Raw genomic sequence first — 57,671 nt, 5'->3', positions numbered from 1 at the left:
GAGCTACAAAGATGCCGCTCTATCCGTTTCCTGTAATGCAGATGCAGGTACCCCTTGGGAGGAAGCTGAGCTTAGCTGGCTTGAATACGGAGCTGTCAGCATCCGCATGCGCTCCTACGATGCCGCAGAAGAAGCTTACCGAACGGTCCTGCAGCATGCAGGGTCCTATGCTCAGGAAGCATTGCAGCGATGGGCTGAGCTATTGTATATGCTCGGCAATAAAGACCATGTTATCTACAGCAGGTTATTACTGGAAATCAAGCAGTATTCGTCCCGTTCTCTATCGGTTGGACTAGCATTATATCATATCGGATCCTACACGCTGGCTGCTCATTGTTTCGCCAGAGAAGATCGTCTGGGACAGACCGCTCATATCCAACACGTATCCTGTTTGATTATTAACAAGCGACTACAACCAGCGCTTGAGTTGATTGACCAATATACTGCTGACGCATACGCCACAGACAGTGATTGGAGTCAAGAGCTGTTACTTCCCTTACATAGAATGCGGCAGCTATGCAAATGGAGACTTTACGGGACTGCCCCTGACGCTGCAACCAGTCATGACGAAGCGATCGCTCTTGCCGAAGCAGCTGTATCTCTTGGCATGCTGCAGGAGGCTGAAGAACTGCTGGCTGATCGTGGAGAGGAAGCCGCGTATGCTCTGATCTGTATACTCTATCTTGAAGGATACAGATCGCTTGCCGTTTCGAAGATGGACATGCTGGAAGAGATTCCGCTGCAGGGCAGCGGTCCTCACGGCATCAAGCTCTGTCTCCTGATATCTGAGCACCTCTATGATCAACAGAAATACACGGAGGCGGCGCAGGTGTTGGATCAAATTCGTCAGATTCATCCCGAACTGACCGCAGCACGATTTGGCGAAGCTGCATGTCATCTGCAATCGGCCATGTTATCTCTGTCCAATCGTCTATCCTCACATTATCGGATCGCTCCAACGAGAGAAGTCCTCGAACAGTACATGGCCAAAATATCGACGGCCCTTCATATCGTGGAGAGCACGAACTGGCACACGACCTGGTCACCTGCTCAGAAGCGGAATGAAATCGTATCATCTCACAGCTCATACTTAAATTAATGTACAGAAATATAATAAGCCTGAATGTAATGAACGCGATCCATTACATTCAGGCTTATTCGTATAGTCACGCTAACTCCCTTATTTCTTAGCCGTTTCCTGAACAATACCAACAACAATCTGTGCTGCTTTCACCAGATCCTCGGCCTTGATCCGCTCCTTGGTCGTATGAATGTCTACGTACCCGATAGCTAGGTTCACGGTTGGTACACCCAAGCCGTTAAAGATGTTGGCATCACTTCCGCCACCCGAGTGGAACGTCCGCGCCGTGAGGCCCTGACTACGGATCGCCCGCTGGGCCAGTTGAACAACTTCATCATGCTCGTTGAAACTAAAGGCTGGATATACGATCTCACTGATAAATTCACAGCTTGCGTTATGATCGCGAACCGTGGTTTCCAGGGCTTCTCGCATTCCATTCACTTGCTGATCAACCTTCTCTTGAACGATACTTCGCGCTTCGGCGTCGATCTGTACATAATCACATACCACGTTCGTCGCCCCGCCACCTTGAAACTTGCCGATATTCGCCGTTGTCTCATGATCGATGCGGCCCAGCTTCATCTTGGAGATTGCTTTGGATGCCACTTGAATGGCGCTGATGCCATCCTCAGGATTAACGCCTGCATGTGCCGACTTGCCTTTGATGATCATCTTAATCTTAGCCTGCGTTGGCGCAGCTACCGCGATCGAGCCAAGCTCGCCATTCGAATCCAGTGCGAAGCCAATATCCGCGTCCAGTACCTTAGGATCCAGGGCTCGGGAACCAACGAGGGAAGACTCCTCACCAACCGTGATGACGAATTGAATCTGCCCATGTGGAATATTCTGTTCCTGGATAACCCTGATGCCTTCTAACAACGCAGCGATCCCTGCCTTATCATCGGCTCCCAGTATCGTTGTACCATCGCTGCGGATCCATCCATCCTCGCCTAGCGTCGGCTTTATGCCCACACCGGGAGCAACAGTATCCATATGACACGTGAACAACAGCTTCGGCGCATGTTCAGCTCCTTCTGCTCCCCAGGTCATGATGAGATTGCCTGCTCCGTGCCCGGTACGTTCCTTCGTGTCATCTTCCAGAATTTCAAATCCGAAAGCACCAAACTTCTCTTGAAGCACGCGAGATATCTCTGTTTCATATTTCGTCTCACTATCAATCTGAACCAGTTCCATAAATTCCTGTATGATTCGCTCTTCTGAGATCACTGCACTTCCCTCTCTTTCACTGATGCGATACAATATGCTTATATGCTATTGCTTGTCATGCATGTTGTTCTTGAATCTATCATTAAACTTATTTCAAAGGAGTTATTCAATGCAACGTAAAAAGTGGTTTCGTATCGTTATCTATCTCATGCTGCTCGCTATGGTCGGATCAACAGTTCTGATCGTACTGGAGCCATTGTTCTTGCGCTAATCCTGCGATTCTAATAACAGCATTTGTTATGATGAGTTCATCTAAGCCAATGCGCTGCGTATGGAAACACCCGGGTGAAGTAAGGCACGATCTCCCGGGCTACTTCCTCTACTTCAAACGTAAGGCCGGTACAATCCTCGAGTGAGGTCACACCATATTCTTGAATACCGCACGGTATAATGCCTGAGAAACCAGAGCTCGAGATCCCCGCCTTGATGTTGAAAGCAAACCCATGACTTGTGATAAAACCGCGGTGGTGTCGACATTTATTAAACTTAACCCCGATGGCACATATTTTAGCGTCCCCTACCCACACGCCCGTATATTCCGGCTTGCGACCAGCTTCGATACCGTGTGACGCCAGATAGTCGATGATGACCTGCTCCAGATTCCTTAAAAACCCGTGCAAATCCAGCTCCTTGCCGCCTTCCAGCACCAACAGCGGATAACCTACAAGCTGTCCGGGACCATGGTATGTAATGTCTCCTCCACGATCAATCTCAAATAAACCGATGCCCTGCTGCGCAAGTTCCTCACGGCTTAACAGCAGATGCTCCGGATGCCGCTGCGAACCCATCGTATATGTAGGGGGATGCTGAAGGAGCATCAAGCTTTCGTGACACTCCCCCTGGTCGATGGACGTAACTCGCTGCTTCTGCATCTCCCATGCAACCCCGTAATCCAGCGTCGGTGTATATGATATGTCTAACGGTTTGGTCATGTTAACGCCTTCCCTCAGTACAATTTGGTATCCGGCTGAATCCTTCCAGATTATCCTTCACACGCTGCAAAAACCTGCCGCAGATAACGCCGTCCAATATCCGGTGATCCAGCGATAAACATAAGTTGGCCATCGACCGGACCGCAATCATGTCGTTAATAACAACTGGTCTCTTCACAATAGATTCGAAAGTCAGAATCGCGGCTTGAGGATAGTTGATAACCGGATAAGACAGAATGGAACCAAACGAGCCTGTATTGTTTACCGTGAAGGTGCCACCTTGCATGTCATCGAGCGTCAGCTTGCCTTCGCGTGTCTTGCGTGCCAGCTCATCGATCTCCCGAGCCAAACCGGCAATATTCTTCTGATCAGCCCGATGAATGACCGGGGTCATTACCGAATCCTCTGTTCCCACGGCCAGTGACAGGTTGATATCGCGTTTCACAACGATTTTGTCCACGGCCCAGAAGGAGTTCATGATCGGATAGTCCTTAATTGCATTGACGACAGCTTTGAGCAGGAACGCAAGGTAAGTAAGGTTCACGCCTTCCTTCCGCTTGAACTCATCTTTCAGTTGGTTGCGAAGGAGCACGATGTTCGTGACGTCAACCTCAATCATCGTCCAAGCATGCGGTATTTCCGTCACGCTTTGACGCATATTGCGGGCAATCGCATTACGGATCGGCGTAACATCGATGAAGTATTCTGAGCGGCCATTTCCAGCCCCCTCCGCTTCAATCGTCGGAATCTTCGGCGACTCCGTCAGATGCAGACCAGAATGGCGCACGTTCGGAATGGCGGTACCGATCGGCGGCGAAGGGTTCAGCGGAGTCTGATGCTGCAGTCCTTCGAATGGTGATGCTTGACTAGCCGTCTCAGTGGCTGCTTGCGGGGTTGCTGCCGCATGGCTGGATTGTGCAGCACCCGAGCGAGAGGTTCCCCCTTGTTGAATATAAGACAGAATATCTTTACGCGTAATTCTCCCGCCCATCCCGGTTCCTTGTACAAGTGACAGATCAACCCCGTGTTCGGCAGCCAGGCTTTGGACGGCCGGAGAGTAACGGAACCGCATCGATGCATCGACTGTTACATCCGCTGCAGCCTGCCCTGTTGAACCATGGCCTTGATCGGGTACGTCACTTTCTTCAGATCGAGAGCCGGTAACCGCGATTCTACAGATCGTCTCGCCTACGTTTACGGTTTGCCCTTCGTTCGCGAGAATTTCACCCATAACCCCATCTATCGTGGACGGAATTTCGGCATTCACTTTGTCCGTTATGACTTCGCAGATCGGTTCATATTGTTCAATAGCGTCACCCGGTTTCTTCAACCATTTGGCGATTGTCGCAGAGACAAGGGATTCTGCCAGCTGAGGCATCGCAACATCGTTCATATTGTGTTTATCAGTCATGCTAACATCTCCTTGTTCTTTAATACAGCGCCAGTTGACGCATAGATTGTTTGACTTTGTCCTTGTTCAGCATGTAGAACTTCTCCATTGGAGGACTGATTGGCATCGCCGGAACATCCGGACCACACAAGCGCATAATCGGTGCATCCAGTTCGTACAGGCAATGCTCAGCGATAATAGCGGATACTTCCGCCCCAACGCCACCGGTCTTGTTATCTTCGTGAACGATCAGGACTTTCCCGGTCGCACGTGCTGCTTCAATGATTGCCTCCTGATCAAGCGGCTGCAGCGTTCTTAGATCAAGCACATGAGCTGTTATACCTTCTTCTTGCTCCAGTTCCGCGGCAGCCTGCATGACGAAATGCAATGGCTGGCTGTAACCGATAACGGTAATGTCGGCCCCTTCGCGGAGCAGATTCGCTTTGCCGATCGGTACGATATAGTCATCATCCGGAACATCGCCGGTAATGAGTTTATAGCACTTTTTATTCTCAAAGAATAGAACCGGATCAGGATCGCGCACAGCCGCCTTTAGCAGACCTTTTGCATCATAAGCAGAGAACGGAGCTACAATCTTAAGACCCGGTGTACCGAAGAAGATCGATTCCGGACATTGGGAATGATACAATCCACCGAAGATTCCGCCGCCGATTGGCGCTCGGACGACGATTGGGCAGCTCCAGTCGTTATTTGAGCGATAGCGGATTTTAGCTGCTTCACTAATGATCTGATTCGTTGCTGGCAGCATGAAATCCGAGTATTGCATTTCCGCTATCGGCTTCATTCCATACATGGCCGCACCAATAGCGACACCGGCAATCGCGGATTCTGCAAGCGGAGTATCCAGCACCCGCATCTCTCCGAATTGGTCCATCAGCCCTTTGGTCGTTGTGAATACGCCGCCTTTAACGCCAACATCCTCACCAAGTATAAATACAGATTCGTCCCGCTCCATCTCTTCCTTCATCGCCAGGCGAATCGCATCAATATATTCCATTACCGCCATGATTAAGCCCCTCCTTCAACATCGGCATATACGTGAAGCAGCGTATCTTCCGGCTTCGGAAACGGAGCTTGATCTGCGGAATCTGTTGCTTCTTTAATCTCGAGATTCAGTTGAGCAGCCAGATCTTGATCGCGATGTTCATCCCATAGTCCACAATCGATCAGATAGTTCTTGAATCTAGCTACTCCGTCCTTCTTCCAGTTCTCTTCAACCTCTTCCTTCGTGCGATAAGCCAAATCATTATCTGAAGTTGAATGCGGCGACAAACGATACATCATCGCTTCAATTAAGGTCGGTCCTTCGCCTTTGATTGCGCGTTCACGAGCTTCTTTCACGGCAGCGTAAACTTCAAGCGCGTCATTGCCATCCACTCGAATTCCTGGAAATCCATAGCCCAATGCACGATCACTCACCTTACCGCTAATCTGTTTATGAAGCGGTACGGAAATAGCGTATTGATTATTCTCGCACATGATGATGACCGGGAGCTTGTGAACACCTGCAAAATTACAACCTTCATGGAAATCGCCCTGGTTGCTCGAGCCTTCACCGAACGTGACGAAGGTTACGAATTCCTTCTTCTGCATCTTGGCAGCAAGTGCAATCCCGACCGCATGCGGCACTTGCGTCGTAACCGGGCTTGAGCCCGTCACGATTCGAAGCCGTTTGCTGCCAAAGTGTCCTGGCATCTGACGACCACCGCTGTTCGGATCTTCGGCCTTGGCGAATGCGGATAACATAAGTTCTCTTGGAGTCATGCCCACAGCCATAACAAACCCATAGTCCCGATAATACGGCAAGAAATAATCCTGCTCGCGATCCAAGGCGAAGGCTGCAGCTACCTGGCAGTCTCCTGCCCAATACCCGATACGTGAAAATTAATCTTGCCGGCACGCTGAAGCAGCAGGTTGCGTTCATCAAACTTTCGCGCCAGTACCATATATTTGTACATGTCCAGCACTTGTCCGTCGGTCAGTCCAAGCTGCTCATGCCTGTTGTTGGTTGTAACCTTTTCTTGTTCTTGTTCTTTCATGGAGATCCCTCCTTTATGTGAGCCAAGATCCATTCAGGCTTAATAACATCCGTGCTAATTAAGATAGAATGTGCAGTATGCAGATCAAGTATTAAAACCTGGTACTAAGACTTGGCTTAATGCTATTATAATCCCTTTCTCCGTAAAAAGAAATGAGGGATTCACAAAAGCAGAAGGCGAAAGAGTTATATTCCAATGGAACGACCATCTACGGCAAGCATCGCTTCCCCGATGACTTCGGAAAGGGATGGATGCGCATGTACGGCTGAACCAACTTCCCACGGCGTTGCATCCAGCACTTGCGCGAGTGCGGCCTCTCCGATCAGCTCCGTTACATGCGGACCAATCATATGCACGCCCAGAATATCTTCGGTCTGCTTGTCGGCAATGACTTTCACGAATCCTTCCTTCGTCCCGTTGACTAAGGATTTACCGATAGCTGAGAACGGAAACTTCCCGATCTTAAGCTCATATCCGCGCTCCTTGGCTTGTTTCTCGGTTAATCCGACGCTTGCTGCCTCGGGCCGAGTGTAAATACAGCGAGGAATCCATTCGCTTCGATATGACTCCATCTTCTCTCCGGCGAGGTGATTTACGGCAGTAATCCCTTCATGCTGGCCGCATGAGCAAGCTGAAGACCGCCGATACAATCCCCAATCGCATAAATGTGGGGCTCCGTTGTTTGCATGTTTCCATTCACGGCAATGAAACCATTCTCTATCCGGACATCCGTATTCTCGAGTCCTATGTTCTCTGTATTGCCTACTCTCCCAACCGAGAGCAGCAGTTTTTCCGCGGATAACGATCTGGACTCGCCATTTTGCTCAATCTGAATCGATACGTGCCGATCGACGATCTCACAGCTGTCAGTCAACAGCTTCATGTTGGTCATAACCTCGACCCCTCTACTCTTCAACAGCTTCTCCAGTTCACGGCCAATCTCTTCATCCTCAGCCGGAAGGAGCTGCGAAGAGGCTTCCAGCAGTGTAACCTGCACACCGAAATCATTCAGCATCGACGCCCATTCCACACCGATCACGCCGCCTCCGACAATCACGATGGAGGAAGGAAGCTCGTCCATGTGCAGGGCATGATCGCTTGTCATAATATGTATGCCATCCACTTCAAGCCCCGCCAGATGACGTGGACGCGATCCAGTGGCAATAATCAGATGTGTAGGGACTACCGTCTCCATCTCGCCATCGGGTAATTCAACGGCAACAGCGCCGCTTCGTGGCGAGAAGATGGAAGGGCCTATAACTCGGCCTATTCCTTCTACGACGGTAATTTTATTTTTGCGCATCAAATATTGAACGCCCTGATATAATTTCTCAACGATGCCTTCTTTGCGCCTCTGCACGCCCCCAAACTTCAATCTGACACCATCGGTCTCAATGCCATACGACTCGCTATCCTTCATGTCGGCATACAACTCGGCGCTGCGCAGCAGCGCTTTGCTTGGAATACAGCCGCGATGAAGACATGTTCCCCCTATTTTGTCCTGCTCTATGATCACTACATGCTTACCAAGCTGGGCAGCACGGATAGCTGCTACATATCCGCCCGTGCCCCCGCCAAGAATCGCTACATCACAAGTTATGGCCACAATCGGCACCTCCATCAAAAAGTCCAGTCATTCACTATTATTGTACTCTCTTTTGAGAGGATTACAAATATGCAGCCAGGGGTTCGAAATAGACATCCACACCTGAAAAAGGTATGATAAACGATAGTTATGCACTATCTGCGACAGGAAGGTACCTCTTATGAATATGAAAATGTTAGTTTCCCGCTTCATCGCCATCTTGATCCTTGTCATCCCTGGTTTCATGGCAATGAAAGGCTTCCTAATGATGAAAGATGCTATCTTTCTATATATCGCTGTTCACGGGGACGATAGCGTAACCAATCCCTCTTTCGGATGGCTGCCATTTTTGGGTGGCGTCGCACTGTTTGTCCTTGGCGTCGGCTTCCTCGGTGGGTGGATTCTGTTCCGCGACCGTAAACGTAATTATGTAGGGCCTCGCTTCAAGAAGAAGCGTCCATCCACGAAGTCCGGATCTCCATCGGAAAGCTGAGCTATGGTTAACGATCACAAATAGGGGTGTCTTGCGCAGATCCATCATCTCGCAAGACACCCCTATTCTGTGAAACAATCAAAGGGAAGAACTCATACCGAGCCTGCTCCCGACCTCATGCTTACTCCATCAATGCATCTTTCAATTTGCTGGACATCCGATCTTTGGAAGATGCTCGCAAAGCGTTCCGCCTTAAACTATGGTTCTGTTTATCTAACTTGCTTATTTCTTCATACATCTCGCGAATGATTGTCTTAGCATCATCCGGTACATCTGCTTGTGCGCATATCTCCTGAACACGAAGGTTCCATGATTCCAATCGGTCTGTCATATCCATCTTCCTCTCAAACTTGCCTGGCATGTACTGCACGTTAAAAGCATGCAGCACCTGTGCCTGTCAATTCAACTTTACATCAGCCGCCAGCTCGGTAATTAACGCGGGCATCCACTGCTTCAAATCCCAGAATCGGAATCCCGCGTCAGCCGCTTTCGCATGGTCGAGCGTCCAATTGCTCGGAATGCCGAACGGTGACATATGATCAGGAGCTGCCGAGTTTTGCAGCGGGACTGATCTCCCAATCTCTTGCTGAATCAGGGCCATAATCTCTCGCACGGTGATCGAACCACTCGAGCAAGCATTCACTGGCCCATCCCAGCGCTGATCCCCAGCCCACTGCAGAAATTCTGCAGCTTCCTCCGCGTGAACGAACGAGATGTCCGCATCGGGATCCGGTAAGCCTATCGGCTCTCCGGCTGCCGCATGTTCGATATGGAACAACAAGCGCTTTGTGTAATCATCCGGCCCGAGTACAATCGGAAAGCGCACGGCAGCCACATTTAAGTTATGACGCCCGAACAGTACAGCTTCAGCTTGACGCTTGCCTTCCTTATAACTGTACTCCTGCTTATCGTTCATCATCACAGGATACCGATAAGGGTCAAACTCTTCTTCTCGCAGCGGATGATCGGCAAAATCATACACCGACAGTGTCGAGGTCAGAACATATTGCCCCACCCGGCCGGTAAAAATATCAGCGGCTTGCGCGGCTTCTTCCGGAGTATAACATATATTATCGTATACGACGTCCCAATCTTGATTACCGGCAGCTGCTTTAAGCGCCGCGGAATCTTTCCGGTCCACTAGCAGTCTGTGAACGGCATCGCCAAATGAATCTTGATGGTTACCTCGCGTCAAGATGCTAATCTCGTCCCCATTCGCCAGGAGACGGTTCACCAGTCTTTTTCCGAAAAAACGGGTGCCGCCCAAAATGAGTATTTTTGCCATGTATTCTTACCTCCTTACGTACAAGAAATATCGAATATTTGGAACTACGCAAGTCGCTTCCTAATTTAACATATCTGATCGCAGTCTGTCCCTTTTTCTCCAAACACATCTCAGACTCCTTCTTTTCTCCTATATTTCATTGCTTTCTGGTCTATAGTCGTTAAAATACACACAAGAAAACCGCCCCTTTGGTCAGAAGGAACGGTTTATTGGTAATGTAATATATCAGGATGTTGTGTCCGCTCGCGGCGTCCCAAAATTCGGAGTTCCATCATCATTCCAGTGGAAGACCTGAACACGCGTATGCCGGTTCGGATCGTATAAGGGATCGCCTTCGATCTCCTTATAGCTTCTGGCATGATAGACCAGCAGATCCAGCGAGCCGTCTTCGGATACCGTGAAGCTGTTGTGGCCCGGGCCATATTGTCCGTTTGCCTCTGAGGTCGTGAATACAGGTGCAGGGGATTTCACCCATGAAGCAGGATTCATCAGGTCAGCATCTTCACTTGCCGTTAATAACCCCATACAATAATGATGGTCCGTGGCACTCGCCGAATATGTCATAAAAATGTTCCCGTGGCGCTTTAGAACAGCCGCACCTTCATTAACGAGGTATCCCTGTGTCTCCCACTCATACTCCGGAGTGGAGAGACATACCTGCGGTCCTGTCAGTGTCCAGGGATTCTCCATCAATGAGATGTACAGATTGGAATTCCCCTCTACACTGGGATCTTTCTGAGCCCAAACGTAGAAACGCTCGCCTCGATGTTCGAACGTTGTAGCGTCGAGGGCAAAGGATTCCCATTCTGTCTTTACTTGTCCTTTCTCCACCCACTCGCCTTCCAGAGGATTTGCGGCAGCATTCTCCAAGACAAACATGCGGTGATCGAACAGCCCTTCCTTCGCCGCGGAGGTATGAGCTGCTGCATAATACACGTACCATTTTCCATTTATATAATGAAGTTCCGGAGCCCATATATTGGCACTCATCAGCCCCGTGTCGTGCTTTCTCCAGATGGTTATGCTGCAGGCGTTCGGCAAGTCCTGTAATCGCTTCGAACGGCGCAGCTCAATTCGATCATACTCAGGCACCGATGCTGTAAAGTAATAGTATCCATCGTTATGCTTGTAAATCCAAGGATCAGCTCTGCAGAATGAAGGGGTTGATAATATTAAGCTCGTAATCGTTCATGATGAGAACTCCTATACATGATAATTTTAATCGTTTTGATTGTTAACCTTTAATGCCTGCATTTAGATTAATCGATTGCACAAAGTATCTTTGGGCGAACAGAAACAGCAGCAGCGTCGGAATAATCGCAAGCATCGCCGAACCCATCAATTGCCCAATCATACGATAATTGCCGTAAATATCTTGAAGTAATAAAAGTCCCGCTGTAATCGGCATCTTATCAACATCGGTATAGACGATCACCGGCCAGAGAAAATCATTCCATGACCCGGTGAACGAGAATAAAGCACACACAATAAGGACCGGCTTCATCAACGGCAGTACCACGGCATAATAGATTTTGAAATCTCCAGCTCCATCCACCCGTGCCGATTCATCAAGATCCTTCGGAATGCCCATCATAAACTGACGTACGAGGAAGATGTTGCCCATACCCGCCAAGCCAGGAATGATCATTGCCCATGAAGTGTTGACCCAGCCCAGGGTCTCAATGATTTTGTAAGAAGGTATCAGATTCACGACACCCGGGAAGAAAGAAATGCCAAGCAGTGTAAAGAATAGTGCATCCCTTCCTTTAAAGTTCATGCGCGAGTAACCATATCCTGTAACGGAAATCACGACAACGACGAGAAAAGTATGCAGCGTCGCGATAAATATCGAATTCATGAGCCAACGCACAATCGGCGCAGTCGACGTATTCTGAAGGATGCTTATATAGTTATCGAAAATCCATGTGTCCGGCAGCAGCCTGAACCCGGTGGATACCACTTCGGCTTGCGAACGAAAAGAAGTCGTAATGCCGAAGAGAACGGGTACGGCCCAGATCACGCACAACACAAGCAGAAAGATATATGCCACGTACTTTGAAACCGGAATATTGGAAAATCGTCGGTGGGGCCGCGGAGCCGATTTGCCCGTCATCGATTGAGAGGGAACCGGGACCTGCTCTTGATTCACCTGAGTTGACATTGCTTCATACACCTGCCTTCTTTCATATCCGTCTTCTGATGCCAGCTTGTTTGTATTCAGATGCTAAGACGCATTTCGATTCATCACATAATACTGTAGGGCCGAAATAACTAGAATCACCAAGCCGAGCAACACAGCCATCGCGGATGCCATCCCCGCAATCGACTCGCCATGTCCGAAAGCCAACTGGCGGATGTACATCATGAGCACCGTTGTACTCTGTCTCGGCCCTCCGTCTGTCATCATTAACGGCTGTCCAAATACATTAAATGCCCCGGCTGTCGTCATCACAAACGTATAAATAAGCGGGAATCGGATGGAGGGCAAGGTGATGCTTGAGAATCTACGCACAGGTCCAGCTCCGTCCATCTCAGCTGACTCGTATAGATCTTTGGAGACACCACTGATCGATGCACGGTAAATGATCATATTGCCACCTACGCCACCCCATACTGTAATGACGATAATAATAAGCCAGGCGTAGGGCTGATTAGCGGCCCAAACCGTTTCTGAACCGAATATATTGCCGGTAATGCCAAGCTGTTTATTGAAGATCAAGGACCAGATTAATGCTGCGGCCGAGATGGAAATCAGACCGGGGATGTACAGCACAGACTGAATGAACCCTTTCATTCTCACCTGTTTGTGTTCAAGCGACACGGCAATCATCAAAGGAATAATGATTAGAATCGGCACACTTAACACCACGAAGATCAACGTATTCTTCAGACCGTTCATAAATTGCGTATAGAAAGTGGAGTCACTGTCGAACAAGATCGTTTTGTAATTGGCCAAGCCAACCCACACAGGTTCGTTCATCAGATTCCACTGGGTAAACGAGGCGTAAATGCCGAAGATCGTCGGCAGCAGAATAAATACCATAAACAGAATCAGATGCGGTCCAACAAAGAAATAAGGCGTCAACGACTTCTTATTCATGTGCTTCATACTCCTTTTGGAAAAGAAATGTGCCACACGCCCGGCACATTTCTTTTTTTCAAATCAAACTGCGCATCCCTTTACTTGGCAGCTGAGCCTTGTTCAATCTTATCCTCTACTTCTTTCTGCATCTTTTGGAGAGTTTCATCCAAATCGACGTTGCCGCGAACGATGTCCGCTGCATAGGAGTCGACCGCTTCAGCTACGTATGGATAATATTCGTACGTATAGATATAGAGAGATTCGGTCTCCCTGTCATTGGAAGTATAGAAGGATTGGATGTAGTCCTTGTATTCCGGGCTTTCGATAACTTGCTTACTTGCCACGATCTGACCGGCTTTCGCCCACTCAATGGAATGCGACCGAATGAATTCAAGAAACTGCCCGATTCCCTGCTCCTTGTCTTCGGACCTCTTCTCGTTCTTCAGCATGGAAAACAGATGCGAGGAAGATCGATTCGTAAATTTATCGGCACTCGGAGAGTAAATGTTCGTTACACCGAAATCCAGTCCCTCCACCGACGCATGAGCTGTCGAGCTCCAAGTCCCGTCCGTCGAGAATAATACATTCCCTGCCTGGAACATCAAATATCCGTCTTCACCGAACGGTGTCATCAAACCGGCATCCGCAATTTTCTTGATTTCCAGAAAAGCTTGCTTCATCGCATCCGTGTTCACCGCCGGTTGACCATCCTGTTCGATCCTGCCCCCCACATTCTGGATCTGCGCCATAACGACCCAGCCTAACAGGGCATCATTGACCACATAATCTCCTTCCTCCAACTTGCCTTGCAATGAGAGGATTTCATCAATCGTGACGATATCATCATCCAAAAAGCTTTCTACGTTATATTTCTGAAGCAGTGCTGTATTGTAGTACATCGCATTACTGTGGATATCCAGCGGCACCGTGTATTGCGTTCCTTCAATGTTACCAGTTGCCCAAGCTTGGGGAAGGTAGTTATCCTCCTTCAGCTCTGGCCATGACTGCATGATCGTTGTCATCGGCTCAAGAACACCTTGCTTCACAAAGCTTGGAACTCGGTCTGCATGAATGATTGATAAATCTGGGACGCCTTTGCCTGAATTAATAACGGTAGAGATTTTGGTGTACATGTCCGAGGTAATGACGTGCTTCACTTTGAATTCAGGATCCGTTGCATTATAGTCCTTCACCAATTGGTCCATATAAGCACCGTCTTCACCCGTCAACGGAGTCCAGAACGTAATTGTATTCTGATCGGCGTTGCCGCACCCGCCTAATATTGCAACGATCAATAATACGAATACTAGTGAAACCCCCATTTTTTTCTTCAACCTGCTCTCCTCCTGTCAGGAATCATTTAGTTAATCTTATATCCAATACATGGCTGTAACGATTAACTTTGATTCAGTATACATGTGTAATGAAAGCGGTGTCAATAACATTAATATAAATTATATTTAATATTTAAATACTTAATTAACATTTATATTAATTAAATTTCGAATTAATCCTATGTTTTTTCGCTTTGATTTATATACAGGTTAATAATGGGTATGGTATCATGCATATGAACCCATGGTTTTGGTTCATGATAATAGGAGAAAGAAGTGGTCCGATGCAATTGGAGATCGATACATCATCGCTTGTCGTGTACGAGGCTCTTGCAAGTGAGGTTCGAATCAAAATCATTCAACTCCTCTCCAAAAATAAAATGAATATCAAAGATCTCGCTAAAGAACTGCAAATCAGCAGCCCTATTGTAACCAAACATATTCAGAAACTCGAGGATGCGGGTATTATTCGAACCGAGAAAGTCCCCGGCAAATCTGGCCAACAGCGAATTTCCATCCTGAAGGTGGATCATATTGAGATTAATTTTCCCAAAAAGATCTTTCATTCCTTCGCTGCTTATGAGACTTCTGTCCCAATTGGACATTACACCGATTATGACTTGAAACCGACTTGTGGGCTTGCAACGGACAAGGAATTTATTGGAAGAGTAGACGAGCCCAAGTATTTCATGGATCCGAAACGTGTGGATGCGGAGATACTATGGTTTACCGAGGGTTTTATCCAATACCATATCGCGAATTTCTTGCAGGAGGACGAGAAGTTGCAGCAGTATGAGATCAGTCTGGAAATCTCTTCAGAGTTTCCGTTCTCCAATGATGTCTGGCCATCAGACATCACATTTTCTTTAAATGGCCTTGAACTTGGTACATGGACCAGTCCGGGCGATTTTGCCGACACCCGCGGCAAGTATACGCCGGCTTGGTGGCCGCACAACATTAATCAATACGGTCTGCTGAAGACGATTCGCATTACCAGCCATGGTACGTATATTGACGGCGATCCCCTCTCAGCGGTATCTGTGGACGATCTTGATCCAAGGTGTGATCGCTGGACGTTCCAGATCGAAGTAAAGGCTGACGCTGAGCACGTGGGAGGCGCAACGCTGTTCGGTAAAAAGTTCGGTAATCATGCTCAAGATATTCAATTCAAAATTTATTATCTATAAGTTGGCATAAACAAAAACACTCCCTTGCCGGTTGGCTGCTGCCAAACCGTAAAGGAGTGTTTTGTTATGTTGTGATCAAGTAGACATTTAGGCGACATTTTGTCCATAACCCTAAATCCCTTCCTAATTAGTCCTTACCCTTTCACGACACTTTATGCTCGATCCGCAGCTTGTCTGCCACCATCGCGATGAACTCGCTGTTGGTTGGCTTGGATTTACTGATATTGATTGTGTAACCGAACAGATGGCTGATGGAATCGATGTTACCGCGCGTCCAAGCCACTTCAATGGCATGGCGAATCGCACGTTCCACTCGTGAAGGTGTCGTTTTGAACTTTTCAGCGATCGCCGGATACAGCGTTTTGGTAATCGCACCGAGAATCTCGATGTTATTATAGACCATCGTAATGGCCTCGCGTAAATACTGATATCCCTTAATGTGGCAGGCACACCAATTTCATGGATGATCGACGTGATATTGGCATCCAGATTTTTACCTTTACCCATCGGTACCACATTTGATTTCATGCTCGTAAACGGAGAGTTCGTGGAAATGCTGCTTGGTGAACCGACCAGTTGACGGATTCGGCTTGCGAGCACCTCCATATCGAATGGTTTCAAGATATAATAAGAAGCACCTAATTGCACGGCACGCTGAGTGATATTCTCTTGTCCAAATGCAGTCAACATGATGACCTTCGGCTGCGGGGATAAGTTCATATCGCGTAGACGTTCAAGTACACCGAGTCCATCGAGATGTGGCATGATAATATCGAGAATGAGAACATCCGGTACTTTGCCAGTCTCCTCAATCATACTCAATACTTCTTCACCATTATAAGCAATACCGGATACCATCATATCTTGTTGATCCGAGATGTATTCCCCAAGCAAATTCGTAAATTCACGGTTGTCATCTGCTAATAAAACTTCGATCTTTTGCAATTCGTGCTCCTCCTTTATCTGATGAAAAATGATTTCCAAGCATTTTTGTTTTTCTTGTGCTTTAACATTTTCGACATACATAATTAAATTCCTTCTGTCGAAAATTATTTTTCTTTATTTTTTTTTCAACTTGATTTATAATTAAATATTTTGTTGCATTTTTTCGCTTATTTCGTTATTTTACGACAAAAAATCTCAAGGCAGCTATCCTGCCTTGAGATTCTGTGGTGCAGATTTCGTTGTGGGTTGCATGACGCCTGAATCTTGCAGCATCCATTCAATGAAGCAGCCATATCCCGATTTTGGATCATTGACGAATACGTGCGTCACAGCACCGATCAATTTACCATCCTGGACAATTGGACTACCACTCATGCCTTGAACGATGCCACCGGTCTTCTTGAGCAGTGTCGGATCGGTAATTCGCAGAACCAGACCCTTCGTTGCCGGAGCATCTTGCTTGGAGATATGAACGATTTCCACCGCGAATCGCTCAACTTCTTGCCCTTCAACAACCGTAAGAATCTCGGCTGGTCCTTCCTTTACTTCATGGGAGAGTGCGACAGGTATGGGCTCCTGGTACAGCCCATGATCCGGCAGGTTGTTCATCTTGCCGAAGATGCCGAAATGCGTGTTGCGCTCGACATTTCCTAATACCTTGCCATCTTTCGTGAAAGTCGCCCGCTTCTCGCCAGGCTCTCCTTCTTCGCTGCGGTTAATGGAAGTGACGTTAGACTGTACAATCTGACCACTGCCAACCTCGATCGGAGTCTGCGTGTTCATGTCGGTGATTACATGACCAAGCGCCCCGTACACCTTCTGATGGGGTGCAAAAAAAGTCAGCGTCCCAACACCAGCCGCAGAATCACGAATATATAACCCCAGACGCCAGCTCTGATCTTCCTGATCATAGGCTGGACTCAATTTAGTTCTCATTTCTTTGCCATTGCGCTTGAACGTAATTTCGAGTGGTCTCTTCGCTTTGCCGGCCTTCTCAACAAGCTCAGCTACCTTCGTAACATCATTAAGCGGTTTGCCGTCCATCACCGTCAATAAATCGCCGAGTTTCAATCCAGCAGTCTCACCAGGCGACACCTTAGCTCCATTCTGGGCACGTACCAAATGATGACCGACAACAAGAATACCGGAAGACTTGACTTTAACGCCGATCGTCTGACCACCGGGGATAACTTTAAGTTCTGGCATCACATTGACATGAACGGTCTTCAGAGGAATTTTACCGAATAATTTCAGTGTTACCTCAGCTTTGCCACTTTGCCTTGGATTCAGGCGCAGAGGCTGCTTTAACGAAACCTGAAGTTTGGAAGCCTCGGAATCATTAAGCTGAACGACATCCGGACGATCAACGGAAGCGAGGGCTTGAACCGGCATGGCGACTTCCAGGCGGGACTGTTGGCCCCTTATCAATCGAAGCTCATCTGGCAATGATGCATAAGATTGAACAGGATCAGCAGTACCAAGGAAACAAAGAAGGAAAGCAAGAACGAAACCGAGCAGTTTTCTCCTGAGGTGGGGCTTCAATGGCTGTCACGCTCCCTTTTTCTTCTTTCGCTTGACGAAAAGGTGGTCGCCAATTGCGTACCTTTAAGTTACCCCGCCCTTAGGGATTTATAACTGTCAATCATTGACCCGAAGCTGTTCTGGAAGCCTTTTGCGCCGCCGCCAGATTGAGCATTTCCTGGGCATGATGAAGTGTCTTTTCCGTAATTTCAACACCACCCAGCATCCGTGCAAGCTCTTTGATCCGCCCCTCTTCATTAAGATGCTTCACCTTGGTCAGGGTGCGCTCGGATTCAAGCTGCTTCTCGATCAGATACTGATGATCGGCCATGCACGCAACTTGCGGCAAATGAGTAATGGAGAATACCTGACAGGTCTTGGCTAACACAAATAATTTCTCAGCAATCGACTGGGCTGCTCTCCCACTTACGCCGGTATCCACTTCATCGAAGATGAGGACAGGTATTTGATCATGCCGTGCGAAAATACTCTTCATCGCCAGCATAATTCTGGACATTTCTCCACCCGAGGCGATTTTGGCAAGGGGACGAAGCGGCTCGCCAGGATTCGCTGATATCAGAAACTCGGCCGTATCGATTCCGTGTTTGCTCAATCGAACTCGTTGTCCGTTCAGCTCATACCCATCCGGGTCCAGTTGTACTTCAAGACGAACCTCAAGCGATGTTCTCCCCATCTGCAGATCCTTTAACTCACCTTCAACTTGCCTTGCCAAATCCCCGGCACACCGCTTGCGGGCTTCACTTAGATCTTGGGCACGAATGAATAATTTCTCAAGAAGATCGTTGCGACGACTCTCCAAGTTCTGTATGAATTCATCCTTGTTCTCCAGCATGTCAGATTCCTGCTGAATTTTAACGTAGTATTCCAGAATTTGCTCCACATTATCCCCATATTTTCGGCGCAACCCGGAAATCATATCAAGACGAAGCTCAATCTCATTTAATCGTTCGGGATTAAATTCAATGCCATCCCGGTAATCCCGTAACTGGAAGACGGCGTCTTCAAGCTGATAATAAGCAGACTGCAGTTGCTCCACCAATGGCTTGAGTCCCCTCTCGTCAAAGGCAGCAACATCGTCAAGTTTCGAAACCGCTCGACTGACGGACTCCAGACCAGAGGCACCGTATAGTATCTCATATGCACCTGCTACAGAATCCATCATCTTCTCGCTGTGCGATAGCTTGGTGCGTTCCTCGGAGAGATCAGCATCTTCACCCGATTTCAGCTCCGCCGCAGCGATTTCCTCAAGTTGAAAACGATACATATCCAGCATCTGATATGCCTTTTGGCTGCTTTCTTGCAGATCTCTAAGCTCTTTTTCCACCTGGCTGAATTCCTTATAAAGCTCCTGATAACTGCGTTTGGCAGGTCCGATGGTTTTGTCGCCGTACGTATCCAGCAGACTCATATGCTGGTCGGCGCGCAACAAACTTTGATGTTCATGCTGGCCATGAATATTGACCAGCTTCTCCCCCACTTCTCGTAGCATACTCAGGTTGACCAACTGACCATTAATTCTCGAGGTGCTCTTGCCTTGCGCCGTTAACTCTCTTCTAATTAGAAGATGTTCGTCCGTATCCGCAGCGATTCCGAGCGCCCTTAACGTTTCCCATACCGGATGGGTAGGACTTAACTCGAATAAAGCTTCGATTTCCGCCTTGTCGCAGCCATACCGAATAAGATCCGCGGAGCCGCGGCCGCCGGCTATCAATCCAAGCGCATCGATAATAATCGATTTACCTGCGCCAGTCTCCCCTGTAAGCACGTGAAATCCAGGATAGAACAACACATCCACACTTTCGACCACCGCCAAATTACGAATGGACAGCGTGTTTAACATCAATTACACCTCCACAACATGCTACATCTTTATCTACATCCGGTAAGCTCTTGGCTATGAAATGTAACTTTGGATCTGGTTCACGACGAGTTCACCGTCTTGCTCCGTCCGACAGATCAACAGGATCGTATCATCGCCACAGATCGTCCCCATAACATGAGACCACTCCATGTTATCCAGAAGTACGGCCACGGAATTAGCTGTGCCCGGGAGACATTTCATAACTACCAGATTGCCTGCCCGATCAATATATACAAAATTATCTACAAGCGCACGTCTCAGTTTCTGCACTGGATTGTACCTCTGATCTGTCGGCATGGAATACTTATATCGTCCATCGTCAGTAGGAACTTTAATTAGCAGCAGTTCTTTAATGTCCCTCGATATGGTGGCCTGAGTAACCTGAAATCCTTCAGCACGCAGTGCATCGACCAGTTCATCCTGTGTCTCTATATCATGATGGGTTATGATATCCCTGATTTTGATATGGCGTTGTCCCTTCATATAGGCCTCCTGAAATTTTAACTGTTGTATTCATCATTTCCAATCCATTCTTCGTCAGACCAATCCATGTTCACAACGTGTATGGTTTGCTCCTCTACATCCACATACAGCAATCCGGCACATTCCGGATAGAGCAGCAGATATGACATTAACCTATCCCGAATCCCAGATCCGGTCCAGTCCAACGGCAGGCGATCTCTTGAAAGCTTGACCATATAAAGTTCTCCCCGGTCATCGGATGCAACATAATCGATAAACAAGCGGCTATGAAGCGGTTTATTTCCCGTCTCGAAAGATAAGTTTACTTTTACTTTACCCCCAACCACGTCATATCCCTCACGCTCCAGCATCCCAATGGCTGGATGATCGGCGATCGTTTCATTTATCGGGATACCAGGCAATCGATCCGGTGATGGTGACATCAGCCAGCGATTCAGCCTGTAACCGATAAGCAAGGCTACAATAATCCCAAGCAATATCATTAACAACCAATCATAACGCTCGCTCATGTTCTCACCTCGAACTTTGTATTCGCGTATGAGAACATAAATTCCTCTTTTTCAGCAAAAGAAACCCATCATTTCGATGAGTTTCCTGTGAATGTATGGGTTGCCTGCGCAATAACTTCCTCGATCCATGGATGAATTCGCACCTGATCGAGATTATCTTCCAATACCGGTTCTTCCGATAATTCAGCACCCTCCGGTTCAATACGCCAGTGGGCCAGGAATTCAATATTTCCTTCACCGCCCGTAATTGGGGAGAAGGTAAGATTCATCAGTTGAAAACCGATCTCGTGAGCAAAATTCAATACCTGGGACAACACTTCCTTATGAGTCTTCGGATCCCTTACGACACCGGATTTGCCAACTTTCTCCCGGCCAGCCTCAAACTGCGGTTTGATCAATGCCACCACATCTCCTGGTCTGGTCAACAGTTCTTTCAGAGGTGGCAAAATGATCCGCAGTGATATAAAGGAAACATCGATACTTGCAAAATCCGGTGCGGGCCCTGACAGATCGTCCGGTGTCATGTAACGGAAATTCGTTCGCTCCATTACGTTTACCCGCTCATCATTACGCAGAGTCCAGTCAAGCTGATTATAACCGACATCAATCGCATAGACGTAACTTGCTCCATGCTGCAAAGCACAATCCGTGAACCCACCCGTGGAGGATCCGATATCCAGCATCGTGCGATCGGTCATCGATATTCCGAACTGGGTTAAAGCTTTCTCAAGCTTCAACCCTCCACGGCTCACATAAGGATGGACAGAGCCTTTGACTTTCAATTCAGAGGACCTAGGAATCTTCATCCCCGGCTTCTCGATCCGTTCCGTACCTGCATAGACCAAACCTGCCATAATCGCCGCTTTGGCCTTCTCCCGGCTTTCGTAGTATCCCTGCTCCACCAGCAGGACATCAATTCGTTCTTTCAAAGATGACTCCATTATTTACTCCTAACCGTTTACTTAAGAGCTAAAACTCTGCTTACCTAACAGTGCGGCCCGCGATGCCTTCAGTGCACGAATTTCCTGACAGACCGATTCCAGCGTAAGGCCTACTTCTTCACGCTGTTGCGGAATGCTGCCGTGCTCGATGAAGCGGTCTTCAATTCCTTTCAAGGAAACAACGGCATCATGAGTACCCTGCTCAGCGTAATATTCAAGAATCGCGCTGCCCAAACTGCCGGCCTGAGAAGCTTCTTCGAGGACCAGCATGGAGGTGCCTGATGCTGCAAGCTGATTCAATTTATGACTGTCAAGTGGCTTAAGGAAGCGCGCGTTAACCACCTCGATCATAATGCCTTCGCGCTTAAGATGATCAGCTGCTTCTTCAGCCAATTGAACCATCGGGCCAGAAGCCAATATCGCGCACCCTTCACCTGGACGAACCGTCTCCCATGTCCCAATCGGAATAGGCACTAATTCAGCATCCATCGGAACGCCGCGTACGTTGTTACGCGGATAGCGATATGCAATCGGTCCATCGTCATAATCAAGAGCTGTCTTCATCATATGACGAAGCTCATTCTCATCCTTGGGCATCATAATGACCATATTCGGGATATGTCGCATAAAGGCCACGTCGTATACACCTTGGTGCGTCTCTCCATCTGCGCCAACAAAACCGGCACGGTCGATCGCGAACATGACGTTGGCGTTATGACGGCAAATATCGTGAACAATCTGATCATACGCCCGCTGCATGAAAGTGGAATAAACCGCATAGATTGGCTTCATCCCTTCCATCGCCAGCGCTGCGCACAGTGTAGCTGCATGTTGCTCCGCAATGCCCACATCAATCATGCGGTCAGGGAATTTCTTGCTGAACGGAATCAGACCGGAGCCACCAGGCATCGCCGGCGTTACAGCCACAATCCGCTCATCCTGCTCGCCAAGTTCAATCAGCGTCTGCCCGAACACCTCGGTGTACATCGGGTTACCGACTGCTTTTAGAACTTGGCCTGATTCGATCTTGTATGGCGTGATGCCATGCCACTTATGTGAATCCGATTCCGCTGGGCGATAACCTTTGCCCTTGGTCGTAATCGCATGAATCAGTACAGGACCATCAACGTTATCAGCTTGTTTCAAAGTATCGATCAGTTTATTGAGATCATGCCCGTCGACCGGGCCCAGATAAGTAAAACCGAGTTCCTCAAACAATACTCCGGGAACCATCATATATTTCAGGCTGTCCTTCATCTTCTCCGCAGTCTTGGCCAGCTTGCCGCCGATTGCAGGGATTTTCTTAAGGAGCATTTCCACTTCGTCTTTAGCACGTAAATAATATCGATCGGAACGAATTTTACTCAGATAATTATGCATCGCCCCTACATTCGGAGCGATCGACATCTCGTTGTCGTTCAGAATGACCGTCAGTTTCGTCCGTTCGTGGCCGATATGATTCAAGGCTTCAAATGCCATACCGCCTGTTAGTGCCCCATCGCCGATCATGGCAATGACGCGGTTATCATCGCCTTTGAGATCACGAGCCATGGCCATGCCCATTGCTGCAGAGAGCGACGTGCTGCTATGTCCCGCTTCCCAGACATCATGTTCGCTCTCCGAACGCTTTACAAAGCCGCACAAGCCCTTGTATTTACGGAGGGTATCGAACTTATCCATCCGACCCGTTAAGATTTTGTGTACATAGGATTGATGACCCACGTCGAATATCATCTTGTCACGAGGGCTGTCAAAGCAATAGTGCAAGGCCAGCGTGAGTTCAACCACTCCCAGATTCGGTGCAAGATGACCACCGGTAACGGACAATTTTTCAATCAGAAATTGACGGATCTCAGCTGCCAAGTCCTCTAGTTCGTCCACCGATAGGTGTTTTATTTGTTCTGGTTGTTTGATATTTGGAAGAAGCACGAAGGATCTCCCCGCTTTCCTTGATTATGTTGTACTTCAATGAGACTTAGATACATGTAGCCATTAATAGACATTATATCACAAAAAAACTGATTGCATGTAAAGCCATGCTTAGTGGTCCCGCGCCATCAAGTAATCGGCGATCTCAAGCAGTCTGGACGGATCATGGAAATTACCGGCTATGAGCGCTTTCTTGGCTTCCTCTGTCAAGCGTCTCACTTCCTCCTTCGAGGCATCCAAGCCGATAAAGTACGGATAGGTGACTTTCTCCTGTTTCACATCACTCTGTACCGCTTTCCCGAGTTTAGCCTCGTCCCCGATCAAGTCCAGAATGTCATCCTGGATTTGAAATGCGAGCCCAATACCTTGACCGAAAGCACGCAGTGATTCGATCTGCTCCGGCGTACAACCTGCAACTCTTCCCCCGGCCATCAGCGAGAACATCACGAGATCACTCGTTTTGTGCAGATGAATATATTCCAACTGTGCCAGATTCGTGATGCCTTGTTCCCCTTCCATATCGGCAACCTGTCCGCCCACCATGCCTCTTGGTCCTGCGTATTCCGCAAGATCCTCAACGATGGCAAGGACTTGCTCAGCAGGCACGCCATGCTTTCGTGCCGATTGGACCACATTGTAAAATGCATGGGTAAGAAGCGCGTCTCCTGCCAGAATGGCAGCCGCTTCGCCATAAACTTTGTGATTAGTCAATTGACCGCGGCGGTAGTCGTCATCATCCATCGCCGGTAAATCGTCATGAATTAGAGAGTACGTATGTATCATCTCAACTGCACAAGCTACCGGCATCGCCGCTTCGCGATTTCCACCGGCTGCTTCGCAGGCAGCAATCACAAGCAGCGGTCGCATACGCTTGCCGCCTGCCATTAATGAATACGTCATGGATTTACGAAGGGTTTCAGGTACTTTCCATCCCTCAGGTAATAACGAAGTTAACTCTGTATCCAACCGGTCACAAATTTCATTCATATATGCTTTAAATGGAGGTTTTTTATTCACTAAGTTCACCTGTCTCTTCCAATGTTCCGCCAAATGGCTTGCGCTTTAATTCTCCGCCTTCTTCCACAATCATCTCAATTTTCTGCTCCACCTGCTCCAGCTTCTGCCCACATAACTGTGACAGCTTCATACCGCGCTGGAAGAGATCGATCGCTTTCTCCAAGGGAACATCGCCATCTTCAAGCTGTTCGACAATCGTCTCCAGCTGTGCCATGCTTCTTCAAAACTGATCTCTGTCGCCTCATTTGCCATCTTCTCCATCCTCCTTCATACCCCAAACCTGACATTGGAGTTGTCCATCGCTGACTCTGACGTTAACCATATCGCCTGGCTGGACATCATGTAATGACTTGACCAACCTCTGTTCACTCTCGTCGTAGACAAGACTGTAACCCCTAGACATAATCTTAAGCGGACTTAAAGCATCCAGATGCCTCATCTCGGTTTGAAGCTTCAACAGCTTGGACTTCATCACGACCTGCATTGCATTCATTAGCTGCCTGGTGCTCTGATCCTTCCTGCGTGCTGCAACTTCAGCCTGAATGCGCGGATTGAACCGGATCAAACCTTGATGCAAGGAGCGCTGACGCTCTTGATGAATGGACATTCGAGACTTTATCGTCCCTTGTAGCCGTTGTGACAGCATATCCAGCCGTTCCGCATGCTGTAACATATATCTTCTCGGATGCACAAGCACCGGTGATCGCTGAAGCGCAGCTAATCGCTCCTGGCTTCGTTCAAGCCGCTGCCGTAAACCTTGCTTCAGTTGTCGCTGCCTTTGAAGCAATTGCCCTTTCAGCTCGGAACTGCTGGGTACTGCCAATTCAGCCGCAGCTGTTGGTGTAGCTGCGCGGAGATCCGCTACGAAATCAGCGATCGTGAAGTCCGTTTCATGCCCTACTGCCGATATAACCGGAATCCGAGACTGATAAATCGCTCTTGCGACCGCTTCCTCATTAAAAGCCCATAACTCTTCAAGCGAGCCTCCGCCTCGTCCGACGATCAGCACATCGCCCTCAGTCCATTCGTTCATCAAGCGAATGGCTTTGACAATTGAGGCCGCCGCTCCTTTGCCTTGAACAAGGACCGGATAAAGAATGATTTTGGCTTGGGGATAACGTCTCCGAATCGTAATCATAATATCGCGTACGGCTGCACCGGTAGGAGAGGTAATGACCCCGATGGTCTTCGGAAAAAGCGGTAACGGACGTTTCCGCTCCGCTGCGAACAGCCCCTCTGCATCCAGCTTCGATTTCAACTGTTCGTATGCAAGATAAAGGCTGCCAATTCCGTCAGGCTGCATTTGCACGGCATAGAACTGATACTGACCATCCCGTTCATAAACCGAAACGTTCCCTCGTGCGATTACCCGGGAGCCCTCCTTGGGAATAAAGGGCAGCCTTTGATTATGTGATGCGAACATAATCGCCTTCACTCTGCTGCCCTCGTCCTTTAATGTAAAGTACATATGACCGCTGGAATGATGCGTAAAGTTCGAAATCTCGCCACGGATCCAAACGTCGGACAGTCGTGAATCTCCCTCCATTTTCATTCGAATATATCGGTTTAAATCCTTGACGGATAACACGCGTGTCGGTTCCGACTGCTTCATATCAGACGAGCCCGTTCAGCCTTTTGGCTGCAATCAAGGTGTTCTGCATGAGCATTGTTATTGTCATGGGGCCGACTCCCCCGGGAACCGGCGTAATGGGTCCGCTCACTGCCTTTGCGCGCTCAAAGTCCACATCGCCGGCCAGCTTCCCGTTCGGAAGGCGATTCATGCCGACATCGATCACAACTGCGCCGGGCTTAATGTAACGCTCATCAATCATATTCGCTCTGCCAATGGCAACGACGAGAATATCTGCTTGGCGGGCAAGCTCAGCCATATTAACCGTGCGCGAATGACACATCGTGACTGTAGCGTGCTCACGCTGCAGCAACAGGGATACCGGCTTGCCCACGATATTGGATCTGCCGATTACGACCGCATGCTTGCCCGAGATTTCAATGCCTGTTCGCTTAATCATCTCGATTACACCCGCCGGCGTACAAGGGAGCAAGCTATCGTCCCCTATCACGAGGTTACCCACGTTCACCGGATGGAAACCATCTACATCCTTCAATACCGAGATGGCATCGATTACGGCTTTTTCGTTAATATGCTTGGGCAGAGGCAACTGCACCAATATCCCGTGTACAGATGGCTGGGCATTCAGCTTGTCCACCAGTGCCAACACCTCATCCTGGCTGGAATCTGCTGACAGACGATGCACTTCGGAATAGTATCCCAGGTCCTGGCATGCCTTCTCCTTATTGCGAACATATACATGGGACGCCGGATCATCACCCACCAGCACGACCGCAAGTCCTGGCGTAACCCCCTGCTTGGATAGCTGGACCGTCTCCGATGCGATCTGTGCACGAATTTCTGCGGAAATCTCTTTCCCGCTCAATATTGTAGCTGCTGTCATCCTAATCTCTCCTCCACTGTGATGGAATGATGCTGCTTATATGGGTTTCATGCTTGATTCAATAAACGATGAACTAGGACTGACCTAACTTGGCCTTCACCTGATCCAATTCCGCAATAATCCGGCCGAGAACCCCATTAACGAACTTACCCGATTCATCCGTACCGAAATGCTTCGACAGTTCGATCGCCTCATTAACGGCAACCTTGCCTGGCACGTCCACTGAATACGTCAGCTCATACACTGCCAAACGCAGGATCTGGCGATCTACTCGTGACAAGCGACTCACCTGCCATCCCTTAAGATAATGGGTTAACAGTTCATCAATCGCCAGTTTGGCACCCCATGTACCATTGACCAATTGAAGAACATAATCCTTCATCTGCCCCTCGTCACCGATGACCCGCTCGGTTTCGTTCTCTTCTGCCGCTTCGGAGATCAGCATGGATACCGCTTCCGCAGCGTCCACCTCGTTCATCTCCATCTGGTACAGGCTCTGAACTGCGATCTCTCTAGCTACACGTCTTTTCATGAATGTTCCTCCTGTGGAGTACGGCACGCGTCCGATTCCAATTTTTCTAATTAGTATGTTCCCATGTTGCCCTTGTTCCAACACATAAAAAAACCTGTGATATGCCCATTGTCGAAAAATAGCATGCTGCACCTGTCTTAGCATTTTTCGAAATGAAGCATATCACAGGGTCATTTGAACGGCCGCCAGCGCTCAGACAGCCAGCGCCCCCACTCCTGCCAATGAAACAGGGAGCCCTGCCTTAAATCTTTGCGCTTGCCAAAGATATAGCCGATAAATACCACTAATGCAAAGAACAGCATATCCCAAAAACCGGATAATAAATAAATCAGTCCGCACACAAGCCCGCCGGCAACCCCGGCGATTCTTCCTCTGTGACTATCCCATATTTCTTTCCAAGGCATGTGGGAAGCTCACCTCTATTCCACGCGGCTCTTGAAGCTCGGTGCCTGAACCACGTTAGCTATATACACGGATACCGACGATACAGGGATTCCCGTTGTATCTCCCACAAAATCGTGCACCTGCTTCTGTACATCGGTTGTCAGGGTAGGGATCGACTCCTCGCCATCCACAACCGCACGAATCGCAATCTCAAGCCCCGCCTGGGATACTTTAATCCGGGATTTCAGATCCTTAACACCCCGGACGCGGGAAGCTGCCTTAAGGCACAGATTCTCAATCGTCTCCACCGAGATTTGTATATCACCAAATTCGGTCCGCTGGTCAATTGAATTCAGATTTGAGCGATCTCTTCTTACCGAAATGTAGAAAAAACGGATGCTTAACAAGAATAATATCACAGCTACGGTAATTCCTGCCCAGATTAACAGTTGTTCCTGCTCATTGGTTAACGAATAAGAAACAGCGCCGCTCAGCAGGAGGATGGCTACTACAGATATAACACCGATACTCAAGCTGTAAATAAACAGCAAAAGCCTGTCCATGATTTTGGCCACGATGGAGCACAACCTCCTAAATTAGATTAAACCTCGGCATTGCTGCCGGGGGCATATCACGATCACGAATTATTCTATTTCACGCGTTGAATCAGATCGAGCTCATCTTGCTTCTCAGCAGATTTCATGAAGTGGACATCATGAATATGTACATTGACTTCAACCACGTTCAGTCCCGTCATATTCTCAATCGAACGCTTCACGTTGCGCTGAATCTCGCCCGCTACTTCCGGAAGACGATGACCGTACTCTACGATGACGGATACGTCTACTGCCGCTTCACGTTGACCTACTTCAACTTTAACGCCTTTAGACAGATTTTTGCGTCCGAGCAGTTCCGCAATGCCTCCGGCAAAGCCTCCGCTCATGCCAGCTACCCCACGAACCTCTACCGTGGCTAGTCCAGCAATGACTTCAATTACTTCCGGCGCGATCTGAATCTCACCGATATCTGTACGTTCAAATTCTGTTGGCAAAGTTTCCGCCATGGTCTCAACACACCTTTCGGAATAAGTTAGCGGATGCGAGCAGTCCTCTTGCGGCATGCGCTCTTATTACTCATACTATACCATTCGGCCAAGTTTATGACAAACTTGGCCAAAGTATTCAAATCTCATGTTCTTCCAGAAACTTAATATCGAAATCGCCCTTTATGAACGTAGGGTGATCCAGCAATTTCTGATGGAACGGAATGGTTGAATAAATACCTTCAATTTCAAACTCCGCCAGTGCCCGCTTCATCTTCGCAATCGCGGCATCACGTGTGGGAGCCCATACGATCAGCTTGGCAATCATCGAATCGTAGTACGGGGAGATTGTATATCCGGGATAAGCCGCGCTATCAACACGAACGCCCGGGCCGCCTGGTGGCAGATAGAATTGAATCGTCCCTGGCGCAGGCATAAAGTTCTTATCCGGATTCTCCGCATTAATACGGCACTCGATGGACCAACCGTTAATGACGATATCCTCTTGACCGAACGACAGCGTATTACCTTCAGCCACAGAGATCATCTCCTGGATCAGGTCCACGCCGGTAACCATCTCGGTCACAGGATGCTCTACCTGAATTCGCGTGTTCATCTCCATGAAGTAGAACTGCTCGTCCTGACCGAGCAAAAATTCGAGGGTTCCCGCACCGGAATAGTTAACCGCTTTGGCTGCGCGTACTGCGGCTTCGCCCATTCGGCTGCGCACCTCTTCATTCAGCACAGGGCATGGCGCTTCTTCAACCAGCTTCTGTCTTCGGCGCTGTACCGAGCAATCACGCTCGCCCAAGTGAACGGCATTGCCGTGTTTGTCTGCCATAATCTGAATTTCCACGTGTTTCATGCCAGTCAGGTATTTCTCTAGGTATACACCAGCGTTGCCGAATGCCTTCTGCGCTTCCTGCTGGGCATTCGTAATCTGCTTGATTAACTCTTCCTCATCTTCCGCAATCCGGATCCCTTTGCCGCCACCGCCGGCTGTCGCCTTGATGATGACTGGATAACCGATCTCCCGGGCAAGCAAAGCCGCTTCATTCACGTCTTCAACCAGTCCGTCCGAACCCGGTATGACTGGGACTCCGGCATTCTTCATGGTCTGTTTGGCAACCGCCTTATCACCCATCCGGTTAATCGCATCCGCCGATGGCCCAATGAAGGTAATATTACAGGATTCACAGATTTCGGCGAAATCTGCATTCTCAGCCAGAAAACCATAGCCGGGATGAATCGCATCGCATTCGGTCAAGGTAGCCACGCTGATGATATTGGTAAAATTAAGATAGCTGTCTTTGGACAATGTCGGACCGATGCAATAAGCTTCGTCTGCAAGTTTTACGTGCAGAGACTCCCGATCCGGCTCCGAATAGACGGCTACCGTAGCAATGCCAAGCTCACGACAAGCTCGGATAATTCGAACGGCGATCTCGCCGCGGTTTGCGATAAGCACTTTTTGAAATGTCATGCAGTAACCTCCTTCGGACTCATATGACTCCGCATCAACGCCAGAGTCACTCCACTTTACTCTGGTTTTACCAGGAACAGAGGCTGCCCGAATTCAACAAGCTGACCGTTCTGTGCAAGTACCTCTACGATTTCGCCTTTGATTTCGGCCTCCAGTTCATTCATCAGCTTCATCGCCTCAATAATGCAGACCGTGGATTTGTCATTTACCTTATCCCCAGGACTAACGAACGGAGCCGCTTCTGGTGATGGGGAACGATAGAAAGTTCCAACCATCGGGGATACAATCTTATGTAATGAGCTGTTACGATCCTCCACTGGATCCTGGGTAACTGCCGGTGCCGCGGCATTCGTATTCGGCTGCGTCGCTTGTGGCGCCATGGCTTGCGGTGCAGGTATGTACGCTTGCGGAGCTGCCTGGTAGCTTATCACTTCAGCAGGACCCGGTTTCTTGATGGATAAGCGTGTACCCTCACTCTCGATTTCCAGTTCTTGCACGGAAGTTTGATCCACCAGCTGAATGAGTTCCTTGATTTCATTTAATTTAAACATGATCGACGTTCACTCCTTCACTTTCTTGGAAGCCCTTGCTTGGGACAGTCAGTCAATAGCTTAGAGTATTATATCACAATCCATAAAAATAGAAAGAGCCCAAGGAAATCCTCGGACTCTTTCGGATTTGACGTTTCGTTGCGGTTTATGTTGAACGCTGTAATCCATCGTTAAGGAGCGACATACTGAACCGTTACTTTGTCCGGGGACACTCTCAGTTCCTTCATGACCATACTGACGATACCGGCCGCGCCTTTAGCGTCCAATTTTTCACTGAGTACAACGACGTTATACTTCTCACTCTCTTCCTTAACGACCGCGTTACCATACTGTTGTTGGAGCAACTCCTCGATACTCAGGATCGCAGCCTCTTTCTCTTCGGCCTCTTTCCATTGTTGTGAAGCTTGTGCTGTTACGTCCGGTTTATTCTCATGATTGTCGATCTTTGCAATCAAATCATCGTATAATTTATTATTTTTTTGTTCACGTTCCATCTTGTAAAAATCCAGTTGGGCCGCAGCTGTAGCAGATTGTACGGAAGTAGACATTTCACTCAGAATCTCTTCATCTGTTTTGTTGGCATCCGTCGCCTTGCTTGTATCTTTCGCATCTTTCGTTTCTTCTTTGGATTCGGTTACCTCTGGCTCCGTTGCTTTCTCGTTCTCTTTTGCTGCCTTGTCCTCTTGATCGCCTTGTGTTGCCTTAGCCGGGTCTTCCGTGCCGGTCTCAGCACCTGTGCCAGACGTTCCATCTTGTTCATTGGCGCCTGAATCGCCGTCCGTTCCCTCTTCAAGCACTTCATTTACAACCAGTTCATCCACCGTGCCTTGTCCATTGGCGTCAGTTCCTTTTTGGTCGACCTGTGTACTCTCTGCGACTGGCGGCGTCTTGCTGTCTGTATCGGTGAACAAATAGTAGGCTGACAGAATGACCATTAAACTAAGCATGGATACCAACCAGATGGTTTGTCTTTTGTTATTCATTTGAACATTTCCTCCTTTTGATTGAAAAACCTTGACCTGCATCAATCGAACACAGAATACGAATTCAGATTATTGCTGCTTGCGGGGCACGACCGAAATTTTATGGGATGGAACGTTCAGCCCACGCTGAATTGCGTCAACGATTAGGCTTTTGACCACCTCGTTCTCAGCCCCTTTCGCAACGACCAGCACACCGCGAACTTGGGGCTTGATGCGCTTGGTAATGATCGGGGTCTGCTCGCCTGCTGCATCATAGGTTACGATCTGTCCATCACGCTGGTAACTTGTTACGTGCCTTTTTCCCCCGTTCGCATCCGTCTCCTCCGTAAGTTCCTGTGTATCCTTTACGTTGCTCTTGACCACAATCTCCTCCGTGGAATCAACCGTTACCATGACATCCACCGCACCAACGCCAACGATTTGTTCGAGCATCGTCCTTGTTCGATCCTCAAACTCCTGCTCGATACTTCCGAATTCGCTGCCGGAAGTAGTACCGCCCGCCGTTGTGGATACGGCCGCGGATTCCGGTGGCGGCTCCCTCCCGATATTTTCGTGATCCAGCTTCTTCACGTTGACAAATGAATTGAACAGCATAATCGCAACCCCGATAAGCCCAAGAATGATCAGCCAGCGGAAGGTTTGCATTTTCTTGACGCCGCCCACTCCCCCACCCAGCCATTGCTCGATTCGCTTCAACCAATTCCCCACCATTTCACCTCCGTTACAGCTTCTTGTCACCCGCTTGACCGGCACATAAATCGTAATGACCTCGGGCAACAGATCATAGCGACGGCTGATATAATCTCGTATCGGCTCTGCTCGTGTTCGCTCTGATTGCGTTACTTCTTGTGCATTCTGCTGCTTAGGAGATCCTTGATTCTGCTCTGCATCCGTTACGTCCACCTGAATCTGAACCGAATGTACCGGGGTGACGTCGATCGGTTGTTGGTCTGCTCCTTCGGCGCTTTTACTGTCTTGAGGCTCCTCGCCTGCTTCCGCCAGTTTCACTTCAACCGAACGCACCTCAGCGTTCGTGAAGCCGTTATTAGCATTGGGCACCGCTGCAAGGACTACATTTACTTCAAGTACCGATTCCCCCGTCTCAGCTGCGATTTCATCCTTCATTAACTTCGCTAATTCATTACCGGCCCATTGCAGGCTTTGGCCTTGCCGTACATCTTCAAGCTGCTGTGCCTGTGCCATGATCTGTTTCAACTGGGCCTCTTCCGGCAACCCCTTCTCCTGTCTCTCCAATTCCCTCGCTAACTGATTCTCCGGTGGATCTGTCAGCAGCCGAATAATCGGACTCAGCAGAGTTAACAGAATGAGCAGGCTTAGTACGAGCCTGGCATATCGTTCAAGCGCCTTGCCTGGTAATATCAGATCGACAAAGGCGGCAAAGAGAACAACCATGATGACGTTTTTCAACCATTCGCCGAGCCAGTCCATCCTTCATACCTCCTAGAGCGCTTCCCTCATAACTCCTTTCACCTCATCATGACTGTGATGTTTCCTGCCGTCAGCAGTATCGTGATCGCCAGGAAGAACATCATGCTTACCGCTGCCAGAGAAGCGAATACGTAGAGCATCGTCTTGCCGATGGTGTGCAGACAGGTTGCAATCGGTGTATCACCAAGCGGCTGCATGACGGCAGCCGCCAGGTTATATATCAAGGCAAGCGTCAAGATTTTGATTGCAGGAAAAGCGCACAGAAACAAAATGATGATGACACCAGCCAAGCCGATTGAATTCTTGACCAGCAGTGAAGCTGAGATGACGGTGTCTGTGGCATCTGCAAACATCTTGCCGACTACCGGAACAAAATTGCCTGTGACGTATTTCGCAGCGCGGATGGTGACACCATCCGAAACTGAACTGGTTAAGCCCTGAACCGAGATCACGCCAAGGAAAACGGTAAGCAATACCCCCAGTACACCCATGGCCACCCCTCTCAGCAGATTTCCAAGCTGGGTTAGCTTGTATTTCTCGGACAATGAGCTGACGAGATGCAGCAGGGCGGAGAAGAATAGCATGGGAAACACTACCGTGCTAATCAACGTGCCAACCGTATGTACCATGAAGATCACGAGCGGATGTGCAACCGAGACCGTGATAATATTCCCCATGGAAGCCATGAGAGCAAACAACAGCGGCAGCATAGCCATCATGAAGTCGATCATGCCGGTAATCGCGCCGCGCGCATATCCAATCGCAACGCTGAAGCTGTTGACGGCGATCACGAGCACCACCATGTAGCAGATCGTATAAGCGACGCGGCTGACGGTGCTTTTCTCAAACGCATTCTGCAAGTTTTCCAGAATGAGGCTCATGATGCTCAGCATCACGATGGTTGCCAGCAGTTTGCCGTTATACAGCACCTCGTGCCATACGTACTTGCCAAGTCCGGACATGACTTGCTGCAAGCTGAATCCATCGCCACCTGGTAAGAGCATATCCATCAGCGATGGTGTTCTTCCGTCCGGGAAGAACCCGCCATAGTCCTTCATCAACTGATCCCAATACTTCTCCACCTGATCGGTGGGCAACTGTTCGGTCTGCTGCTCCACCCACCAGTCGGCGGGATTATCTGCAGCCGCAACCTCTGCGCCGAACAAACAAGAATTAAGCAGCGCCAAGAGCATGACGCACAATACGGTCAAGCCTTTGGGAAACGGCGTTCTCCTACTCATGACCTCCCACCTTCTGTCAAGCCGGAAGGAGCTTCAGGACCGTTTCGATGATAATCCCGATAATCGGTACAGCAAGCACCAATATGAGCACTTTTCCCGCCAGTTCTATTTTGGAAGCGATCGATTCCTGACCGGCATCTCTTACGATCTGAGCCCCCATCTCCGCAATGTAAGCAATTCCGATAATCTTGAGCACCGTTTTCAGGTATATGGTCTGAACTCCCGAATTCTCTGCCAAATCCTCCAGCATCGAGATCACATTGCCAATCTTCCCTACGAGAAACAGAAAGATCAGTACCGAAGTTGCTACGGCAAGGAGAAAAGCGAAGAGCGGTTTCTGCTCTTTGACAATCAGGATGAGCACTGTCGCTATGAGGCCGAGACCGACCACCTGAATGATTTCCATTGAGCTCACCTACTGGAATAGAAAGATACTTTTGATTTCCTTGAGCAGATCATCAAGCAGTCTGACTACCATGAACAGTACAACCACAAATCCGATCAGCGTTACCCAATGGGCCATATCCTCTTTGCCCATCTGCTTCAGGACGGTATGAATCATGGCGATGATGATGCCGATACCGGCAATCTGGAAGATGGCGTTCACTTCAATATTCATTTCCTTGGCACCTCGCTAAAAGATCAAAATGACGATCAATGCTCCTATTAGCAGACCCAGACTTTTGCTCATCTTCTCATATTTGATCTGGTCATCCCGCGCGGCTGCTTCTTCATGCTTGAGCTGTAGGGCGGCTAGAGCGATATGTTTGACTTGGTCCTGCCTGTCACTGGTGCCAAGGACAGTGCTAAGCTGTTCCAACACCTCGCGCTCAGCACTCTTCATTGCTGAGCGTTTCCAATTCTCGCCGATGGCCTTGCGTATGCTATCTCTGGCTGACAGCCCGTAACTGGGCCGCATATATTGCGCAGAGGAGTCGAATATGGATCGGAGCGGCTCTCGCAATGAAGCCCCAATTCGCTCCAGTGCATCTGGCAGCGGTGTAAACCCGTAGCTGATCTCGGTCTCCAACCGTTGCAGCGCCAGCATCAGTTCCCTGATCTGTCTTGGCCTTGCAGCAAACTGCTGAGCTTGATAGAACCCGGCCAAGGTTCCCGATCCAATAACAAGGATCGCGCCGACCAACTTAAGCATAGGCATCACCACCTGGCGGTCCGCCTCCGGCAGTCTGCAATGTTCGCTGACTGCCGTCGTACAACTTGAACGTTCTCTGTTCACCTGTTCTGCTCAGTACGGCGTACATTTGAAACATCTGATCTTCCACAAGCCCTGATAGCGCCCCTCTGCCCCGCATATCCGCTACGGCCGAGCCGTGTGCCGTTGCAATCACACTGATCCCTGCATGCAGCGCCTCCGTTACGGCTTCGGCATCCTCCGGTCGACCGATCTCGTCCACAATAAGGACATCCGGTGACATGGATCGAATCATCATCATCATGCCCTCGGCTTTGGGACAACCGTCCAGCACATCGGTACGGGGACCAACATCAAACCCGGGAACCCCTCTCATACAGCCGGCGATTTCCGAACGTTCATCCACAATCCCTACCTTCATCCCCGGCCAATGCACGTTTGATGCGCCCCACGAACCATAACTAATCTGCCTTGCCAAATCTCGCAACATCGTGGTTTTGCCCTGCTGCGGCGGTGACAGGATCAGTGTATGCATCACCCTGCGGCCTTTTCGGTCTAGCAAATGCGGAATGATTTGGTCAGCGGCACCTTGAACCTCTTTAGCGATTCGAACGTTGAATCCACTGATATCCCGAATATGCTCTACCTTGCCCCCACTGAGTACCGTTCGTCCCGTAAGGCCAACGCGATGACCGCCTGGTATCGTGATGAATCCTTTTCTAAGCTCCTCTTCCAAGGTGTACAAGGAATGATTGCTGATTAGGTCCAGCAGTCTGTGCGTATCCTCCCGCGTCGGTTTATAAGCATCTGCCGGACGCAAGGTCAAGCCACCTCGTCGATCGAGGAAATGAAATTTGCCTGCCGAGTTAATCTCAAGCGGCCGCTCTTCCCGGATTCGCACCTCCTCTACTTGATGGAGAAGCTCCGTCGACAGGTTGATCAGCATGACTCTAATATTCTCGGGAAACAGCTCCAACCAGTTCAGTGTCATATCAATTTCCCCCAGGTTGTCCGTTATTTGCGTTGAAATCACCTTATACAAGAACTTCTAATCCTATGTCTATGCTTGTACCGAATTCGATATACCGCGAATCTATCATTTTTTTAAAATTCCGTATAAGAGACATGTAATGCCGCACATGATCCAGCCGATCTTCCCCCAAGATAATTTATCCGCCATCCCTACAAGGCCAATCGTTGTCGTGGCGATCAGAATGAGCGGGCCTGTGAAGGCGAGTGCTGAATTAACGGCTAATGCTTTATCCACCTGGTTCATTCGAAGCATGATGATAGCCGCTATGATCTCCAAACTGCCTGAGAAGACTCGAAGAGAAGCCATGCTAACTACGAACTTGTCCATTATCCTTAACAATCCCCCTTTTCGTATGATCATGGATGATTAAAAATATGCAGCACTCTCTTGATTTATCTCTACTAACAACAAAAAAGAGTTGTCCGTCAAAGTCTGATTCGACTTCTAAGGACAACTCTGTTCGATTGCATTATGAGTTTGCTAATCCTGCACTAACGGCGAACTTGCGGACCGCCGACTGCTGCTTGCTGATCTGTGTCCAGCCCATAGGCTGTATGGAGCGCCTGCACAACGCCTTCTAGGTTCGTTCCTTCAATAACACAAGAGACCTTGATTTCCGACGTACTAACCATCTTGATGCTAACTCCCTGACTGGAAATAACGTCGAACATCTGTGCAGCTACACCCGGATGGCTAACCATGCCGGCTCCGACGATCGACACTTTCACGAGTTGGTCTTCCGACGTTACATCACGGTAAGGGAGCTTACTGCGAATCTGACCGATCACTGTAAGCGCCGCTTCCCGGTCTTCCAGTGACACGGTGAAGGAGAAATCTGCCTCCCCGTTCTGTACTCCGCTCTGCACAATAATGTCGACGTCGATCCCTTCTCGGGCAAGCTCGCCGAATACTTGAGCCAGTACGCCTGGAGTATCGGCAACACCCAGAATACTAATGCGGGCCACATTTTTATCAAAAGCAATTCCACTTACAACTACGCCTTGTTCCATGCTCGTTTCCTCCTTGACAACCGTTCCCTCGTTATAATTAAAGCTGGATCTGACGACAAGCTTAACTTGGTTATGCTTCGCGTATTCAACTGCGCGCGGATGCAGTACCGCCGCACCCAAATTAGCAAGTTCCAGCATCTCGTCGTAAGATATTTCGCTCAATTTGCGTGCACATTTAACAACACGTGGATCTGTGGAATAAATTCCGTCCACATCCGTGTAAATCTCGCATACATCGGCTTCAATTGCAGCTGCAAGCGCTACTGCCGTCGTGTCGGACCCCCCGCGCCCCAGCGTCGTGATCTCTCCGTCATCCGTCATCCCTTGAAAACCTGCGACGATGACTATATTCCCTTCATCCAGAGCCTTGTGAACGCGCTCCGGTAATATATCGGTAATTCTGGCCTTGCCATGCACCGCTTCGGTGCGAAATCCTGCCTGCCAGCCGGTAAAGGACTTGGCTTTGCGTCCAAGACTATGGAGTGTCATAGACATTAATGACACGGAAATCTGCTCGCCAGTTGAAAGCAACATATCCATCTCCCTGACGGAAGGGTTCTCATTTAATATTTTTGCCTGATCGATCAAATCATCGGTTGTATCTCCCATAGCTGACAGAACTACAACGCATTGATGACCTTCATCCTGTTTCTCTACAATTCTTCCGGCAACCCGCTTCATGCGCTCGATATCTCCCACAGAGCTGCCTCCGAATTTCATGACGTACAGTGACACTGCTTCGTTCACTCCCCACTCATAATCAATATGTAACATCTCTTCAGTTGGTTTCTCACTTTAAAACAGTATAATACGAAAGTTAGCCTTTCCGTCAAGACTTTTCGGGTGACAACCCGCGTCAACTCCTGTCCCCTCGCCGATACGAATCACAAAAACTCCTGTACGTAAGGTACAGGAGTTTTTGTGCTGTGCAAATATTGGCACCTCGCTAACCAACATGTTATCTATTGGCAATTAAGCGCGGGAGATGTATTTACCTTCACGGGTGTCGATCAGAAGTACATCCTCTTCGTTGATAAACAGTGGCACTTGAACATTCAGACCTGTCTCTACCTTCGCATTCTTCGTTGCGCCTGTAGCTGTGTTTCCTTTGATACCGGGCTCTGTTTCAACGACCTTCAATTCCACACTGTTGGGCAGGTTAATACCCAGAATCTCGCCCTGGTAGCTGATGATATGCACGTTCATGTTCTCTCTTAGGAAGTTGAGTTCCCATTCCAGTTGCTCGCTTGTCAAGCTAAATTGATCGTAAGTCTCGTTATCCATGAATACGTGCTCTTGACCGCTTGCGTATAAATACTGCACACCGCGGTTCTCAATGATGGCGCGGCCGATTGTCTCACCAGCGCGGAAGGTCTTCTCTACCGTGTTACCGTTACGAAGATTTTTCAATTTGGAGCGAACGAAAGCCGCACCCTTCCCTGGTTTAACGTGTTGGAAATCCAATACGGTAAAAATATCTCCGTCTACTTCTACGGTCAAGCCTGTCTTAAAATCGTTAACTGAGATCACAAAAATTCCCTCCTAAGGATTGTATACATACATGTTTGTGCCTAAAGCACGGTGTAATCTTTGGTCGAGCTTGTTAATATACGAATACCCGATTCTGTAATGACAATATCATCTTCGATTCGAACGCCGCCAAGACCCGGCAGATAGATTCCGGGTTCTACTGTAACGACCATTCCAGGCTCAAGCACATCATCGCTCATCTTGGACAGCCGGGGAGATTCGTGAACCTCCATGCCAAGACCGTGACCGGTGCTGTGGCCAAAGTATTCGCCATAACCATATCTGGAAATGATATCGCGCGTCAAGGCGTCTGCTTCGCGACCCGTCATGCCAGGTTTAATATGATCGAGCGCGTGAAGCTGGGCTTCCAGCACGATATCATAGATTTCCTTCAGTTTCGGATCCGGATTGCCCAATGCCACGGTTCTTGTCAGATCCGAGCAGTAACCATCCAGCAACGCTCCAAAATCAAACGTGACGAATTCATTGCCTTGAATAACACGCTCGCTGCTACGCCGTGCGGAAGCGCAGAACGTTCTCCCGAAGCAACAATCGTATCAAAAGAAGATGAGGTCGCTCCACGCTTGCGCATGAACATCTCCATCTCCAAATCGATCTCGCGTTCCGTTTTACCTGTCTGCAGTATAGTCAGCACGTGACTAAACGTTTCATCAGCGAGGTCGGCTGCACGCTGCATGATCGCCAGTTCGTCCGCATCCTTGATGATGCGAAGTTCTTCTATCATCCCCGACACCGGCACCAGATGGATCGGAGCGAGCTGCTCCGAATAGGCGGAGAATACACCATATGTAACGTGATCCTGCTCAAATCCAAGTGAGGTGATCAATTCAGCGCCAAGCAATTCTTTTACGGTGTCCATGACCTTCGGTGCATGTTCTACCACATGAAAGCCAACTGCTTGTTGCGGTGCTTGTGTCATATAACGGAAATCGGTCAACAGGTATGATTGCTCCGGCGTAATCAGAACGTAACCTGCCGAACCCGTAAAACCTGTCAAATAACGGCGATTGATCGGACTTGCGACCAATATGGCCGATAGACCTTTACTTTCTAACTTATCGCGAAGTTTCGCTACTCGTTTGTTACTCATTTCATCCAGCTCCTCTCACCCGATTCAACTCTGTTCAGCTTGCATCAAACCTCTTGGTTCTCTAAGGCATGCAGCAGAGCCGACAATCCCAGCGTATAACTGGCTGCACCAAAACCCGCGATCTGACCGACGGCAACCGGTGCGATGACAGAAGTGTGCCGAAACGCCTCTCTGGCATGAATGTTCGACAGATGAACCTCAACCGTCGGTATTCGGGCCGAGCTGATGGCATCTCGCAGCGCGTAGCTGTAATGAGTCAGCGCCCCGGGATTCAAGAGAATGCCATCTGCCTGACCGATCGCCTCATGAATTCGGTCGATGATGGCCCCTTCATGGTTCGATTGATAGAAGGTAATCGCAATCCCGGTTACCTCCGCTTGTTTGCGCAACCGATCTTCAATGGCCTGCAAGCTGAGCGAACCATAAATCCCTGGTTCCCGGAAGCCGAGCAGATTCAAATTCGGTCCGTTTATCACCCATATGGATTTCATAGGGTTTCCCACCTTTATCGTCAAATAACCAAAAGCTATTTTACCATAGGCAGGCTCATATTGAGAAGTTTTTCTTATTTCAGCCCGTCACCTTCTTCGGCTCTCTCATCCGCTCATCCGTAAATTCCTGTGCCGTCGTATAACCGATAAAGAGTCCCCATAACGTGAACAGGCAGAATTCGGATATATTAGTGTCCCATGTCTGTTTGATAACGGGATCGGTAAAGCCCAGCCATGGATTTAGGACAACGAACAGCACAACCCACCATAGCACGCCGTAGGCGATACCCGGCCAAGGACCTTTTAACTTGCGGCACAACAAGACATAGATTAGCGCGGCGATGACGGAGAAGCCGATAAATGACAACCAACCGGCGATCTGTCCCGCCGTACTTACCAGAAAGGGATGTTTGAAGAACGGCTCTAATAGAAATCCCGGCAATATCCGGCTAAACTGCAGCCAATAAAATCCCCAGCGGACCGCTCCCCAGATCAGGCCGGCGTAATATCCAAGTTCCAAGGCAAAAAGAAACGGATTCGTCACTTGATTCTCCTGCCGGAATTTCTGCTCGTGCATATAACTCGCTCCCTTTATCATCATAAATGGTGTTCATTGGTTTTCTAGGAGTAGTATGCTCCGCATTCTGAGGGACTAATCCAACTAGTAATTACTTTCAAAATTCGATACAATAGTGCATAGAACGAATATACATGTCAGGGAGGGTGAACTGGTTGTCCGATAAGTCAACCCCGATTAGTTACGGCGGACAAGCTGTCATCGAAGGCGTCATGTTCGGTGGCAAGCACGTCAATGTGACGGCCGTACGGCGGAAAAATAATGAAATCATGTTTCTTGAAGTACCTCGCGAGGATAAGAACTGGGTACGAAAGTTGCGCAAGATTCCACTGCTGCGCGGCATCGTTAGTCTTATAGATTCATCGATTAAAGCTCCAAACATCTAAACTATTCAGCCGATGCTTATGCCGATGATACACTCGAGCCGGAAGAACGCGAGAAGCAGAAAGAGAAGGAAGATTCAGGCTGGAGCCTAAGCATGATTATCGGCGTAGCTGCGGTCAGCGTCCTTTCCTTTATCTTTGGCAAGCTGCTCTTTACGCTTGTGCCCGTATTTGTAGAGGATTTCTTTTTCGGGAATGTATTAGACAATTACGTCATACGTAATCTAATTGAAGGCGTTATTAAATTGATTCTCCTGCTCGTTTATTTGTGGGCCATCTCGCAGACGAAGGTGATTAAGCGTCTATTCCAATACCACGGCGCGGAACACAAAGTCATCAGCGCACACGAGGCCGGCGAAGAATTGACGGTCAAGAACGTACAGAAGTACACGCGGCTGCACTATCGCTGCGGCAGCAGCTTCATGATGTTGACCATCGTACTCGGCGTGGTTGTATACTCCGTTGTTCCATGGGAGACCATGACGGAGCGCGTCCTCCAACGAATCGTGCTGCTTCCCGTCGTACTGGGGGTTTCCTTCGAATTCCTGAAGCTCACCAACGCCATGCGTGAAACCCCGGTTCTGCGCTTCCTCGGATACCCGGGACTGTGGTTACAGCTTCTGACTACCAAAGAACCTACCGATGATCAAGTTGAAGTATCCATCGCATCCTTTAACAGAATGCGTGAGTTAGATGCTCAATACGAGAACGTACCCGTACAGCAATCTGTGACTGGAAGTGTGCTGGATCCCGCGAAAGGGTGATAATCCATGAGAAGGCATGCGATCATTTTTTGGACGGCAATTTCGTTAGCGGCTCTGGGATGTATTTACGCAATAACCAACCCTGTATTCCTAAGGCAATTAATCATCCCGCTGATTATCGTGGGGATCGTCTATCTGTTATATCGCTTTCCACCACGCCGTCTGAGTAAGCGACCGAAGGTCAAACCTTCCAAGCGTACGGCAGCCAAGGTTGCTACCCAGAACCAGCCATTGCGCAAAAACAGCCATCAAGGCAAACGCAAACAATATCCGTTCCAGGTCATTGAAGGACAGAAAGGGAAGAGCGGCGACTCCTCGGATGATGTCCCGAAATATCACTGAACACCTAAAAAACCGTCCACCCTGCACTTTCGCTGGGTTGGACGGTTTTTTATTGCTGCTCGGCACTCCAGCGAGTGAAGAACTGGGTACCTGCGGTTAAGCCCGAATTGTACAACTGGTCACTTTCTTCTTTCGTAAGTTGGAAATGAGTTGTGCCTATGCCCAAGGTCGGTATCTTGATCGTACGGCCGCGGTTTGGCTGTTCAATAAAACGCTCATCGTGGGCTGACAGCATCGTCTCAAACATCGCGGTCAGCATCCCGATGGGACCTTCAATCACATGCGGCTGAGATTCCTTTTTCCCGACCATTTGAAAACCAAGTACCGGCAACGGCTTCGGCCCTCCCTTTGTATCTCGATCAAAGAGCCACAGCGGAAAATTACTAAGCAAACCACCATCCACGATATACACGAACTGCTCTCCTAATGATTTGCCCTTCGCAGCACGGCCAAGCAAACGCAGAATAACCGGATCGAAGAAATACGGAATGCTGCAACTCATACGCACCGCTTTGGCCACGGGAAAAGTAGCCGGATTAATACCGTATTGCCGCAGCCCGTCTGGCAGGACCAGGAGCTTGCCATTCGTTATATCCGAAGCGACGATGTATAGTTTGCCTGCCGGAATGTCGGAGAAGGTAAATATCCCTCGCGCAAGCAAGATATCCCGAATCCAACTCTCAAGCGCATCCCCGGAATATAACCCCTTCTTAATGAAGACGCGCATGGCTGGTCCGATAATTTTCGTATTAAATATGGGCGCGCGCTGCAAAAAAGAGTGAAACGGTGTCTCCTCAATGATTCGCTTCATTTCGTCGGACCGATAGCCTGCAGCAAGCACCGAAGCCACAATCGAGCCGGAGGATGTTCCCGCCACGCGGCTAAACTCAATACCGGCATTCTCCGCGGCTCTGACTGCCCCTGCCAGCGATATCCCTTTTACTCCACCGCCTTCAAACACCGCATTGATAAGCATACACAACAAACCCCCGCCTCACATGGTCTATTGACTATGTATGAGCGCGGGGGAAGTTTCATACCTGTAGGACTTGCCCGTTATTTATAATATGATTGCAATAGCTGTTTAAGACCTAACGGATTATTCAAAATATTCTCTGCTCTGAAGAAAATGCTGCCGGTAATCTCCGGATACTTCTGATTATACTTCAATTGATTGATGATTTCAGAAGCGCTCTGCCACCCGATCTCCGATGTACCAAGCTTGTATGGCGCATGTCCGATAATCAAATCTACACCTGTTCCCTGCACTTCTTGGACCCACCAGTCCACCAGTTTGTCGTAATCGACAGCCGGGTTACTCATGCTCCAATATAGCTGCGGTGCCACGTAATCGATCCAGCCGCTCTTTATCCAGGTGCGTACGTCAGCGTACATGCTGTCATATGCGGTAACCCCTGCCTTCGTATCGGAGCCGGTCTTATCAACCGACTGATTTCGCCAGACGCCGAACGGGCTAATACCGTACTGAAGGTCCGGCTTCGCTTGGTGGATGCTCTCCCCGAGCGATTTCACGAATTTATTAATATTGCCGCGGCGCCAGTCCCCCAGATTGGTGTAGGCTCCGTTATTGTACAGACGATAGGCTGCATCATCGTTAAATACCGTGTTCGATGGATAGAAATAATCATCGAGATGGATACCATCAACATCGTATTCGTTCACAACCTCCATTATCGTATCGATAATATGCTGCCTTGCATCCGGAATGCCCGGGTTGATGTAGAGCTGCTTACCGGTATTTACAATCCATTCAGGATGGGTGAGCGCAACATGCGAAGGATGCAGTGTCGCCGTCAAGATGTCCGTATTCGCACGAAACGGATTGAACCAGGCATGGAATTCCATGTTCCGCTTATGTGTCTCTTCAATCATAAATGCCAACGGATCATAGCCGGGATCTGTACCTTGAATACCTGTCAGCACTTTCGACCATGGCACCAGGGACGACGGATACAAGGCATCTCCTGCAGGTCTAACCTGAACATACACGGTATTGATGCCGACTTCCTGCAAGGAGTCGAGCATCGCAATATACTGGGCTTGCTGCTGAGCAGCCGTCGATTTGTCCTTCGGCCAGTCTAGATTAAACACCGTGGATATCCAGGCCCCGCGTATCTCATCTTGCTTAGTAACCGGCGGTGTAACCACCGCGCCAGAGAACAGCGAGATACGCTGTGCAGCTTGATTCCATTCAACCCTCAAGCCCAAGTTCTCGCTGATGAATCGAAGCGGAACCATAACCCGGCCGTTCTTAATCTGTACGGACGCATCCAGCGCTACTGGCGACCCGTTCACGATTGCTGATGACTTACCGGAGGTCAACTTCAGATCGGCACCGTCCTTGCGGATCGTTACGGTTTTTGCTTTCTGATCCCAAGCTACCCCTGCCCCTAAACCTTCACTAATTACGCGTGTCGGTACCATGGTGACATAAACCTTAGGTAATATGTATGGAGAAACGTCACTATTCAATTTAACACCATCTAGCAAAATGCTAATATCGACTGTCTTCGCTTGCGCAGTTGGGACCACCGACGGGAGACAGAGCAACAGCATCATGAGAACCAACAACCATCGACGAAGTTTCATAATCTATTAATCCTCCGAAAATATAAAATTTGCAGGTAAATCTAGTCTATTTCGCACACTTCATAAATATGACTGCATAGTTTAAAGGCATCTGTCACAAGCGGACAGATGCCACATTAGGATTCATTAATCAACTCATTATGAACGTCACGCAAATCCTGGAGCCGATTCTCGTCACGCTTGAAATACTCAACAAGTGTCTCGATTCTCGTGATGGAATCCCAGCTCAAATGATGTTCGATGCCTTCCACGTCTTTATAAATATTCTCATCCTGTACACCAATCATCTCCAGGAATTCCTCCAGCAGATGATGACGTTCCATAAGTCTTTTCCCCATCTTCTTGCCCTTACTGGTAAGCACCAACCCGCGATACTTCTCGTAGATTAGATATTCGTCCTTATCCAGCTTCTGAATCATTTTGGTAACGGATGAGGGGTGAACCTCCAAGCCTTCGGCAATATCCGAAACGCGCGCATAACCCTTCTCGTCAATCAACTTGTAGATGCGCTCCAAATAATCCTCCATGCTAGGTGTCGGCATCTTATTCCCTCTTTTCTATAATTACATAACCTAAGTATTTTCTTATTACCTGCACTAGTAATGATACATGTTTTGCAGACCCGTTGGCAAGTCCTGGTCCATTCAATATGACAATATTGATATATGAACAGACCATGACCACCCTTTACCCACTAGAATATAAGCCAATCGGGCGTAATGCTCTGGAGCCAGATCGTAATGCGGTACATCTGATCTGTAAACAGCAGAATCCCCATGAGTATCATCAATACACCGCCGACCTTCATCAGTACACTGGAATACTTGAGTATCCATTTTGTTGAGCCGATAAAGAAAGCGAGCACGAAGAATGGAACCGCAAAGCCCAACGAATAGGCCGTGATTAACGGGAACCAGGCTCCCGGATCGGAGGCAGCCAGTGCAATGATGGCAGTTAAGATCGGTCCAACACAAGGCGACCACCCTGCGGCGAAACCGATACCAAACAGAAACGTTCCTATGTATCCCGTTGGCTTCCCTTTAAAGTTAAACTTTCGGTCCTTCATCAGGAATTTGGGTTGGAATAAACCCACCAACAGCAAACCCATTAAAATAATCAAAAGTGCAGACAACTGCCGAATTAAATCCTGATACTCCGTGAAGAATTCCCCGAACAAACCTGCTCCCCAGCCGAGCGTATAGTACACGACAGAAAACCCGAGGATAAATGCCAACGTATGCGTCATCGTCCGGAACCGCACCTCTTTGCGATTCTGATCATTCTTCAAATCGTGGACGGACATGCCCGTAATAATCGATAAATATGACGGGTATAACGGCAAACAGCACGGTGATATAAATGAAGCCAATCCAGCAGCAAATGCGATGCCGAAATGAATATCAGCCATTTCAAATCTGACCCCCTTACGTCGTAAAGCCTTTTTTACCAACCAGTGTTATGATCAGAAGCCCGATGAGCAGCAGTACAATCGTTGCTCCTGGAGCAAGATTGAACACACCTGCAAGCATCAATCCACCGATAACAGCTATTTCTGAGATGATGACCGACAATACGATGGAACTTCTGAAGCTTCTTGCCAGCAATAAACTGATGGCCACCGGTATCGTTAACAAGGCCGAGACGAGCAGGGCACCTACGATTTTGATCGCTGTACTGACGACAAGTGCAGTCATGACGGTAATGATCATGTTCATCAATTTCACAGGAAGTCCACTTACGCTCGCGGCATCTTCCTCAAAGCTGAGCAGAAAGAACTCTTTGAAGAACATCACCACCACCAGAATCACGACGACTGTGACACCAGCCACCATATAAATATCAGTTGCATCCAAGGTGTAGATACTGCCGAACAAGTAACTCATAACATCCGTATTATAGCCCATTCCCAGCGTGAAGAACAGCGAGGCTAATGCAACGCCCCCGGACATAATAATAGCGATGGACAACTCGGCATAACTCTTGTATGCTTCCTAAGCTTCTCGATCGCGAATGAAGCAAGCACTGCGAATACCAATCCCGCGGCAAGGGGGTACACCTCGATCAGAAAGCCAAGCGCAACCCCCGCAATGGTCACATGTGACAACGTATCGCCAATCATGGACAACCTGCGCAGCACGAGGAATATGCCGATAAGCGGAGCTGTAATCCCGATTAGCACACCGCCAATCAAAGCCCGCTGAAAAAAATCGCTAAGCAAAATATCAAGCAATGATAACGTCTCCTTCTCCTGCATGAACCTGGTTCATCAATTATATGAGCGAATGCTGCAGGTCCTCTTCAGCACAGTTCTCGATTTCATGGGAATGTCTTACGAAAAATTGGATCTTGCCGTTCTGCGATACCGGTGACTGTCCTAAATAGTCTTTCACCATATCCAAATCATGCGTTACCATCAGAAAAGTCATGTTGTGATGGGCGTGCATGTGCGTGATCAGTTCAAAAAATCCGGCCTGTGTCTCGGCATCGATGCCAATGGTAGGCTCGTCCAGAATCAAAAGATCCGGGCGGTTGATAAGCGCCCTTGCCAGAAATACGCGCTGCTGCTGCCCGCCGGACAGCTCGCCGATTCGCTTGTTGGCAATGTCTTGGATACGCATCACTTCGAGAGCATCCTCGCATTTCTGTTGGTCAAGCCGGTTCAATCTTCGAAACATCTTCTTGCGATTATACAGCCCCGACAGGACCACCTCGCGTACCGTTGCCGGAAACAACGGATTGAACGCGTTCTTCTGCGGAACGTAACCAATGCGCTCCCAGTCCTGAAACTTGCGAATCGGCTGACCAAACAGCTCAATCGAACCTTCCGCGGCCGGAAGCAGACCGACAATCATTCGGAGCATCGTGGTCTTACCTGCACCGTTCGAGCCCACAATGCCTACGAAATCTCGTTCTTTAATCGAGAAATTAAGATTCTTGATGACCTGCTGGTCACGGTAATGAAATGATACATCGTTAATCTGAATAATCGGTAAATGGCAATCTTGTGCTGCCGGTTCCATAATAACCTGGCCGCCCTTCTCTATAATCTCTCTATCATTCATACGATAGCGTTGTTCACTCGATGACATGAAATAAGATGGGGACAAAAATCCCCCATCTTTATTATTGTAAGGCCTTCTTAAGATTTTGCAAATTTTTCTCCATCAACGTGAAGTAATTCTCTCCGGCATCCACTTGTTCCTTGGTCAAACCTTCGACTGGGTTCAATACCAGCGTCTCGACTCCAGCTTCATTCGCCAGGGTACGGGCTAGCTTATCCGATACGAGCTCTTCGAAGAAAATGTAGCGCACATTCTTCTCCTTCACCGTCTTGGTCAGGTTCACGATGTCCTGCGCTCTCGGTTCTGCATCAGGCGACAACCCCATAATCGAGTGCTGTGTCAGACCATAATCCCGGCACAAGTAGCCAAAGGCTTGATGGGATACAACAATATCATGATTAGGCAATTTAGACAATTCCGTGGTGAAATTGTGATCCAAAGCAACCAACTTCTCCTTCAAACCTTCAAAACGCTGTTCGTAAAGCTCCTTATGCTCTGGATCAACCTCCACGAAGCTCTTCTTAATATTCTCAGCCATAATCAGGGCTGACTTCGGGCTAACCCAGGTATGGGGATCTGTGTGGTGCGAGGACTCGCTTGCCTCCGGCTGATTCTCATCATGTTCATGATCGTGGTCATGATCATGCTCATGATCGTGGTCCGCATGGTCATCCGCGGCATGTTCCGTATCATCTTGATGATCCTCTGTTGTGCCGTGACTATGCCCATGACCGTGACCATCGTCGCCCTCAGCGTCAATAAGAGCTATGCCTTGGCTAACCTCAACCGGTTTCACCTCGGTACTCTTATCCAGACCTTTCAGAAATCCAGGTACCCATCCTTCCAGTCCAGCTCCGTTATAGAGAAATAATTGCGCTTTGGATGTGTTTACAATGTCCTGGCTCCGCGGTGTCCAATCATGCGGTTCGACGCCTGTGGGCAATAGATTAAGTACGTTCACCTCATCGCCACCGATTTCTTTGGCGAATTCATATATTGGATAGAAGGTCGTAATCACGTTAACTTTGCCTTCCTCCAAGCTACCGGTCTTGCTGCCACACCCCGAAAGAATCAGTACCGCCGCCATCACCGCCGCACTACTTACCGTCCATAAACTGCGTTTACGCTTACTGTTACTCTTCAACATCGTCTTCTCCCCACATTCACTCTCTGTATTAATCGTAATCTTTACTAACAAGATTATAAGAGCAGACCATCTATCTTGTCAACTAAATCGTAAAAATTACTATTAATACACTACAACTCTCATAAAAAGAGACGGTATTCCCTCTTAACAGGGTATACCGTCTGTTCCGACTTCATTCAATCGAGATCACAATTATTTGACCACAGCACCATTCGGCATGCCTTCTGGTACGGTAGCCAGCGTTAACTGATCACCGTGCGAAGCTGCAAGAATCATACCTTGCGACATTTCACCTCTTAGCTTGACCGGCTTCAGGTTTGTTACGCAGATTACTTTACGTCCCACCAAATCCTCGGGCTGATAAAATTTCGCGATCCCCGATACGACCTGACGCTGTTCAAATCCAAGATCCAATTGCAGCTTAAGCAGTTTGTCGGCTTTTTTCACAGGCTCTGCCGCAAGCACCTGTGCTACGCGCAGCTCGACCTTGGCGAAATCTTCAATGCCGATCTCTTCTTTGAGTTCAGGAGTTTCTTCGTTGTTCGTTTGTTGCGACACCGCTTCAGTTGAAACCGCTGCGTCCGGCTTCTTGCCGCCCGTCATCGCTTCCACAATATAAGCTACTTCCTGTTCGGCATCCAGGCGTGGGAAGATGGGCTCGCCCTTCTGAAGCTTGGTTCCCGCCGGGATCAGGCCGAATTGGCGACCGCTATCCCAAGAGGTCAATTCACCCTCGGTAAGTCCGAGCTGTTCCCAAATCTTCTGTGGTGTACGCGTCAGGAACGGCTGCAGCAGAATCGATGCGGTACGAAGCGTCTCTACCAGATGGCTCATCACCGAAGCTAGCTCCTGTTGCTTACTATCATCCTTAGCCAGTGCCCACGGTTGCGTCTCATCGATATATTTATTGCTGCGACTGACAAATTGACTGATCGCCGTTAACGCCACGGAGAACTCCAAGTTCTCCATGGCCGTTTCAACCTTCTCGTATACAGCTGCAGCTGCTTCCTCGATCGCCGCATCAAAAGGCGTTACTCCAGCCTGATAAACAGGCACTACTCCATCAAAATACTTCTGCACCATAGCCACCGAACGGTTCAACAGGTTCCCCAGATCGTTCGCGAGATCAGAATTCACGCGCTCTACAAAGCTCTCCGGCGTAAACGTACCATCCGCACCGAATGGAACTTCACGCAGCAGGTAGTAACGCAGCGAATCCAAGCCGTACCGATCGATCATCGTTACCGGATCGACGACATTACCTTTGGATTTGGACATTTTGCCGTCCTTCATTAGCAGCCATCCATGGGCAAACACCTTCTTCGGCAGCGGCGCATCCAGAGCCATCAGAATAATCGGCCAATAGATCGTATGGAAGCGTACGATCTCTTTACTCATCAGATGAACATCAGCTGGCCAGTATTTATCATAGAGGCTCTTATCTTCCGTACCATAGCCAAGTGCCGTAGCATAGTTCAGAAGCGCATCGATCCACACGTATATGACATGCTTCGGATCACTCTTAACCTTAACGCCCCAATCATAGGTTGTGCGGGATACAGCCAGATCCTCAAGTCCAGGTTTGATGAAATTGTTGATCATTTCATTCTTCCGAGACACCGGCTGAATGAAATCAGGATGATCTTCATAATACTGGAGCAGACGATCCACATACTTGCTCATACGGAAGAAATAGCTCTCTTCTTTCACCAATTCTACTGGACGACCACAGTCAGGGCAGTTGCCGTTGACCAACTGACGCTCCAGGAAGAAGGATTCGCACGGTGTGCAATACCAGCCTTCGTATTCACCCTTATAAATGTCGTCTTGCTTTAACAAGCGCTCGAATACATCTTGCACAACGGTTGTATGACGTTTCTCCGTCGTACGGATGAAATCCTCGTTGGAGATGTCAAGTTTCTTCCACAGATCTTGGATGCCAGCTACGATGTCATCCACGAACTGTTGCGGGGTCTTTCCAGCCTCCTCCGCCTTGCGCTCAATCTTTTGACCATGCTCATCCGTTCCGGTCAAATAGCGCACATCATAGCCACGCAGCCGCTTGTAACGAGCAATGGCATCCCCAGCCACGGTGGTGTAAGCATGTCCAATATGCAGCTTGTCGCTCGGATAATAAATCGGAGTCGTAATGTAGAATGTCTTTTGGTTTGTCATCAGTTAACCATCCTTTACCTTAGTGATCAGAATTACACGGTTGCATTCATTACCGGAATACATGAAAACAACAAAAAACCCCCGCCCCTATGGGACGAGAGTTATGCTCACGTGTTACCACCCAAATTCCCTGTATCCTTACGGATAACAGGCTCATCTGCCGTTAAACGGCGTCCATTAACGCTGGCATACGCCGCTCCTTTACGGCAGTCATCACATGAACTGCAGCGCTCAAAAGCGGATCCTCCAAGACCATTTTCGGAAACATGCCAAGACCGGTTTGCAGCTACTCCGGCTCTCTGTGCAAGGCAATCGATTCGTACTTATCTCTTCCTCGGATATACATATAATTTCTTACATTTTAATCAACGACAACACAACGTGTCAAGCGATGAAGTTCCTTAATTCTATGGCTACAGCATAAACAAATTTAAAGTAATTATGCGTGTAAATACCAAAGCGATCATTTACTGCTCTGCAGAGACATGCACTTCGTCCTTACGGGGCGGCACAAGATCAATGCCACCAGGATTAAAGGGGTGACACCTAGCGATTCGCCTGGCCGCAAGCAGGAGCCCTTCAAGGCGCCATGTACTTCGACCGCTTCCAGCGCATACGCCGAGCAGGTCGGATAGAAGCGGCATGTGGCCGGCTTGAGCGGCGAGATGAACTTCCGATAGAAATGGATCGGTACCTTCACAACCCTGCGTGCTGTGCTCATACTCGGGTGTCCCGCTTCCCTCCGCTTGTCGCAGATGTTGGGAATGTATTGTCCTTGCCGCAATCGCGGCAATACCCGAACACTTCGAACTTATGTTGAACGACTTGAAAGTCATCCGGCGTATCCGTCAGTTGCATCGGACAAAATGTAATCGGATACGTCTTCTGGCACTGCAAGCAAATCAGATGGTGATGGTGATTATCCTCGTTGCATCTTCCTCTAAATTTGATGCCTTCCTCAAATACGACCTGCTCCAACACACCTAGCTCGTACAATACCCGAAGATTGCGATACACCGTATCGAAACTTAAGCCGCTATATTTCTGGCCCATATACTCATATACATCCTTGGCGGTCAAATACCCGGAATTCTCTCCAAATAACTTGGCTAGTGTCTTGCGCTGATCGGTAATGCGCAGCCCATGTTCCGACATGGCGTCTATGATCTGTTCCGTCGTAAGCATACGCAATGACCTCCTGTTCTGTTCTAGATGATAATCGATCATCTCTCCTATTAATAATGCCTGAAAAACATGGCATCGTCAACGTAAGCCCTCCGCTCGTGCTTCAGCAGCATGGTCTCTAACACTTATAGCACCAAGCAATGAAAGGGCCGTTCGCTTACCATGTAAAATGGCAATCGAAACGGCCCTGAATGATAACAAGAGAATTAGTTCTTCATCTGCGGCAATGGCTGCAGCAAAATATTAACGGGCAAGCTGCTGCCAGGAGCTGCTGTAAACAATATTTCTACCGTTTGCTCGTAGTTCCCTGTTCGATACAGTACAGCGGCCTCGTTCGGAGCTGCCACCGCACCGTTACTCGTATTCGGGGTTTGAATGATGCTACCGTTGACCATCATTGCCCCCATATACCGACCGCCTCGCGGATTAAGTGTAATCAGTGTGTTCGGTGCCACACGATGCAGCTTAATCTTGTATAGTACTCCGAAGTTTCCGGCATTGGACTGAAAGGAACCATTAATGCCGTCATAGCCCTCCAGATTCGGATCATTCGTGCGATCTCCAATCGCGATCCGCGATGGCGTGTTGCCTACGAGTTCATACGATTCGATAATACGCGTAGCTTCAGGATAGGTTCCACGATTATGAACACCATCGCTTGGCAGCAACTTCAGATGCGGCAGCTTCTGGATTGGGTCCTTCACCTCATCGATCATGATCACATCGTACCGAATCGGTGAATTGGTATATAAATCAGCGAACAACGATACAACCTGTTGATCACGAAGCGATTGCGCGCTGATGTCCTGTAGAATCAACCGGCTCTCACCAGGTGCAAGATTAATCGTTCGAAATGAATTCGTGGATTGCATCGATTCCAAGTAGCGCTGTACGGATGCCTTACCGGTCGCAGTCGGGATTTCGCTTGGTCCAGCCATTCCCGTATACTCTGTCGTCAATCTGGCTGGCGTGGAATTAATATTCGTTGCCACTACATACATCTTCATGTTCTTGCCTGTAGCATTGCGATGATGAATCATGAACCGGGTGTTGCCGTTCCCTGTCTCCCGGTATACGATGCCTTCTTGATAGACCGTTTCCGGAGAGTTGCTGCGAATCAATAGACTTGGCTCAGAGCTTCTCACGATTGGGAGCAGGTTCCACGTCGCACCGTGGTGCCATCGAAGTTGTATTTATCACCGATGTCTGTAAACAACTGATTGAATTGGTCACGCGTATAGAGCAATTCGCTTGTAACGGTGATGTACTTCTCATAGCTGCTCGTTGCCCCTTGTTTGTCGGTTACAATTAACAGCACGCGATGCTGGCCTGATGTAAAGAAAGCTTGTTCGTTGTTTTCCCATCTGTACGTAAGCTCATCCCCAGGATCCCGATCGTAACTCTGGTTGATGTACTTAATTTTCTCCCCGATTCGGTACTCGGTTTTGTCCGTATCAAACATCGCCACTGGCGGCGTATTCGGCTCCGATACGTGAATGTTCAGCGAGAATGGTTCGCTCCACTCACCGCTTGAATCCTGAACGGAATACGTGACGGTATGAAGGCCTGCTTCCTCGAAAATATCCTGACGACCTTCCCAGTTCTCATTCACGATCGGCAATCCAGTTGGCGAGTACGAATTCGTTCTATAAGTTACCCGGGTTTGCCCTGCGAATATCTCTTGAGGCTGCACTGTAAATGAAGCGACCGGTTTAGAACTGATATTCAGAATGATGCGTTTATTGGGCTGGTCCAGTCGATAAGAGATATCGAGTGCCTGCGTGATGCTAGTCAGCGGCACCATGAAGGTGTTGTTCGTCTGATACGCGGCTCCCTTCATTGTTCTGCGCTCACCGTTTACCGTGTAGATGCTGCTGTTCGTCTTGAAGCGCAACTCGTCATTGCCGCGCATGATCACCGTTTCCTTCGTCCGGCTGTCATACGTAAGCTTCAAACCGACCCGATCCACCAAGGATCGAATAGCCACATAGGATACGCCTTGCTTCACGGCCATAGGCTGCCCAGCCGTATACGTCTTTCCGTTCTGATACATCTTGTCGCTGTTCATCATCAGAATGAGATCGTTAGGTCCAAGGTTCGGAATATTCGGTGCACCGTTCCCGTTTCCGCCGCCTGTACCTGGTTGACTACCGCCGCCATTGTTATTGCCCATTTTAGACAAGTCCAGAATGACCTTCTTCTCCGGCTGATTCACTGTATACGGGATGTCCAGCGCTTGTGTAATTGCCGTTAAAGGAACCATAAACACGTTGTTATTCTGATAGGCCGCACCTTTCATCGGTCGAACCTGCCCGTTCACTTTATAATTGCTGCTTCCTGTCGTAAAACGAAGTTCGTTGCCATCTTTCAAAATGATGGTTTCCTTCGTTGCATTATCATAAGAAAGGGTTAGCCCGGCACGCTCAACCATAGCACGAATCGCTACGTATGATACGCCGCTCTTAACGGCCATGGGCTGTCCAGCCTTGTATTGCTGTCCGTTGTGGTACATCACATTGCTGTTCATCAGAAGCACCAGCTCGTTCGGCGTTGCATTTGCTGCTCCAGCCTCCGAATCAACGGCAGACGAACCATTCACTGATGAATCTGTATCTGCCGGATCAGACGCTGGTTCTTCGGTTGTATCGGTTTGTCCTGGTTGCTCGGAAGGCTCAGCATCAGGAGCTGAATTGGGAGTCTGAGCAGGGTCTGCTTGTACATCGGTCGTTGCTGCTTCCGTCTGCTGCTCTGTCGGTTGCTGCTGCATTTCTGGCTGAGCTTGTCCCTCCACCGGGGATTGCAGCACCGAATTTCCAGATAGCGCCGGAGATAAGCTATCCGGGGATTCAGCTACCACGGGGATAGCCGTTGCTACCTGGGCCGCGGCAAGAACGGTGATCATCGAAATTCTTTTGAAATTCATCCTGTACTCCTTTAAATCTGTCAGTATAGTCTGTCTGCCTCTATTGGACATAGTATTAGACGCCAGCTTTCTACAAAAGTTGCTAAAATCCGATTTAAAAAATAGGAAAACCGGAGCATCCCATTCGTAGGAGACTCCGGTCCTATTGGCACTTATCTAATTATAGACATAGTCAGTTATGAACGCTCCACCCGATCGGATAGCTGTCATTAACCGCCACGGGCAATCGACCTTCCGGCTTGATGCTTCCAGCTAAGACGCCCGCAACTGCATCCATGTAATAAGGGGTATTCTCATAGCTGCACAGATAGGTTGGTACCTGGGCCAGATCAATAATATCGTAAGGATTCCGGGTAGCCACCACCACGAGGGTAACATCCTCGAGCTGAGCCAACTTATTCACCAGCTGCTGTTGGCCTTGAGGCAGACGACTTTCAGATGTATAAGTCGCCACTACAATTTGTTTATACCCTGCAGCAGCCTGAATCGTCTGCTCTACTTCTGCATCCGTCATATCGGTTCCAACACACAGATCGTCCACTTGATAGCCGAAGTTACGCAATGCATCACCGAGCGTATAGCGTTTACTCCACGCCTCGTCGACCTGCGTAGCGGCTAGCAGTTCTGGCCAGATCACCGCCATCGGTTCAGAATTCAGCGGCAACGGCCCTTCGTTCTTCACGAGCGTAACTCCTCTGCCAGCAATTTCAGCTAACAATTGTTTGGTCTCTTTCGTAACCTCGCCAATGGGATAAGACGGAAGCTGCTCCGAGATTTCAGCATTTCGCTGCTTTAACGCCAGGATTCGATTAACCGATGCGTCGATACGTTCCACGGATAATCGCCCGCTTCTTACCGCTTCGATCACCGCTGTAATGGCAGCGGTCTGCTCCGACAGGGTATGACTAACGAGGACGTTGTCCGCTCCAGCTTCGATCGCACGAATTGCTCCTTCCGGAATGCCGTATTCCTTCGAGATGGCATGCATCTCCAGACAATCCGTGACGATCAATCCTTGGAATCCCATCTCTTCTCTCAACAATCCAGTTAATACGGCATGGGATAATGTAGCTGGCAAATCACTGGATTCGATCGCCGGGAAGCTGACATGTGCCGTCATAATCGCATCTACGCCATACGAGATGGCTTGCGC

General features: G+C 48.9%; 52 protein-coding genes, 10 pseudogenes and 1 other annotated feature (2 of these 63 cut by a window edge). Of the genes and pseudogenes, 6 read left to right on the top strand and 56 right to left on the bottom strand.

Annotated elements, in window-relative coordinates:
- Positions 1-1,099, top strand: the 3' portion of a protein-coding gene (locus JCM10914_RS02645) for a hypothetical protein (protein WP_023957082.1). The gene continues 110 nt to the left of window position 1, outside the view; only the last 1,099 of its 1,209 coding nucleotides appear in the window; its start codon lies beyond the left edge, outside the window; the stop codon is at positions 1,097-1,099.
- 81 nt (positions 1,100-1,180) lie between these two features.
- Here the strand turns inward: JCM10914_RS02645 and JCM10914_RS02640 are convergent, their stop codons facing one another.
- Entirely contained in the window at positions 1,181-2,308 is a 1,128-nt protein-coding gene (locus tag JCM10914_RS02640) for a tripeptidase T (protein ID WP_023957081.1), read from the bottom strand.
- A gap of 109 nt (positions 2,309-2,417) precedes the next feature.
- Here JCM10914_RS02640 and prli42 point away from each other — a divergent pair, with 109 nt between their 5' ends.
- Positions 2,418-2,519: a stressosome-associated protein Prli42 gene (gene prli42 / locus JCM10914_RS28740; RefSeq protein WP_148300170.1), complete on the top strand. Its 102-nt coding sequence runs from the start codon at positions 2,418-2,420 to the stop codon at positions 2,517-2,519.
- Between the two features lie 37 nt (positions 2,520-2,556).
- Here prli42 and lipB read toward each other — a convergent pair whose 3' ends face one another.
- The 5 genes and pseudogenes from lipB to lpdA all read right to left on the bottom strand — a co-directional run bounded on the left by lipB (position 2,557) and on the right by lpdA (position 8,296).
- The gene (lipB, locus tag JCM10914_RS02635; protein WP_023957080.1) at positions 2,557-3,240 is read right to left on the bottom strand and encodes a lipoyl(octanoyl) transferase LipB; all 684 of its coding nucleotides are present in this window, start codon (positions 3,238-3,240) and stop codon (positions 2,557-2,559) included.
- Position 3,241: 1 nt separating this feature from the next.
- Positions 3,242-4,651, bottom strand: coding sequence for a dihydrolipoamide acetyltransferase family protein (locus JCM10914_RS31220; protein WP_023957079.1), 1,410 nt, complete (start codon positions 4,649-4,651; stop codon positions 3,242-3,244).
- Between the two features lie 19 nt (positions 4,652-4,670).
- Complete coding sequence (locus tag JCM10914_RS02625) at positions 4,671-5,657, bottom strand: alpha-ketoacid dehydrogenase subunit beta (protein WP_023957078.1); 987 nt, start codon at positions 5,655-5,657, stop codon at positions 4,671-4,673.
- Between the two features lie 2 nt (positions 5,658-5,659).
- A pseudogene (locus JCM10914_RS02620) lies at positions 5,660-6,690 on the bottom strand (thiamine pyrophosphate-dependent dehydrogenase E1 component subunit alpha).
- A gap of 185 nt (positions 6,691-6,875) precedes the next feature.
- Positions 6,876-8,296 (bottom strand): annotated as a pseudogene (gene lpdA / locus JCM10914_RS02615) (dihydrolipoyl dehydrogenase).
- A 166-nt stretch (positions 8,297-8,462) separates the two neighbouring features.
- Between lpdA and JCM10914_RS02610 the strand changes: the two are divergent.
- The gene (locus JCM10914_RS02610) at positions 8,463-8,768 is read left to right on the top strand and encodes a DUF2627 domain-containing protein (protein WP_036716901.1); all 306 of its coding nucleotides are present in this window, start codon (positions 8,463-8,465) and stop codon (positions 8,766-8,768) included.
- Between the two features lie 121 nt (positions 8,769-8,889).
- Here JCM10914_RS02610 and JCM10914_RS02605 read toward each other — a convergent pair whose 3' ends face one another.
- The 6 genes from JCM10914_RS02605 to JCM10914_RS02580 all read right to left on the bottom strand — a co-directional run bounded on the left by JCM10914_RS02605 (position 8,890) and on the right by JCM10914_RS02580 (position 14,469).
- Positions 8,890-9,099: a hypothetical protein gene (locus JCM10914_RS02605; RefSeq protein WP_023957072.1), complete on the bottom strand. Its 210-nt coding sequence runs from the start codon at positions 9,097-9,099 to the stop codon at positions 8,890-8,892.
- Positions 9,100-9,165: 66 nt separating this feature from the next.
- Positions 9,166-10,053 carry an NAD-dependent epimerase/dehydratase family protein gene (locus JCM10914_RS02600; RefSeq protein WP_023957071.1) on the bottom strand — a complete coding sequence of 296 codons (888 nt, stop codon included), beginning with the start codon at positions 10,051-10,053 and terminating at the stop codon, positions 9,166-9,168.
- A 225-nt stretch (positions 10,054-10,278) separates the two neighbouring features.
- Positions 10,279-11,238 carry a family 43 glycosylhydrolase gene (locus JCM10914_RS02595; protein ID WP_052019606.1) on the bottom strand — a complete coding sequence of 320 codons (960 nt, stop codon included), beginning with the start codon at positions 11,236-11,238 and terminating at the stop codon, positions 10,279-10,281.
- Between the two features lie 49 nt (positions 11,239-11,287).
- Entirely contained in the window at positions 11,288-12,166 is an 879-nt protein-coding gene (locus JCM10914_RS02590; RefSeq protein WP_148300173.1) for a carbohydrate ABC transporter permease, read from the bottom strand.
- Positions 12,167-12,277: 111 nt separating this feature from the next.
- Complete coding sequence (locus tag JCM10914_RS02585; RefSeq protein ID WP_023957066.1) at positions 12,278-13,153, bottom strand: carbohydrate ABC transporter permease; 876 nt, start codon at positions 13,151-13,153, stop codon at positions 12,278-12,280.
- A gap of 80 nt (positions 13,154-13,233) precedes the next feature.
- Entirely contained in the window at positions 13,234-14,469 is a 1,236-nt protein-coding gene (locus JCM10914_RS02580) for an extracellular solute-binding protein (RefSeq protein WP_023957064.1), read from the bottom strand.
- Positions 14,470-14,753: 284 nt separating this feature from the next.
- Here JCM10914_RS02580 and JCM10914_RS02575 point away from each other — a divergent pair, with 284 nt between their 5' ends.
- On the top strand, positions 14,754-15,656 hold the full coding sequence (locus tag JCM10914_RS02575; protein WP_023957062.1) for a transcriptional regulator: 903 nt from the start codon (positions 14,754-14,756) through the stop codon (positions 15,654-15,656).
- A 142-nt stretch (positions 15,657-15,798) separates the two neighbouring features.
- Here the strand turns inward: JCM10914_RS02575 and spo0A are convergent.
- From spo0A to JCM10914_RS02420, 31 genes and pseudogenes are all read right to left on the bottom strand, one after another.
- Positions 15,799-16,601, bottom strand: a pseudogene (gene spo0A / locus JCM10914_RS02570) (sporulation transcription factor Spo0A).
- Positions 16,602-16,805: 204 nt separating this feature from the next.
- Positions 16,806-18,143, bottom strand: a complete 1,338-nt coding sequence (gene spoIVB / locus JCM10914_RS02565) for a SpoIVB peptidase (RefSeq protein ID WP_036716787.1) — start codon at positions 18,141-18,143, stop codon at positions 16,806-16,808.
- 100 nt (positions 18,144-18,243) lie between these two features.
- The gene (recN, locus tag JCM10914_RS02560; protein ID WP_023957056.1) at positions 18,244-19,983 is read right to left on the bottom strand and encodes a DNA repair protein RecN; all 1,740 of its coding nucleotides are present in this window, start codon (positions 19,981-19,983) and stop codon (positions 18,244-18,246) included.
- A gap of 54 nt (positions 19,984-20,037) precedes the next feature.
- Entirely contained in the window at positions 20,038-20,487 is a 450-nt protein-coding gene (gene ahrC, locus JCM10914_RS02555; RefSeq protein ID WP_023957054.1) for a transcriptional regulator AhrC/ArgR, read from the bottom strand.
- Between the two features lie 17 nt (positions 20,488-20,504).
- Positions 20,505-20,996 (bottom strand): hypothetical protein, encoded by a 492-nt coding sequence (locus JCM10914_RS02550; RefSeq protein WP_023957052.1) that lies wholly within the window; start codon positions 20,994-20,996, stop codon positions 20,505-20,507.
- A 68-nt stretch (positions 20,997-21,064) separates the two neighbouring features.
- The gene (locus tag JCM10914_RS02545) at positions 21,065-21,937 is read right to left on the bottom strand and encodes a TlyA family RNA methyltransferase (RefSeq protein WP_023957050.1); all 873 of its coding nucleotides are present in this window, start codon (positions 21,935-21,937) and stop codon (positions 21,065-21,067) included.
- A 21-nt stretch (positions 21,938-21,958) separates the two neighbouring features.
- Complete coding sequence (dxs, locus tag JCM10914_RS02540; protein ID WP_023957048.1) at positions 21,959-23,866, bottom strand: 1-deoxy-D-xylulose-5-phosphate synthase; 1,908 nt, start codon at positions 23,864-23,866, stop codon at positions 21,959-21,961.
- 111 nt (positions 23,867-23,977) lie between these two features.
- Positions 23,978-24,853, bottom strand: a complete 876-nt coding sequence (locus tag JCM10914_RS02535) for a polyprenyl synthetase family protein (protein WP_148300172.1) — start codon at positions 24,851-24,853, stop codon at positions 23,978-23,980.
- Between the two features lie 22 nt (positions 24,854-24,875).
- Positions 24,876-25,135, bottom strand: a pseudogene (xseB, locus tag JCM10914_RS02530) (exodeoxyribonuclease VII small subunit).
- The gene (gene xseA, locus JCM10914_RS02525; RefSeq protein ID WP_023957043.1) at positions 25,125-26,495 is read right to left on the bottom strand and encodes an exodeoxyribonuclease VII large subunit; all 1,371 of its coding nucleotides are present in this window, start codon (positions 26,493-26,495) and stop codon (positions 25,125-25,127) included. Before xseA ends, xseB begins: the two are co-directional and overlap by 11 nt.
- 1 nt (position 26,496) lies before the next feature.
- The gene (folD, locus tag JCM10914_RS02520) at positions 26,497-27,357 is read right to left on the bottom strand and encodes a bifunctional methylenetetrahydrofolate dehydrogenase/methenyltetrahydrofolate cyclohydrolase FolD (RefSeq protein ID WP_023957041.1); all 861 of its coding nucleotides are present in this window, start codon (positions 27,355-27,357) and stop codon (positions 26,497-26,499) included.
- A 73-nt stretch (positions 27,358-27,430) separates the two neighbouring features.
- The gene (nusB, locus tag JCM10914_RS02515) at positions 27,431-27,889 is read right to left on the bottom strand and encodes a transcription antitermination factor NusB (protein ID WP_023957039.1); all 459 of its coding nucleotides are present in this window, start codon (positions 27,887-27,889) and stop codon (positions 27,431-27,433) included.
- Between the two features lie 170 nt (positions 27,890-28,059).
- Entirely contained in the window at positions 28,060-28,293 is a 234-nt protein-coding gene (locus tag JCM10914_RS02510) for a DUF2273 domain-containing protein (protein WP_023957037.1), read from the bottom strand.
- A 15-nt stretch (positions 28,294-28,308) separates the two neighbouring features.
- Complete coding sequence (amaP, locus tag JCM10914_RS02505; protein WP_023957035.1) at positions 28,309-28,848, bottom strand: alkaline shock response membrane anchor protein AmaP; 540 nt, start codon at positions 28,846-28,848, stop codon at positions 28,309-28,311.
- Between the two features lie 74 nt (positions 28,849-28,922).
- A complete protein-coding gene (locus JCM10914_RS02500; RefSeq protein ID WP_023957033.1) occupies positions 28,923-29,336 on the bottom strand; it encodes an Asp23/Gls24 family envelope stress response protein in 414 nt (137 codons plus the stop codon).
- Positions 29,337-29,454: 118 nt separating this feature from the next.
- Complete coding sequence (gene accC, locus JCM10914_RS02495) at positions 29,455-30,798, bottom strand: acetyl-CoA carboxylase biotin carboxylase subunit (protein ID WP_023957031.1); 1,344 nt, start codon at positions 30,796-30,798, stop codon at positions 29,455-29,457.
- A 56-nt stretch (positions 30,799-30,854) separates the two neighbouring features.
- Positions 30,855-31,349 (bottom strand): acetyl-CoA carboxylase biotin carboxyl carrier protein, encoded by a 495-nt coding sequence (gene accB, locus JCM10914_RS02490; protein WP_023957030.1) that lies wholly within the window; start codon positions 31,347-31,349, stop codon positions 30,855-30,857.
- Between the two features lie 170 nt (positions 31,350-31,519).
- Positions 31,520-32,332 carry a SpoIIIAH-like family protein gene (locus JCM10914_RS02485; RefSeq protein ID WP_023957028.1) on the bottom strand — a complete coding sequence of 271 codons (813 nt, stop codon included), beginning with the start codon at positions 32,330-32,332 and terminating at the stop codon, positions 31,520-31,522.
- 69 nt (positions 32,333-32,401) lie between these two features.
- Positions 32,402-33,040, bottom strand: a complete 639-nt coding sequence (spoIIIAG, locus tag JCM10914_RS02480; RefSeq protein WP_197286822.1) for a stage III sporulation protein AG — start codon at positions 33,038-33,040, stop codon at positions 32,402-32,404.
- 105 nt (positions 33,041-33,145) lie between these two features.
- Positions 33,146-33,745: pseudogene (locus JCM10914_RS02475) on the bottom strand (stage III sporulation protein AF); the annotation flags it as partial.
- Positions 33,746-33,819: 74 nt separating this feature from the next.
- Positions 33,820-35,022 carry a stage III sporulation protein AE gene (gene spoIIIAE, locus JCM10914_RS02470; protein WP_023957024.1) on the bottom strand — a complete coding sequence of 401 codons (1,203 nt, stop codon included), beginning with the start codon at positions 35,020-35,022 and terminating at the stop codon, positions 33,820-33,822.
- 16 nt (positions 35,023-35,038) lie between these two features.
- Positions 35,039-35,428 (bottom strand): stage III sporulation protein AD, encoded by a 390-nt coding sequence (spoIIIAD, locus tag JCM10914_RS02465; protein WP_023957021.1) that lies wholly within the window; start codon positions 35,426-35,428, stop codon positions 35,039-35,041.
- Positions 35,429-35,437: 9 nt separating this feature from the next.
- Positions 35,438-35,641 (bottom strand): stage III sporulation protein AC, encoded by a 204-nt coding sequence (spoIIIAC, locus tag JCM10914_RS02460; protein ID WP_007129715.1) that lies wholly within the window; start codon positions 35,639-35,641, stop codon positions 35,438-35,440.
- Positions 35,642-35,656: 15 nt separating this feature from the next.
- On the bottom strand, positions 35,657-36,175 hold the full coding sequence (spoIIIAB, locus tag JCM10914_RS02455; RefSeq protein ID WP_023957019.1) for a stage III sporulation protein SpoIIIAB: 519 nt from the start codon (positions 36,173-36,175) through the stop codon (positions 35,657-35,659).
- Positions 36,168-37,166: a stage III sporulation protein AA gene (gene spoIIIAA, locus JCM10914_RS02450; RefSeq protein WP_023957017.1), complete on the bottom strand. Its 999-nt coding sequence runs from the start codon at positions 37,164-37,166 to the stop codon at positions 36,168-36,170. Before spoIIIAA ends, spoIIIAB begins: the two co-directional genes overlap by 8 nt.
- Before the next feature lie 105 nt (positions 37,167-37,271).
- Entirely contained in the window at positions 37,272-37,538 is a 267-nt protein-coding gene (locus tag JCM10914_RS02445) for a YqhV family protein (protein WP_036716891.1), read from the bottom strand.
- A gap of 161 nt (positions 37,539-37,699) precedes the next feature.
- Positions 37,700-38,953 carry an aspartate kinase gene (locus JCM10914_RS02440; protein ID WP_036716889.1) on the bottom strand — a complete coding sequence of 418 codons (1,254 nt, stop codon included), beginning with the start codon at positions 38,951-38,953 and terminating at the stop codon, positions 37,700-37,702.
- Positions 38,954-39,190: 237 nt separating this feature from the next.
- Positions 39,191-39,748: an elongation factor P gene (efp, locus tag JCM10914_RS02435; RefSeq protein WP_023957011.1), complete on the bottom strand. Its 558-nt coding sequence runs from the start codon at positions 39,746-39,748 to the stop codon at positions 39,191-39,193.
- 41 nt (positions 39,749-39,789) lie between these two features.
- Positions 39,790-40,859: pseudogene (locus JCM10914_RS02430) on the bottom strand (M24 family metallopeptidase).
- A gap of 44 nt (positions 40,860-40,903) precedes the next feature.
- Positions 40,904-41,350, bottom strand: coding sequence for a type II 3-dehydroquinate dehydratase (gene aroQ / locus JCM10914_RS02425; protein WP_023957005.1), 447 nt, complete (start codon positions 41,348-41,350; stop codon positions 40,904-40,906).
- 79 nt (positions 41,351-41,429) lie between these two features.
- Positions 41,430-41,927, bottom strand: a complete 498-nt coding sequence (locus tag JCM10914_RS02420) for a YqhR family membrane protein (protein WP_023957003.1) — start codon at positions 41,925-41,927, stop codon at positions 41,430-41,432.
- 155 nt (positions 41,928-42,082) lie between these two features.
- Here JCM10914_RS02420 and JCM10914_RS02415 point away from each other — a divergent pair.
- A pseudogene (locus JCM10914_RS02415) lies at positions 42,083-43,074 on the top strand (DUF1385 domain-containing protein).
- Positions 43,075-43,080: 6 nt separating this feature from the next.
- The gene (locus JCM10914_RS02410) at positions 43,081-43,416 is read left to right on the top strand and encodes a hypothetical protein (protein WP_023956997.1); all 336 of its coding nucleotides are present in this window, start codon (positions 43,081-43,083) and stop codon (positions 43,414-43,416) included.
- A 49-nt stretch (positions 43,417-43,465) separates the two neighbouring features.
- Here the strand turns inward: JCM10914_RS02410 and JCM10914_RS02405 are convergent, their stop codons facing one another.
- The 13 genes and pseudogenes from JCM10914_RS02405 to JCM10914_RS02350 all read right to left on the bottom strand — a co-directional run.
- Positions 43,466-44,392, bottom strand: coding sequence for a patatin-like phospholipase family protein (locus JCM10914_RS02405; RefSeq protein ID WP_023956995.1), 927 nt, complete (start codon positions 44,390-44,392; stop codon positions 43,466-43,468).
- 80 nt (positions 44,393-44,472) lie between these two features.
- Positions 44,473-46,026: a family 10 glycosylhydrolase gene (locus tag JCM10914_RS02400; protein ID WP_023956993.1), complete on the bottom strand. Its 1,554-nt coding sequence runs from the start codon at positions 46,024-46,026 to the stop codon at positions 44,473-44,475.
- Positions 46,027-46,142: 116 nt separating this feature from the next.
- Positions 46,143-46,568, bottom strand: coding sequence for a transcriptional regulator MntR (gene mntR / locus JCM10914_RS02395; RefSeq protein ID WP_023956991.1), 426 nt, complete (start codon positions 46,566-46,568; stop codon positions 46,143-46,145).
- 152 nt (positions 46,569-46,720) lie between these two features.
- The gene (locus JCM10914_RS02390; RefSeq protein WP_023956989.1) at positions 46,721-47,434 is read right to left on the bottom strand and encodes a cytochrome c biogenesis CcdA family protein; all 714 of its coding nucleotides are present in this window, start codon (positions 47,432-47,434) and stop codon (positions 46,721-46,723) included.
- Positions 47,435-47,450: 16 nt separating this feature from the next.
- Positions 47,451-48,280: pseudogene (locus JCM10914_RS02385) on the bottom strand (metal ABC transporter permease).
- Positions 48,281-48,296: 16 nt separating this feature from the next.
- Positions 48,297-49,046 (bottom strand): metal ABC transporter ATP-binding protein, encoded by a 750-nt coding sequence (locus JCM10914_RS02380; protein WP_036716887.1) that lies wholly within the window; start codon positions 49,044-49,046, stop codon positions 48,297-48,299.
- A gap of 103 nt (positions 49,047-49,149) precedes the next feature.
- Complete coding sequence (locus JCM10914_RS02375) at positions 49,150-50,235, bottom strand: metal ABC transporter solute-binding protein, Zn/Mn family (RefSeq protein WP_023956981.1); 1,086 nt, start codon at positions 50,233-50,235, stop codon at positions 49,150-49,152.
- Positions 50,236-50,427: 192 nt separating this feature from the next.
- Positions 50,428-52,410 (bottom strand): methionine--tRNA ligase, encoded by a 1,983-nt coding sequence (gene metG / locus JCM10914_RS02370; protein WP_023956979.1) that lies wholly within the window; start codon positions 52,408-52,410, stop codon positions 50,428-50,430.
- Between the two features lie 87 nt (positions 52,411-52,497).
- Positions 52,498-52,754 (bottom strand) — a binding site (T-box leader).
- 123 nt (positions 52,755-52,877) lie between these two features.
- Positions 52,878-53,131, bottom strand: a pseudogene (gene yidD / locus JCM10914_RS02365) (membrane protein insertion efficiency factor YidD).
- On the bottom strand, positions 53,128-53,595 hold the full coding sequence (locus JCM10914_RS02360; RefSeq protein ID WP_023956973.1) for a Fur family transcriptional regulator: 468 nt from the start codon (positions 53,593-53,595) through the stop codon (positions 53,128-53,130). The pseudogene yidD and the gene JCM10914_RS02360 overlap by 4 nt, the downstream one beginning before the upstream one ends.
- A gap of 206 nt (positions 53,596-53,801) precedes the next feature.
- The gene (locus JCM10914_RS29630) at positions 53,802-54,740 is read right to left on the bottom strand and encodes a hypothetical protein (RefSeq protein WP_231638460.1); all 939 of its coding nucleotides are present in this window, start codon (positions 54,738-54,740) and stop codon (positions 53,802-53,804) included.
- Positions 54,737-56,518 (bottom strand): stalk domain-containing protein, encoded by a 1,782-nt coding sequence (locus JCM10914_RS02355; RefSeq protein WP_023956969.1) that lies wholly within the window; start codon positions 56,516-56,518, stop codon positions 54,737-54,739. The genes JCM10914_RS29630 and JCM10914_RS02355 overlap by 4 nt, the downstream gene beginning before the upstream one ends.
- Positions 56,519-56,674: 156 nt before the next feature.
- A pseudogene (locus JCM10914_RS02350) lies at positions 56,675-57,671 on the bottom strand (glycoside hydrolase family 3 protein); it runs 640 nt beyond the window's last position.

This window comes from Paenibacillus sp. JCM 10914 (genome assembly GCF_001315105.1).
Classification (GTDB): domain Bacteria; phylum Bacillota; class Bacilli; order Paenibacillales; family Paenibacillaceae; genus Paenibacillus_AQ.
This window is presented reverse-complemented; position numbering and strand designations above follow the sequence as displayed.

What these genes read in the sequence shown, in the direction of transcription:
- prli42 (WP_148300170.1), top strand. Translation starts at nt 2,418, where the DNA reads ATGCAACGTAAAAAGTGGTTTCGTATCGTTATCTATCTCATGCTGCTC.
- lipB (WP_023957080.1), bottom strand. Translation starts at nt 3,240, where the DNA reads ATGACCAAACCGTTAGACATATCATATACACCGACGCTGGATTACGGG.
- JCM10914_RS31220 (WP_023957079.1), bottom strand. Translation starts at nt 4,651, where the DNA reads ATGACTGATAAACACAATATGAACGATGTTGCGATGCCTCAGCTGGCA.
- JCM10914_RS02625 (WP_023957078.1), bottom strand. Translation starts at nt 5,657, where the DNA reads ATGGCGGTAATGGAATATATTGATGCGATTCGCCTGGCGATGAAGGAA.
- JCM10914_RS02610 (WP_036716901.1), top strand. Translation starts at nt 8,463, where the DNA reads ATGAAAATGTTAGTTTCCCGCTTCATCGCCATCTTGATCCTTGTCATC.
- JCM10914_RS02605 (WP_023957072.1), bottom strand. Translation starts at nt 9,099, where the DNA reads ATGACAGACCGATTGGAATCATGGAACCTTCGTGTTCAGGAGATATGC.
- JCM10914_RS02600 (WP_023957071.1), bottom strand. Translation starts at nt 10,053, where the DNA reads ATGGCAAAAATACTCATTTTGGGCGGCACCCGTTTTTTCGGAAAAAGA.
- JCM10914_RS02590 (WP_148300173.1), bottom strand. Translation starts at nt 12,166, where the DNA reads ATGACGGGCAAATCGGCTCCGCGGCCCCACCGACGATTTTCCAATATT.
- JCM10914_RS02585 (WP_023957066.1), bottom strand. Translation starts at nt 13,153, where the DNA reads ATGAATAAGAAGTCGTTGACGCCTTATTTCTTTGTTGGACCGCATCTG.
- JCM10914_RS02575 (WP_023957062.1), top strand. Translation starts at nt 14,754, where the DNA reads ATGCAATTGGAGATCGATACATCATCGCTTGTCGTGTACGAGGCTCTT.
- recN (WP_023957056.1), bottom strand. Translation starts at nt 19,983, where the DNA reads ATGTTAAACACGCTGTCCATTCGTAATTTGGCGGTGGTCGAAAGTGTG.
- ahrC (WP_023957054.1), bottom strand. Translation starts at nt 20,487, where the DNA reads ATGAAGGGACAACGCCATATCAAAATCAGGGATATCATAACCCATCAT.
- JCM10914_RS02550 (WP_023957052.1), bottom strand. Translation starts at nt 20,996, where the DNA reads ATGAGCGAGCGTTATGATTGGTTGTTAATGATATTGCTTGGGATTATT.
- JCM10914_RS02545 (WP_023957050.1), bottom strand. Translation starts at nt 21,937, where the DNA reads ATGGAGTCATCTTTGAAAGAACGAATTGATGTCCTGCTGGTGGAGCAG.
- JCM10914_RS02535 (WP_148300172.1), bottom strand. Translation starts at nt 24,853, where the DNA reads ATGAATGAAATTTGTGACCGGTTGGATACAGAGTTAACTTCGTTATTA.
- xseA (WP_023957043.1), bottom strand. Translation starts at nt 26,495, where the DNA reads ATGAAGCAGTCGGAACCGACACGCGTGTTATCCGTCAAGGATTTAAAC.
- folD (WP_023957041.1), bottom strand. Translation starts at nt 27,357, where the DNA reads ATGACAGCAGCTACAATATTGAGCGGGAAAGAGATTTCCGCAGAAATT.
- nusB (WP_023957039.1), bottom strand. Translation starts at nt 27,889, where the DNA reads ATGAAAAGACGTGTAGCTAGAGAGATCGCAGTTCAGAGCCTGTACCAG.
- JCM10914_RS02510 (WP_023957037.1), bottom strand. Translation starts at nt 28,293, where the DNA reads ATGCCTTGGAAAGAAATATGGGATAGTCACAGAGGAAGAATCGCCGGG.
- JCM10914_RS02500 (WP_023957033.1), bottom strand. Translation starts at nt 29,336, where the DNA reads ATGGCGGAAACTTTGCCAACAGAATTTGAACGTACAGATATCGGTGAG.
- accC (WP_023957031.1), bottom strand. Translation starts at nt 30,798, where the DNA reads ATGACATTTCAAAAAGTGCTTATCGCAAACCGCGGCGAGATCGCCGTT.
- accB (WP_023957030.1), bottom strand. Translation starts at nt 31,349, where the DNA reads ATGTTTAAATTAAATGAAATCAAGGAACTCATTCAGCTGGTGGATCAA.
- JCM10914_RS02485 (WP_023957028.1), bottom strand. Translation starts at nt 32,332, where the DNA reads ATGAATAACAAAAGACAAACCATCTGGTTGGTATCCATGCTTAGTTTA.
- spoIIIAE (WP_023957024.1), bottom strand. Translation starts at nt 35,022, where the DNA reads ATGAGTAGGAGAACGCCGTTTCCCAAAGGCTTGACCGTATTGTGCGTC.
- spoIIIAD (WP_023957021.1), bottom strand. Translation starts at nt 35,428, where the DNA reads ATGGAAATCATTCAGGTGGTCGGTCTCGGCCTCATAGCGACAGTGCTC.
- spoIIIAC (WP_007129715.1), bottom strand. Translation starts at nt 35,641, where the DNA reads ATGAATATTGAAGTGAACGCCATCTTCCAGATTGCCGGTATCGGCATC.
- spoIIIAB (WP_023957019.1), bottom strand. Translation starts at nt 36,175, where the DNA reads ATGCTTAAGTTGGTCGGCGCGATCCTTGTTATTGGATCGGGAACCTTG.
- spoIIIAA (WP_023957017.1), bottom strand. Translation starts at nt 37,166, where the DNA reads ATGACACTGAACTGGTTGGAGCTGTTTCCCGAGAATATTAGAGTCATG.
- aroQ (WP_023957005.1), bottom strand. Translation starts at nt 41,350, where the DNA reads ATGAAATCCATATGGGTGATAAACGGACCGAATTTGAATCTGCTCGGC.
- JCM10914_RS02420 (WP_023957003.1), bottom strand. Translation starts at nt 41,927, where the DNA reads ATGCACGAGCAGAAATTCCGGCAGGAGAATCAAGTGACGAATCCGTTT.
- JCM10914_RS02410 (WP_023956997.1), top strand. Translation starts at nt 43,081, where the DNA reads ATGAGAAGGCATGCGATCATTTTTTGGACGGCAATTTCGTTAGCGGCT.
- JCM10914_RS02405 (WP_023956995.1), bottom strand. Translation starts at nt 44,392, where the DNA reads ATGCTTATCAATGCGGTGTTTGAAGGCGGTGGAGTAAAAGGGATATCG.
- JCM10914_RS02400 (WP_023956993.1), bottom strand. Translation starts at nt 46,026, where the DNA reads ATGAAACTTCGTCGATGGTTGTTGGTTCTCATGATGCTGTTGCTCTGT.
- mntR (WP_023956991.1), bottom strand. Translation starts at nt 46,568, where the DNA reads ATGCCGACACCTAGCATGGAGGATTATTTGGAGCGCATCTACAAGTTG.
- JCM10914_RS02390 (WP_023956989.1), bottom strand. Translation starts at nt 47,434, where the DNA reads ATGGCTGATATTCATTTCGGCATCGCATTTGCTGCTGGATTGGCTTCA.
- JCM10914_RS02380 (WP_036716887.1), bottom strand. Translation starts at nt 49,046, where the DNA reads ATGGAACCGGCAGCACAAGATTGCCATTTACCGATTATTCAGATTAAC.
- JCM10914_RS02375 (WP_023956981.1), bottom strand. Translation starts at nt 50,235, where the DNA reads ATGTTGAAGAGTAACAGTAAGCGTAAACGCAGTTTATGGACGGTAAGT.
- metG (WP_023956979.1), bottom strand. Translation starts at nt 52,410, where the DNA reads ATGACAAACCAAAAGACATTCTACATTACGACTCCGATTTATTATCCG.
- JCM10914_RS02360 (WP_023956973.1), bottom strand. Translation starts at nt 53,595, where the DNA reads ATGCTTACGACGGAACAGATCATAGACGCCATGTCGGAACATGGGCTG.
- JCM10914_RS02355 (WP_023956969.1), bottom strand. Translation starts at nt 56,518, where the DNA reads ATGAATTTCAAAAGAATTTCGATGATCACCGTTCTTGCCGCGGCCCAG.